Annotated in this window: 58 protein-coding genes and 1 tRNA gene (1 of these 59 running past the window's edge); 54 read left to right on the top strand and 5 right to left on the bottom strand. The window is 42.9% G+C overall.

The window, feature by feature from the left end:
* From aroA to QZ998_RS08910, 5 genes are all read left to right on the top strand, one after another.
* On the top strand, positions 1 to 1,246 hold the 3' portion of the coding sequence (gene aroA / locus QZ998_RS08930; protein ID WP_296559817.1) for a 3-phosphoshikimate 1-carboxyvinyltransferase. It extends 56 nt beyond the left edge of the window; 1,246 of the gene's 1,302 nt are visible here — the last part of the coding sequence; its start codon lies off the left edge, out of view; its stop codon occupies positions 1,244 to 1,246.
* Entirely contained in the window at positions 1,224 to 2,303 is a 1,080-nt protein-coding gene (gene aroC, locus QZ998_RS08925; protein ID WP_296559816.1) for a chorismate synthase, read from the top strand. The genes aroA and aroC overlap by 23 nt, the downstream gene beginning before the upstream one ends.
* Positions 2,304 to 2,313: 10 nt before the next feature.
* On the top strand, positions 2,314 to 2,610 hold the full coding sequence (locus QZ998_RS08920; protein ID WP_296559815.1) for a chorismate mutase: 297 nt from the start codon (positions 2,314 to 2,316) through the stop codon (positions 2,608 to 2,610).
* Positions 2,611 to 2,612: 2 nt separating this feature from the next.
* On the top strand, positions 2,613 to 2,942 hold the full coding sequence (locus tag QZ998_RS08915; protein ID WP_296559813.1) for a hypothetical protein: 330 nt from the start codon (positions 2,613 to 2,615) through the stop codon (positions 2,940 to 2,942).
* Positions 2,943 to 3,120: 178 nt separating this feature from the next.
* Positions 3,121 to 6,549, top strand: a complete 3,429-nt coding sequence (locus tag QZ998_RS08910) for a pyruvate carboxylase (RefSeq protein WP_296559811.1) — start codon at positions 3,121 to 3,123, stop codon at positions 6,547 to 6,549.
* 250 nt (positions 6,550 to 6,799) lie between these two features.
* Here the strand turns inward: QZ998_RS08910 and QZ998_RS08905 are convergent, their stop codons facing one another.
* On the bottom strand, positions 6,800 to 9,142 hold the full coding sequence (locus QZ998_RS08905; RefSeq protein WP_296559810.1) for an Ig-like domain-containing protein: 2,343 nt from the start codon (positions 9,140 to 9,142) through the stop codon (positions 6,800 to 6,802).
* Between the two features lie 579 nt (positions 9,143 to 9,721).
* Between QZ998_RS08905 and QZ998_RS08900 the strand changes: the two genes are divergently transcribed.
* The 9 genes from QZ998_RS08900 to QZ998_RS08860 all read left to right on the top strand — a co-directional run bounded on the left by QZ998_RS08900 (position 9,722) and on the right by QZ998_RS08860 (position 21,226).
* Positions 9,722 to 10,024 (top strand): STAS domain-containing protein, encoded by a 303-nt coding sequence (locus tag QZ998_RS08900; protein ID WP_296559808.1) that lies wholly within the window; start codon positions 9,722 to 9,724, stop codon positions 10,022 to 10,024.
* A gap of 9 nt (positions 10,025 to 10,033) precedes the next feature.
* Positions 10,034 to 11,755: a GH3 auxin-responsive promoter family protein gene (locus tag QZ998_RS08895; protein WP_296559806.1), complete on the top strand. Its 1,722-nt coding sequence runs from the start codon at positions 10,034 to 10,036 to the stop codon at positions 11,753 to 11,755.
* Entirely contained in the window at positions 11,752 to 13,428 is a 1,677-nt protein-coding gene (locus tag QZ998_RS08890; protein ID WP_296559805.1) for a GH3 auxin-responsive promoter family protein, read from the top strand. Before QZ998_RS08895 ends, QZ998_RS08890 begins: the two co-directional genes overlap by 4 nt.
* Positions 13,429 to 13,431: 3 nt before the next feature.
* Positions 13,432 to 15,171 (top strand): ABC transporter ATP-binding protein, encoded by a 1,740-nt coding sequence (locus tag QZ998_RS08885; RefSeq protein ID WP_296559804.1) that lies wholly within the window; start codon positions 13,432 to 13,434, stop codon positions 15,169 to 15,171.
* Positions 15,168 to 16,940 (top strand): ABC transporter ATP-binding protein, encoded by a 1,773-nt coding sequence (locus QZ998_RS08880; protein WP_296559802.1) that lies wholly within the window; start codon positions 15,168 to 15,170, stop codon positions 16,938 to 16,940. The genes QZ998_RS08885 and QZ998_RS08880 overlap by 4 nt, the downstream gene beginning before the upstream one ends.
* A 60-nt stretch (positions 16,941 to 17,000) precedes the next feature.
* Positions 17,001 to 17,924, top strand: a complete 924-nt coding sequence (locus tag QZ998_RS08875) for an ATP-grasp domain-containing protein (RefSeq protein WP_296559801.1) — start codon at positions 17,001 to 17,003, stop codon at positions 17,922 to 17,924.
* Positions 17,918 to 18,835 carry a RimK family alpha-L-glutamate ligase gene (locus QZ998_RS08870; protein WP_296559800.1) on the top strand — a complete coding sequence of 306 codons (918 nt, stop codon included), beginning with the start codon at positions 17,918 to 17,920 and terminating at the stop codon, positions 18,833 to 18,835. Before QZ998_RS08875 ends, QZ998_RS08870 begins: the two co-directional genes overlap by 7 nt.
* 137 nt (positions 18,836 to 18,972) lie before the next feature.
* Positions 18,973 to 20,640 (top strand): metallophosphoesterase, encoded by a 1,668-nt coding sequence (locus QZ998_RS08865; RefSeq protein ID WP_296559799.1) that lies wholly within the window; start codon positions 18,973 to 18,975, stop codon positions 20,638 to 20,640.
* Between the two features lie 109 nt (positions 20,641 to 20,749).
* Positions 20,750 to 21,226, top strand: coding sequence for a DNA-deoxyinosine glycosylase (locus QZ998_RS08860; protein ID WP_296559798.1), 477 nt, complete (start codon positions 20,750 to 20,752; stop codon positions 21,224 to 21,226).
* 30 nt (positions 21,227 to 21,256) lie between these two features.
* Here the strand turns inward: QZ998_RS08860 and QZ998_RS08855 are convergent, their stop codons facing one another.
* From QZ998_RS08855 to QZ998_RS08845, 3 genes are all read right to left on the bottom strand, one after another.
* Positions 21,257 to 21,721: a GGDEF domain-containing protein gene (locus QZ998_RS08855; RefSeq protein WP_296559874.1), complete on the bottom strand. Its 465-nt coding sequence runs from the start codon at positions 21,719 to 21,721 to the stop codon at positions 21,257 to 21,259.
* Positions 21,722 to 21,744: 23 nt separating this feature from the next.
* Positions 21,745 to 22,419, bottom strand: coding sequence for a hypothetical protein (locus QZ998_RS08850; protein WP_296559796.1), 675 nt, complete (start codon positions 22,417 to 22,419; stop codon positions 21,745 to 21,747).
* Between the two features lie 426 nt (positions 22,420 to 22,845).
* Positions 22,846 to 23,268: a pyridoxamine 5'-phosphate oxidase family protein gene (locus QZ998_RS08845; protein WP_296559793.1), complete on the bottom strand. Its 423-nt coding sequence runs from the start codon at positions 23,266 to 23,268 to the stop codon at positions 22,846 to 22,848.
* 105 nt (positions 23,269 to 23,373) lie between these two features.
* On the opposite strand from QZ998_RS08845, the gene QZ998_RS08840 reads away from it, so the two are divergent.
* The 5 genes from QZ998_RS08840 to QZ998_RS08820 all read left to right on the top strand — a co-directional run bounded on the left by QZ998_RS08840 (position 23,374) and on the right by QZ998_RS08820 (position 25,659).
* The gene (locus QZ998_RS08840; protein ID WP_296559791.1) at positions 23,374 to 24,291 is read left to right on the top strand and encodes a YafY family protein; all 918 of its coding nucleotides are present in this window, start codon (positions 23,374 to 23,376) and stop codon (positions 24,289 to 24,291) included.
* 219 nt (positions 24,292 to 24,510) lie between these two features.
* Positions 24,511 to 24,870 (top strand): type II toxin-antitoxin system RelE/ParE family toxin, encoded by a 360-nt coding sequence (locus QZ998_RS08835; protein WP_296559789.1) that lies wholly within the window; start codon positions 24,511 to 24,513, stop codon positions 24,868 to 24,870.
* A 2-nt stretch (positions 24,871 to 24,872) separates the two neighbouring features.
* Positions 24,873 to 25,187: a helix-turn-helix transcriptional regulator gene (locus QZ998_RS08830; protein WP_296559788.1), complete on the top strand. Its 315-nt coding sequence runs from the start codon at positions 24,873 to 24,875 to the stop codon at positions 25,185 to 25,187.
* Positions 25,184 to 25,342, top strand: coding sequence for a hypothetical protein (locus QZ998_RS08825; RefSeq protein ID WP_296559787.1), 159 nt, complete (start codon positions 25,184 to 25,186; stop codon positions 25,340 to 25,342). The genes QZ998_RS08830 and QZ998_RS08825 overlap by 4 nt, the downstream gene beginning before the upstream one ends.
* Positions 25,343 to 25,392: 50 nt before the next feature.
* Positions 25,393 to 25,659, top strand: coding sequence for a tyrosine-type recombinase/integrase (locus QZ998_RS08820; protein ID WP_296559786.1), 267 nt, complete (start codon positions 25,393 to 25,395; stop codon positions 25,657 to 25,659).
* Positions 25,660 to 25,780: 121 nt separating this feature from the next.
* Here the strand turns inward: QZ998_RS08820 and QZ998_RS08815 are convergent.
* Positions 25,781 to 25,856: transfer RNA gene (locus tag QZ998_RS08815), tRNA-Ala, on the bottom strand.
* Between the two features lie 401 nt (positions 25,857 to 26,257).
* Between QZ998_RS08815 and QZ998_RS08810 the strand changes: the two genes are divergently transcribed.
* From QZ998_RS08810 to trpS, 35 genes are all read left to right on the top strand, one after another.
* Positions 26,258 to 27,511: a PocR ligand-binding domain-containing protein gene (locus QZ998_RS08810; RefSeq protein WP_296559784.1), complete on the top strand. Its 1,254-nt coding sequence runs from the start codon at positions 26,258 to 26,260 to the stop codon at positions 27,509 to 27,511.
* 2 nt (positions 27,512 to 27,513) lie between these two features.
* On the top strand, positions 27,514 to 28,632 hold the full coding sequence (locus QZ998_RS08805) for a response regulator (protein ID WP_296559782.1): 1,119 nt from the start codon (positions 27,514 to 27,516) through the stop codon (positions 28,630 to 28,632).
* 293 nt (positions 28,633 to 28,925) lie between these two features.
* Positions 28,926 to 29,201, top strand: a complete 276-nt coding sequence (gene eutM / locus QZ998_RS08800; RefSeq protein ID WP_070371827.1) for an ethanolamine utilization microcompartment protein EutM — start codon at positions 28,926 to 28,928, stop codon at positions 29,199 to 29,201.
* Positions 29,202 to 29,230: 29 nt separating this feature from the next.
* Positions 29,231 to 30,016 (top strand): propanediol utilization microcompartment protein PduB, encoded by a 786-nt coding sequence (gene pduB, locus QZ998_RS08795; RefSeq protein ID WP_026396058.1) that lies wholly within the window; start codon positions 29,231 to 29,233, stop codon positions 30,014 to 30,016.
* A 44-nt stretch (positions 30,017 to 30,060) separates the two neighbouring features.
* The gene (locus QZ998_RS08790; RefSeq protein WP_296559872.1) at positions 30,061 to 31,722 is read left to right on the top strand and encodes a propanediol/glycerol family dehydratase large subunit; all 1,662 of its coding nucleotides are present in this window, start codon (positions 30,061 to 30,063) and stop codon (positions 31,720 to 31,722) included.
* A gap of 16 nt (positions 31,723 to 31,738) precedes the next feature.
* Positions 31,739 to 32,386 carry a propanediol/glycerol family dehydratase medium subunit gene (locus QZ998_RS08785; RefSeq protein WP_026396056.1) on the top strand — a complete coding sequence of 216 codons (648 nt, stop codon included), beginning with the start codon at positions 31,739 to 31,741 and terminating at the stop codon, positions 32,384 to 32,386.
* 15 nt (positions 32,387 to 32,401) lie between these two features.
* Entirely contained in the window at positions 32,402 to 32,905 is a 504-nt protein-coding gene (locus QZ998_RS08780; RefSeq protein ID WP_186893711.1) for a diol dehydratase small subunit, read from the top strand.
* A 36-nt stretch (positions 32,906 to 32,941) separates the two neighbouring features.
* On the top strand, positions 32,942 to 34,756 hold the full coding sequence (locus QZ998_RS08775) for a diol dehydratase reactivase subunit alpha (RefSeq protein ID WP_296559775.1): 1,815 nt from the start codon (positions 32,942 to 32,944) through the stop codon (positions 34,754 to 34,756).
* A 1-nt stretch (position 34,757) separates the two neighbouring features.
* A complete protein-coding gene (locus tag QZ998_RS08770; RefSeq protein ID WP_296559774.1) occupies positions 34,758 to 35,132 on the top strand; it encodes a glycerol dehydratase reactivase beta/small subunit family protein in 375 nt (124 codons plus the stop codon).
* A gap of 12 nt (positions 35,133 to 35,144) precedes the next feature.
* Entirely contained in the window at positions 35,145 to 35,591 is a 447-nt protein-coding gene (locus tag QZ998_RS08765; protein ID WP_296559773.1) for a BMC domain-containing protein, read from the top strand.
* Positions 35,592 to 35,647: 56 nt separating this feature from the next.
* On the top strand, positions 35,648 to 36,301 hold the full coding sequence (locus QZ998_RS08760; RefSeq protein ID WP_296559771.1) for a phosphate propanoyltransferase: 654 nt from the start codon (positions 35,648 to 35,650) through the stop codon (positions 36,299 to 36,301).
* A 4-nt stretch (positions 36,302 to 36,305) separates the two neighbouring features.
* On the top strand, positions 36,306 to 37,130 hold the full coding sequence (gene eutJ, locus QZ998_RS08755) for an ethanolamine utilization protein EutJ (protein WP_296559770.1): 825 nt from the start codon (positions 36,306 to 36,308) through the stop codon (positions 37,128 to 37,130).
* 24 nt (positions 37,131 to 37,154) lie between these two features.
* Entirely contained in the window at positions 37,155 to 37,997 is an 843-nt protein-coding gene (locus QZ998_RS08750; protein ID WP_296559870.1) for a flavoprotein, read from the top strand.
* Positions 37,998 to 38,013: 16 nt separating this feature from the next.
* Complete coding sequence (locus tag QZ998_RS08745; RefSeq protein ID WP_296559767.1) at positions 38,014 to 38,292, top strand: EutN/CcmL family microcompartment protein; 279 nt, start codon at positions 38,014 to 38,016, stop codon at positions 38,290 to 38,292.
* A gap of 12 nt (positions 38,293 to 38,304) precedes the next feature.
* Positions 38,305 to 39,315, top strand: coding sequence for a cob(I)yrinic acid a,c-diamide adenosyltransferase (locus tag QZ998_RS08740; RefSeq protein WP_296559765.1), 1,011 nt, complete (start codon positions 38,305 to 38,307; stop codon positions 39,313 to 39,315).
* Between the two features lie 28 nt (positions 39,316 to 39,343).
* Positions 39,344 to 39,754, top strand: coding sequence for a heme-binding protein (locus QZ998_RS08735; RefSeq protein ID WP_296559763.1), 411 nt, complete (start codon positions 39,344 to 39,346; stop codon positions 39,752 to 39,754).
* Positions 39,755 to 39,788: 34 nt separating this feature from the next.
* Complete coding sequence (locus tag QZ998_RS08730) at positions 39,789 to 41,198, top strand: aldehyde dehydrogenase family protein (RefSeq protein ID WP_296559762.1); 1,410 nt, start codon at positions 39,789 to 39,791, stop codon at positions 41,196 to 41,198.
* Positions 41,199 to 41,212: 14 nt separating this feature from the next.
* Positions 41,213 to 42,538 (top strand): 4Fe-4S dicluster domain-containing protein, encoded by a 1,326-nt coding sequence (locus QZ998_RS08725; RefSeq protein WP_296559761.1) that lies wholly within the window; start codon positions 41,213 to 41,215, stop codon positions 42,536 to 42,538.
* A 23-nt stretch (positions 42,539 to 42,561) separates the two neighbouring features.
* Entirely contained in the window at positions 42,562 to 43,530 is a 969-nt protein-coding gene (locus QZ998_RS08720; protein ID WP_296559759.1) for a hypothetical protein, read from the top strand.
* A gap of 68 nt (positions 43,531 to 43,598) precedes the next feature.
* Positions 43,599 to 44,147, top strand: a complete 549-nt coding sequence (locus tag QZ998_RS08715) for a BMC domain-containing protein (protein ID WP_296559757.1) — start codon at positions 43,599 to 43,601, stop codon at positions 44,145 to 44,147.
* A 144-nt stretch (positions 44,148 to 44,291) separates the two neighbouring features.
* The gene (locus tag QZ998_RS08710) at positions 44,292 to 45,155 is read left to right on the top strand and encodes a hypothetical protein (RefSeq protein ID WP_296559756.1); all 864 of its coding nucleotides are present in this window, start codon (positions 44,292 to 44,294) and stop codon (positions 45,153 to 45,155) included.
* A gap of 135 nt (positions 45,156 to 45,290) precedes the next feature.
* Complete coding sequence (gene dnaX, locus QZ998_RS08705; protein ID WP_296559753.1) at positions 45,291 to 47,051, top strand: DNA polymerase III subunit gamma/tau; 1,761 nt, start codon at positions 45,291 to 45,293, stop codon at positions 47,049 to 47,051.
* An 81-nt stretch (positions 47,052 to 47,132) separates the two neighbouring features.
* Positions 47,133 to 47,477 (top strand): YbaB/EbfC family nucleoid-associated protein, encoded by a 345-nt coding sequence (locus QZ998_RS08700; protein ID WP_296559752.1) that lies wholly within the window; start codon positions 47,133 to 47,135, stop codon positions 47,475 to 47,477.
* A 7-nt stretch (positions 47,478 to 47,484) separates the two neighbouring features.
* Positions 47,485 to 48,084 carry a recombination mediator RecR gene (recR, locus tag QZ998_RS08695; RefSeq protein WP_296559750.1) on the top strand — a complete coding sequence of 200 codons (600 nt, stop codon included), beginning with the start codon at positions 47,485 to 47,487 and terminating at the stop codon, positions 48,082 to 48,084.
* A gap of 25 nt (positions 48,085 to 48,109) precedes the next feature.
* Complete coding sequence (gene ptsP, locus QZ998_RS08690; protein ID WP_296559748.1) at positions 48,110 to 49,843, top strand: phosphoenolpyruvate--protein phosphotransferase; 1,734 nt, start codon at positions 48,110 to 48,112, stop codon at positions 49,841 to 49,843.
* A 24-nt stretch (positions 49,844 to 49,867) separates the two neighbouring features.
* A complete protein-coding gene (locus QZ998_RS08685) occupies positions 49,868 to 50,131 on the top strand; it encodes an HPr family phosphocarrier protein (RefSeq protein ID WP_186893706.1) in 264 nt (87 codons plus the stop codon).
* Between the two features lie 96 nt (positions 50,132 to 50,227).
* Positions 50,228 to 50,608 (top strand): YtxH domain-containing protein, encoded by a 381-nt coding sequence (locus tag QZ998_RS08680; RefSeq protein ID WP_296559745.1) that lies wholly within the window; start codon positions 50,228 to 50,230, stop codon positions 50,606 to 50,608.
* A gap of 16 nt (positions 50,609 to 50,624) precedes the next feature.
* Positions 50,625 to 50,981 carry a DUF948 domain-containing protein gene (locus QZ998_RS08675; RefSeq protein WP_296559743.1) on the top strand — a complete coding sequence of 119 codons (357 nt, stop codon included), beginning with the start codon at positions 50,625 to 50,627 and terminating at the stop codon, positions 50,979 to 50,981.
* A 156-nt stretch (positions 50,982 to 51,137) separates the two neighbouring features.
* Positions 51,138 to 51,458: an STAS domain-containing protein gene (locus tag QZ998_RS08670; RefSeq protein WP_296559741.1), complete on the top strand. Its 321-nt coding sequence runs from the start codon at positions 51,138 to 51,140 to the stop codon at positions 51,456 to 51,458.
* Positions 51,459 to 51,481: 23 nt separating this feature from the next.
* Positions 51,482 to 51,895 carry an ATP-binding protein gene (locus QZ998_RS08665; RefSeq protein ID WP_296559739.1) on the top strand — a complete coding sequence of 138 codons (414 nt, stop codon included), beginning with the start codon at positions 51,482 to 51,484 and terminating at the stop codon, positions 51,893 to 51,895.
* Positions 51,885 to 52,637 (top strand): SigB/SigF/SigG family RNA polymerase sigma factor, encoded by a 753-nt coding sequence (locus tag QZ998_RS08660; RefSeq protein WP_296559738.1) that lies wholly within the window; start codon positions 51,885 to 51,887, stop codon positions 52,635 to 52,637. The genes QZ998_RS08665 and QZ998_RS08660 overlap by 11 nt, the downstream gene beginning before the upstream one ends.
* A gap of 98 nt (positions 52,638 to 52,735) precedes the next feature.
* A complete protein-coding gene (fusA, locus tag QZ998_RS08655) occupies positions 52,736 to 54,814 on the top strand; it encodes an elongation factor G (protein WP_296559736.1) in 2,079 nt (692 codons plus the stop codon).
* 96 nt (positions 54,815 to 54,910) lie between these two features.
* Complete coding sequence (locus QZ998_RS08650) at positions 54,911 to 55,504, top strand: xanthine phosphoribosyltransferase (protein ID WP_296559735.1); 594 nt, start codon at positions 54,911 to 54,913, stop codon at positions 55,502 to 55,504.
* Positions 55,482 to 56,321: an aspartate/glutamate racemase family protein gene (locus QZ998_RS08645; protein ID WP_296559734.1), complete on the top strand. Its 840-nt coding sequence runs from the start codon at positions 55,482 to 55,484 to the stop codon at positions 56,319 to 56,321. Before QZ998_RS08650 ends, QZ998_RS08645 begins: the two co-directional genes overlap by 23 nt.
* Before the next feature lie 81 nt (positions 56,322 to 56,402).
* Positions 56,403 to 57,413 (top strand): tryptophan--tRNA ligase, encoded by a 1,011-nt coding sequence (trpS, locus tag QZ998_RS08640; RefSeq protein ID WP_296559733.1) that lies wholly within the window; start codon positions 56,403 to 56,405, stop codon positions 57,411 to 57,413.
* Positions 57,414 to 57,671: the final 258 nt, after the last annotated feature.

The following is a 57,671-nucleotide window of genomic DNA, read 5'->3' as shown; positions in this document are numbered from 1 at the left end:
TTCGAAGAGTGTCAGCCACCGGGCGATTATTTCGGCGGGGCTGGCTAAGGGCGAAAGCGTGATTTCAAATGTGCTGATGTCTCAGGATATGATTGCTACCTGTGACGCAATGACCGCATTAGGGGCCAGTATTTCTTACCAGGAAGAGCAAAACGGGCGTTTTACATTAAAAATTAACGGTTGCGATCCGCTGGCGTTAAAGACTGAGACCATCGCCTGCAATGAGTCGGGGTCGACGCTGCGCTTTATTATCCCGATTGTGCTGCTCCAGCCTAAACGGGTGGTGATTACCGGAAAGGGTCGCCTGGTTACCCGTCCGATGAAGCCCTATTATGAAATATTTAAGGAAAAAGCAATTCAGTTTGAACATTTGAATCAACAACAGGATTTACCACTAGCGCTGGAAGGGACGCTGACTCCCGGCAGCTATCAGATTGATGGCGGGGTAAGTTCGCAGTTTATTACCGGGTTACTTTTTGCACTGCCGCTGCTTGATGGTGATTCAGTCATTGAACTGACCTCGAAGCTGGAATCTAAACCCTATCTTGACATTAGCCTGGACGTTTTAAAACAGTTTGGGATTGCGATTGTCAACGATCATGATCAGCGTTTTCTAATCAAGGGAAATCAGGCCTATAGCCCCTGTCATTACCGGGTCGAAGGTGATTTTTCGCAGGGGGCATTCTGGCTGGTTGCCGGCGCTATTGGTGAAATGATCGACTGCCGGGATCTGGATCTGGCCTCGTTTCAGGGCGATAAGGTGATCGTTGATCTGATCAAGCAAATGGGTGGAGCAATCAGCACGGAAGCAGAGGGCCTGGTCGTAAAAAAATCAGATACCCACGGGATTGTCATCGATGTATCCCAGTGTCCCGATCTGGTTCCGATTCTGGCAGTCTTAGGCAGCCTGAGTGGCGGCACCACCACCATTATCAATGGTGAGCGACTGCGCTTTAAAGAGTCAGACCGGTTGATGGCTACCGCTGATGTACTTAACAAACTAGGTGGCAATATTGTAGAAACATCCGACGGACTGGTGATTCACGGGGTTTCCGGCTTTACCGGGGGGCATGTGCAGAGCCATAATGATCATCGGATTGCGATGGCCGTAGCGATTGCGTCGATTTGTGCCAATGGAAATATCATTCTCGATGGTGCCGAAGCCGTCAATAAATCCTACCCGCACTTTTGGGAAGATTTTAAAGCAATGGGAGGTGAGTGGATTGGGCTCGACCTGGGGAAATAAATTTAAGTTGTCGATTTTTGGTGAATCCCATGGTAATGGTATCGGTGCGGTCATCGATGGGCTCCCTGCTGGGATTGATATCGATCTGGATGGGGTTCAGTATGAGCTAAACCGCCGGGCAGCCCGGGGAAACCCACTGGCAACGCCCCGCAAAGAAGGTGATCAAATTGAAGTCCTTAGTGGTATTTTTAACGGCAAAACCACTGGCGCACCCTTGGCCGGCCTGATCCGCAATGAAAATACCCGTTCTGGCGATTATACCAAAACCAAGGATCTGATGCGACCAGGTCATGCTGATTATACGGCTAACGCCCGTTATGGCGGTTTTCAGGATTATCGCGGCGGCGGTCACTTTTCCGGCCGGTTGACAGCACCGCTGGTTTTTGCTGGCGCGATTGCCAAAGCGGTTTTAAGCGTAATCCGACCAGAGCTGGGGATCGGCAGTCGGATTGTATCGATCGGTGAGGTAAAAGATGCCTCGATTGATGATTGGCAGGTCTATCAAACCCTAATCAACGGCTTTAAAAATCCGGCCTTTCCACTTTATCATGCTAATCTGGAAGAAGTCATGAAACAGGCGATTATTAAGGCAATGGAGGATCAGGATTCGCTGGGTGGTTCGGTGGAAGGGTTTATCACCGGTCTGGAAGCGGGAATCGGTAATCCCTTTTTTGAATCCATCGAAAGTCGCCTTGCAGGGTTGTTATTTTCGATTCCAGCGGTTAAAGGGGTGACCTTTGGGGCTGGTTTTGAGATGGTCAGTATGCGGGGTTCTCAAACCAATGATGGTCTGCGAATCAGGGACGGCCAGATTGAGACCGTGACGAACTACAATGGCGGTATCAACGGCGGGATATCCAACGGGATGCCGATTGTTTTTCAGGTGGCTGTTAAGCCGACGCCTTCGATTGGCAAAGAACAGCAGACCATTAATCTGGCTGAGATGAACGACGCGACTGTTAAAATACAAGGTCGTCATGATCCCTGCATCGTGATCCGAGCCTTTCCCGTGGTAGAAGCGGCCACCGCCATCTGTTTGGCAGATTTTTTACTTTAGGAGGTAGCGATTGAAATCATTAGATGAAATCAGAAATAGAATCGATGAGATTGATGCTCAGATGCGGGCGCTTTTTGAAAGCCGAATGGACTGCATCCAGGCTGTGGCTGAATATAAATTCAATAATCATGGTAGTATATTCGATCAAGACCGGGAGGAAAAAATGTTGCAAAAGAATTTGATTCAGCTTAAAAATAAGAATTACACTAAAGAATATGAGCGGTTTCTGCGGGAGATTTTGGTTTCCAGCAAGGACTATCAGAAGGACTGGATCCAAAAAAAAGAAAAGATCAAAGGAGGGGAATAGTTATGAATATTGGCATGCTCATGATTGTTTTGGTGATTGTTATTCCTGGTTATTTTATCGTAAGACGTCTCTCAACCTCCCTCTATTCTGATAATCAGAAAATGGAAGCAGAGACGGAAAGACGCTATGGCTTTCAACGTCTGGAAAAAGAAATAACCGAAAGAGCCAAAGCAAAAGAAAAAAATGGAAGATCATGCAAGTTGACCGATTATAAGCGGGCTCCAAAGAAAACCGTCAGGCGCCCCCAAAGAGTCGACTATGCAGTGCTCGAAAAATATCATAACCAGGCTGAAACAGAAAAGTTAAATAAAGAAAACATTAAGCAGAAGTGATCAGGAATCGATTTTGAGGCTGAATTGAATACCAATCTGCAGTGGAAAAAAATAATTTGTCATTCCTGAAAAAATAGCTTTAATATTTCCATACAATTTTATATAATAGCTACAATTAATTTTTGGCAGATGAGGATTATTGATGCATAAAAATGCATGCAAGAAAGTAGAAGGAAAGATGAAAAAGTTTAATAAAGTATTAATCGCAAATCGAGGAGAAATTGCCATCCGGATTATTCGGGCTTGTCAGGAGCTTGGCATTCATACCGTGGCAATTTATGCACAAGAAGATAAACTGTCCCTTTTTAGAACAAAGGCAGACGAGTCTTATCTGATTACCGGCACCAATGGACCGGTCGAAGCTTATCTGGATATGGACAAGATCATCACCCTGGCCAAGAAAAAAGAGGTTGATGCCATTCATCCCGGTTACGGTTTTCTTGCCGAAAACCCACTTTTTGCAAAACGCTGTGAAGAGGAAGGGATCGTCTTTATCGGACCAACCCACGAAATGATGGAAAAGATGGGCGACAAGATTCAATCAAAGATTGTTGCCAAAAGTGTCAAAGTGCCAACCATTCCCGGCGTCGAAAAACCGATCACCTCGGATTCTGAAGCGTTGGAGTTTGCAAAGAAAGCTGGTTATCCGATTATTTTGAAAGCAGCTGCTGGCGGTGGCGGACGAGGGATGCGAATTGTCCGCGAAGAAAAAGATTTGCTAAAAGAATTCCATTCGGCTACCAGTGAAGCAACCAAAGCTTTTGGTGATGGCACCATTTTTGTTGAAAAGTATTTAGAAGAACCCAAACATATTGAAGTGCAGATTCTGGGTGATAACCATGGCAATATCGTGCATCTTTTTGAGCGGGATTGCTCAATCCAGCGGCGACACCAGAAAATCGTCGAATTTACGCCATCACTAAGTATCAATGACGAACAGCGTCAGGCGATCTGTAAGGATGCCCTCAGACTGGCCAAAGAAGTAAACTACCGGAATGCCGGAACGATTGAGTTTCTGGTTGATAAAAAGGGCGACCATTATTTTATTGAAATGAATCCCCGGATTCAGGTCGAACATACCGTCACCGAATTAGTCACCGGAATTGATCTGGTGCAATCGCAGATTTTAATTGCCCAGGGCTTACCGCTCGACTCCGAAGAAATTGGAATTCCCAGTCAGGATTCCGTTGAGACCAGAGGAACGGCAATCCAGTGCCGGATCACGACCGAAGATCCGAAAAATCACTTTATGCCAGATACCGGACGGCTCGATGTCTATCGTACCGGCAGTGGTTTTGGGATTCGCCTCGACGGTGGGAATGGCTTTACCGGGGCCGAAATCACCCCCTATTATGACAGTTTGCTGGTTAAGAGCACCTCTTTTTCGAGAAACTTTGAAGATGCTCGCCGCAAAGCCTTGCGTGCCCTGAAAGAAATGAAAATTGAAGGGGTTAAAACCAATAAGGATTTTCTTATCAATGTGCTCCAGCACCCGACCTTTATTAACGGAAACTGTGACACCAAGTTTATTGATGATCACCCTGAACTGTTTGAGATTGAAGATCAGAAAAGTGAAGCATCGACGGTGCTCAAATATTTTGGAAATATTATTGTTAATGAAACCTTTGGCAACAAACCCGATTTTAATGAGCCCTATATCCCGACGATTCCTGTTGACACCGAATTTCGGGGTAGCAAGCAGATACTTGATGAACGGGGACCAGATGGTCTGGTCAAATGGATCAAAGAGCAGGAGAAACTGCTAATGGTTGATACCACCTTCCGGGATGCGCATCAGTCGATCGCCGCCACCCGGGTGCGTAGCCGCGATATGATCAAGATCGCCCGGGAAACCGCAGCCCTGGCACCAGATCTCTTCGCTCTGGAAATGTGGGGTGGCGCAACCTTTGATGTGGCCTACCGCTTCTTAAAAGAATCACCCTGGCGGAGGCTCGATGAACTGCGAAAACGGATCCCCAATATTTTATTCCAGATGCTGCTGCGCGGCGCTAATGCGGTCGGTTACAAGAATTATCCCGACAATGTGATCCGCGCCTTTGTTCAGGAAGCGGCAAAAAGCGGTATTGATATCTTCCGTATTTTTGACTCGCTTAACTGGATGGACGGGATGAAAATTTCCATTGAGGAGGTATTAAAAACCGATAAGATTGCGGAAGTCAGTATGTGTTATACTGGCGATATTTTAGATACATCGCGAACCAAATATAATCTCGATTACTACTTAAGAATGGCCCGGGAGATCGAAAAAACCGGAGCCCATATCTTGGCTATTAAAGATATGTCTGGTTTACTAAAACCAGGAGCAGCCTATAAGCTAGTTGAAGCCTTAAAGCAGGAAGTTAGTCTACCCATCCATCTCCACACCCATGATACCACCGGGAATGGCGTGGCAACGGTGCTCTTTGGGCAAATGGCGGGGGTTGATATAGCTGACGCAGCACTCAACGGAGTCAGCGGTTTAACCTCTCAGCCAGCGCTGAATTCGATTGTCGCCGCCTTGAAAAATACCCCGCGAGACACCGGTCTAAATGAGGATGAACTACAGATTCTTTCAGATTATTGGGGTACCACCCGTCAGGTTTACAGTAAGTTTGAATCTGAAATGAAATCTGGGTCAACAGAGATTTATAAGTTGGAAATACCAGGAGGACAATACTCCAATCTGCGGGCTCAGGTAGAAAGCTTTGGTTTAGGTCATAAGTTTAGAGAAGTCAAAGAAAAATACATGGAAGCAAACCTGATGCTGGGTGATATTGTCAAGGTAACCCCCTCATCAAAAACGGTTGGCGATCTGGCCATCTTCATGGTACAGAATGACTTAACCGTTGATAACATCAAAACCAAGGGCAAAGAATTGTCGTATCCGGATTCGGTGGTCGATTTTTACAAGGGTATGATCGGGCAGCCCGAAGGTGGATTTGATCCCGACCTTCAAAAGATTGTCTTAAAGGGAATCGAACCGATTACCGTTCGTCCCGGGATATTATTGCCGGACGAAGATTTTGATAAGATTAAAAAAGAATTCCAGGAAGAATTTGGCGTTGAGCTGGACGATCGGGAAGTGCTAAGTGTCGCCTTGTATCCTAAGGTGATGAAAGAGTATATGGAATTTATGCAGGAGTACGGTGATTTCATGCGGATGGAAAGCCACGCTTTCTTCTATGGTCTAAAGGTTGGCGAAGTCATCGACGTGGAAGTATCCAAGGGAAAACGTTTTGTCATCAAACTGGTCAGTATCGGCGTGCCTAACGAGGAAGGAATGTGTTCGATCATGTTCGAAGTGGATGGCTTCCGTCGCGAAATCCATGTCGAAGATAAACGCAGCCTTTCAGCCAAACAAAAGGTCACGATGCTAAAAGCCGATCCCAAGAATTCCAAACAGATTGGCTCAGGCATTCCTGGAACCGTACTAAAAGTATTGGTAAATGAAGGCGAAGAAGTCAAAAAAAACCAGGCTCTGGTTATTGTTGAAGCCATGAAAATGGAAACCGAAATGGTCGCCAGCGAAGACGGCAAGGTTAAACGGATCTACGTATCAAGCGGACAAAGCGTCCAATCCGGCGAACTAGTCGTCGAAATGGAATAAGCTTTAACCTACAAAAAATGTTAAAAAGAAGTGATCATCTTTATTTGGATGATCACTTCTTAAAATTTAGGAATAAGTAGTACCGACAATTGTTACATCATGTTGTACGCATCGGGGCGGACACGGCATCGCCTGTCCGATCCCGCAGCGAACAACAGATTAACAATTGGTCGGTACGGTAGTTGTGCGATAATCTTAAAGAAGTGATCACCATTATTTGGATGATCACTTCTTTTTCTTTCTCGGCTAGTTAAACGACGGTGAGTGAAACTGGGAGACTGACGGCTGTTACTGGCAGGCAGCCGGTTTTGGTGTTGGTGATTTCGACATAGTAGTAGGTGGTACCGGCCGGGCCGGCGGTAGCGGCCTCGAAGGTTTTGCTGGTGGCACCGTCAATTGCTTTGCCATCTGCATTAACCGCCTCAGCGCTTTCAAACCATTGGTAGCTGAGGGTGCCACCGTCATTGACACTGGCTACCACTCGGAAGGGTGCAGCGGTAGCTTCTGATTTGGGAGTGCCGAGGGCAGCCTGGGCAGTACGGGTGGCCTGAGCCAAACTGGTTGCCAGGGCCACGCCACTGAGTTGAGAAATGCTGGTGGGCTGTTCCGTGATGGTCGGCATTTCGGATAACTCCGTTGCGACGGCCGGTTCGGTGGGGTTGGTTATTTCAGCCGGTTCAGCTGGTTCAGGAGTAGCCGGCAATATCGCGGGGTCGACACTGGTCACTACAATACCTGCTAAGACGGTAACCGGCTCAGCATTTTCTGAGGAAATCACGCAATTATAATAGACAGTCCCCGGGGTTGTTGATACCGGGGGATCATAAATTGGGCCGGTAACCTCTGGCAGTGCGGTCTCGACATCGCCGCTACGATAAGACCACTGATAGGTTAGGGTCTTATCTTCTGTAATACTGGCTTCCACAAAAACCGGAGCGGGATCTTCATTTAGGTAAATGCGCTGTGATGATAGCTCAGCGCTGGCAGTAATAACCGGTTGCGCCAGAACGGTGAGGGTGATTGAGGCCTGGATATTAGTCAGGTTGAGATAACCAGCAGGCATCACCAGGGTTCCGGTATAGGTTGTTTGACCAACCTTTTTTGTATCAACAACATTGGGAGCCCAGGTTACCGAACAAGGGAAGAGCTCGCTGCCATAACCCTGTACAATGACTACTACGGGTAGGGCATAGCTGCTGTCGTAGGCAATTGTTTCAGCAATGCCGTTATTGACGGCATTGATCGTATTAATCATGGTAACGGCACCAATATTGGTTTTAACGGTAATCTTACTGGTATCGGTTTTATTGCCGTCCTGAGTTCGGGCGGTGATGGTCGCTTCGCCATTCGACACCGGTGTGACCACCCCATTGCTAACGGTGGCAACAGCGCTATTGGAGCTTTCCCAGATAATCGTCTGATTAGTGGCGTTTTTAGGAAAAATAACGGTGTTTAATTTTAAGGTATTACCCATAATTACATCTGCTTCAACCGGTGTTATCTGAATCGCTTCAACCGAAATATTAACCGGCGGGCTCGGTGGGGTTGGCGTTGGTGGGCTTGGACTTGGTGGGGTCGGGGGGATAAACGGAGTTTCATGGATCGTGTTGATGATCGACCCGGAACCGCTTGAATTGGAATACCAACTGCCGCTGCTACCACCTGAGGAAGCGCTATCAGCGACCCGGGCGGTATTGGTTGAGGCTGACAAGGCGCCATTAGCGTCACTGACAACCGGTTTAGTGGTAATATAAACGACCTCCGGTGTAATGGTGCCGATGATATTAAGAGCATCATTGGTGGTGGCACTGGTGACGCTGCCTTCACCGGTTATCTCGACCCGGGTTTCAGTCGCCAGGGTGGCGATCACAGCATTATTAGCAAGGGTGATGGTGGTTCCTTCACCGGTAGCGGTTAATAATACCGTTTCGACATTGGCGTTAAGCGTTAAAACAACCTTAGCTTCAGCCACAATTTTATCAATCGCGGCGTTGGCCACAAGGGTTGATCCGCCAGCACCAGTGCCAAAGCCAACCAGTTTAGCTGGGGTGTTGAGGATGATATCGCTGATCCCGCGCGACTGAATATTCTCAATGGTGCCATTTGCCTGAGTGGTGATAGCTGTTCGGCTAGCGGCTCTGTCAACATTCAGGGTCTTTACCTTACTTTGACTGTCAACCAGGATATCAGCAGCTGCTCTGGCGGTTAAGGTTTCAACTGTAGCTTCACCAAGTAAAATAATTTTCACCCCAGGTTTTTCAAGAATGATGTTCTGGTAGGAGCCGCCATCAAGATAAATGGTATCACCTCCTTTTACCAGCAATTCACCTTGTACGGCTGAGTTGGTCAGCCGAATCTCGCCATCGGTAACCGCATCAGTAACGGTCAGGTTGCCGGTAAAGGTTGCATTTTCAAGGTTAACACCGGAAACCTTGATCTCCCCACTTTGATAGGTTGCTGTTTCGGTGTAGGTACCTGCCACGGTATAGTTTTTCACTTCGCTGCCTTTTTGGCTGCAGCCGCGAACAAACAAAATGGCGGTAAGGAGAATGAGTAGGATGATAATAATAGAAATAATAGAGTTCTTTTTCATGACTTTCCTTCCCTTTTTGTTTATTTAAATCTAAATTGTAATCATAAATGCTCATATTTGTTCTAAGTGTATTAATTCTAGCATAAATTATTGTCAATGTAAATAGATTGTAACGAAGATGTAAAAGAAAAATTTAGATGTAAAGAAAAAAGTAACAAGCTCCCAAAATGATTCCCAGACTAGTCTACACAGGGTTAAATTGGCAAGGCGTTGTGGTCAGCGGATTGCGTTAATAAGAGACGATAAGCATACCGCTATCTTGGATAAATACAGTTTTACATTTCCAATCGTTTTGTAATTGCGCATGGTAAATTATTATGGTATGATCAATTAGAATTTAAAATACAAATAGAATTTAAAGTACAAAATCTCAGCTGTGTCATAAAACAGGCGATCGAAGTTTTCGGGCTGCCTTATGTCGGGGATAACACGTTGATCATCATGGTCAACGGGCTGTTAAAATTGACACATTTTTAGGATTCTCGTTACAGATTTAAACAAAAATTTGCAGATCATTTTTTTTGCAAATTATTTTTAATGCAGATTATTTTTAGTTTTGAAGAAAGAAAGGGTACAATAATGAAAATTGAAGTAAAACAAGAAGGCGATATTTTTATGGTCGAATTAGAAGGTCGGATGGATACCAATACCTCTCCTGATTTTCAAAAAGAAATGGAAGTCTATTACACCAAGCAAGGATTCAACATGATCTTAGACTTCGACAAGCTTGATTTTGTCAGCAGTGCTGGATTAAGAGTGTTACTGCTGATCCAAAAGAAATCCAAGGCGCTAAGTGGCAGTCTGGTAATCAAAAATGTCAAGCCGGAGATCCAGGAAGTATTTGATATGACCGGATTTTCAGATATTTTAACGATTGAATAGGGTGTGCAAATGGCAGAAGAGAGAAAGCCGGATGAAATTTTAAATGCCATCCTGGCAGGCAGTGAAGACAAGAGCATTCCTGAATTATTAAAGGAAATGCCCAATGAAAAATTAATAAAAAGCTTCTATTATATGGAGAGTATTCCTGAGGTCACACAAATGCGTGTGCTTCAGGATATTTTAAAATCTGCCCAGAATAGTGAGTTTGGCAAAAAAATGGGTTTTGCAGAGCTTAAAAGCGTCGATGACTTTAGAAATAAGCTGCCCATTTCGGATTATTCCCAGGTTGAAGCGGAGATTGAAAAGCTAAAAGCGGGTACGGGTGACATCTTATTTGATGGTGCGACAGCCAGTTTTATCGCCACCAGCGGTTCCACCGGAATCCCTAAGCTAATTCCGGAAAGCAAAAACGGTCAACTGGTCAAGGGTCTGGTTTCACAGATTCGGGCGATTCTCTTGTTGATGCTGGCCCCAGAAGTGATGGCAGCGGGCAAAAAGGTGCTGGCCATTGCCAACCCCTCGGAGTACGGCAGAACGGCAGGGGGCATCGCGATTGGCTCAGCTTCCGGTCAGGCGGCCAAAGATATGCCAACCGAGATGCTAAAAAAAATGGTGCTACCGCCGGCAATGATGATGGCCAAAGAAGTGAGCAATGAGGCCACGGATTATTTGACGATTCGTTACGCATTAGCAGAAAAAAATCTGGTCGGTGTAGTTTGTAGTAATATTGCCCACTTTAATATCCTGCTTAAAAAAATGAATGCTCAAGCCGCCGAATTGCTGGCAGATATCAGAACTGGTCAGATATCTGCCAGCATCACGATCGATCCGTCGCTAAGGGAAAAACTGGTCTCTGAATTAGTAGCAGACCCGGAGCGGGCAGCAGAACTGGAAACGATTCTTGAAAATAAAAAGACCCTGGATGTGGCGGCGATTTGGCCGGATTTTGCGGTAGTATCTTGTTGGATGTCAGCCAGTGCAGCAAAAATTGTGGCCGATATCAAAAAGCAACTACCCCAGACAGTCAAATTTTTGGAATGGGGCTATGGCGCCAGCGAAGGCAAGTTCAATATACCAGATAAGGCCCAGGATCCAGCCGGATTACCGGCGCTATTTGGTTATTTTTTTGAATTTTTACCGGTAGGAGCAACGCATAATCAAACTGTTCTGGTTCATGAATTAGAAAAGGGTTGCTATTATGAGCTGATTATCACCTCCTATTCGGGACTGTATCGTTATAATATGAAGGATATTGTCTATGTGACAGAAATCAACAATCAGCTTCCCAGGCTTGTTTTTGTCTGCAAAGAGTCGGAAAAACTGCAAGTGCAACAATTGCAATTACGGGTTTATGAAATCGATGGCGCGATCCAGACGATATCCGATCGTTTGAATCATGAGATCCGTTTTTATCAGGTCTTGTTGGATCAGGAAAATAACAAGCTGATCTTTATGCTAGAACCCTATTCAGAGCGATTTGATAGCGATTCTTTCAGAGTCAGCTTAGAGCAGCATTTAGCTGAGATAAATCCCAGTTATCAGCAATTACGAGTAGCACAGCAATTATGGCCAGCCGAGCTTATTGTGGTTAGAGACGGTTACCGGGATTCGCTATTCACCCGATCAATCATGCCCGGAAAAAATGTCAATCAAACCAAATTAAAAACCATTGTTAGCGAATACCCGGACAGTAGCAGTATTGTCGATTGGGCAAAGGAAGGTGAAAAATGATAAAGATAATTCCCAAATTGATCTATTCCCTCAATATTAAGAAGGGTTATAAAAAAATTGAGAACTTTGATCGTTTAACCGAAAATGCTCCAGCGATCAATAAACAATTAATGCTCGACATGCTTGCCAAAAATGCCGACACCGAATACGGAAAACGCTATCACTTTGATCAAATAAAAACCATTGAAGACTATCAGAAAATGGTGCCTTTTTCGATTTATGATGATTACGCCCCCTATATTGAACGGATGGTAGCAGGAGAGACGGATCTGATTACCAAAGACCCGATTGTTCATTATGCCCTAACTTCCGGTAGTGTCGATAATCCTAAGAAGATCCCGGTTTCGGAACAAACCGTGGATCTTTACCGGGAGTATGCCACCCAGTTCAGCTTTGCCATTATCGCCCGGGCATTGGGTAAAAAGTGGAAACGCGGTCGCGGCTTAAACCTGATGGAAGTCAAATTTGAAACGCTGCCCAATGGTTTGTTTGCCGGGTCTATTTCAGGGCGGGGTGTTTACAGTATTAAAAACCTTTTATTTCTGATGTTCACCTCACCCAAGGAAATCGTTTTTCCTACTGAAATAATGGACACCAAATATGCTCACCTTCGCTTTGGACTGATGGAGCGAAATCTGTCCTATATTGTTTCTGCCTTTATGACCGGTATTTCTGACTTGATGAAATACATGGAAACAAACTGGGAAATGATTGTCGATGATATTGAAAAAGGTACCATCGACCCGGATATAAAAATACCTGATGATATCAAAGCGCAACTGCTGACTCAGATTAAGCCTAATCCCAAGCGGGCGGCAGAACTGCGAAAAGAATTTGAAAAAGGCTTTGACAGCCCGATTATTCCGCGGATCTGGCCCGAGCTGGCCTTTGTCCATGCGATTGGTAGTGGGAGCTTTTCGGTTTACACCGATAAAATGCGTCAGTATTTGGGGGATATCCCCATTTATTTCAGTGTTTATGCCGCATCCGAGTCGATTATGGCGATTTGCAATGAAATGGAATCCCAGGAATTTGTCCTGATTCCGGACTCGGCCTTTTATGAATTTATCCCGATCGATCAGGAAGACCGGGAACAAACCCTGACCATGGAACAACTCGAACTGGGTAAGGACTATGAAATTGTCCTGACCAACACCTCCGGGTTTTATCGCTATCGCATCAAAGACGTGGTGCGGGTGGTCGGTTGGTACAAAAACTGTCCCAAGATCAAATTTGTTTATCGACTCAATCAGATGGTCAGCATTGCCGGCGAAAAGACCACCGAAGAATGTGTTTCCTGGGCAGTTAAGGAATTTGCCAAAGATACCGGCTGCGAACTGGTCGATTACTCGGTCTATGCCGATGTGGCCGTATCGCCCGGACGTTATGTAATTTTTATTGAAGCTGAGAAACGCTTAGCCAGGGAACGATATCAAGAATATCGCCAAATCATGGAAGATAAGCTGGGAACTGCTAATCCATCGATTGGTGCCAAGGTAAAAAGCGGCGTCTTAAGTCCCTCGGAGATTTCTTTTGTGCAGGAAGAAACCTATGCCCTTTATCGGGATCTGATGATTATGCGGGGTATTTCCGGGAATCAGATCAAGCCGGTGCGGGTTATTGACACCTTGGTTAAAGAAAACTTTTTCTTTGCCCTAGTGGACAAGGAGTAGCCGATGGTCAGTTTACTGATACGTTATTTAAAAGATTACCGGCTTCAGATGATTCTGGTTTTTGTCTTTGTCCTCAGTCAGGCGGCAGCCCAGCTTTATCTGCCGACGATGATGGGTGATATTATTGAAAATGGGGTGGCTCAAGGGGATACCCCGTATATTTTAAAAAGCGGTGCGATGATGTTAGCGGTCTCGCTGCTAGCGGCGGTTTGTATGGTGGCGTCGAGCTACTATTCAGCCTATGTTACCGCCTCCTTTACCAGTCGGATTCGAGCGGATGTGTTTGACAAGGTCAAGAGTTTTTCTCAGACTGATTTTAATTTTTTTGGAGCGGCCACGCTGCTGACTCGTTCGACCACTGACGCCACCCAGATGCAAATCGTTGTCATTAACGGCTTGCGGTCACTGTTACTGGTTCCAATCACCGGCGTCGGCGCCCTGGTGATGGCCTTTCGCGAAAACATTACCCTGACGCTGTTGCTATTGGGATCGTTTTTGATCACCACCATTATCATCGGACTAACTACCGCCCGAAGTATGCCCTTGTTTAAGATCATGCAGCAGAAGGTCGATCGGCTAAACCTGTTGATGAAAGAAAAACTGACTGGAGTCCGGGCGATTCGGGCCTTTAATCGTCAGGATTATGAAACCGAGAAATTTGCTCAGGCCAATCAGGAAGGCATGCAAGCGGCGATAAAAGCGAATTATGCGGTGGCTTTTTTTGCCCCGCTGATGCAACTGATGATGAACCTGACAATGGTGATTATCCTGTGGTTAGGCGCTGAAGAAGTACAGCAGCAAATCGTCACTTTGGGCGGTTTGATGGTATTTATCCAATATGTCTTAATGTTTATGTCAGCCCTGGGTCTGGTATCGGCTTTACTGATGGCTTATCCTCAGGCGGCGGTTTCAGCCGCCCGGGTAAAAGAGGTGCTGGATACCGACTTTTCGATTCAGGATAAGAAAAATCCCACCGCCCTTAAAAACATTACCGGACGGATTGAATTTAAGGATGTCTCCTTTGGTTATAGCGGGGCGGAAATCAATGTCCTGGACCGCTTAAACTTTGTCGCTGAACCGGGAAAAATTACCGCGATCGTTGGTGCTACTGGTTCCGGAAAAACCACCCTGGTCAATCTGATTTTGCGGCTTTATGAGGTCAGTGCTGGGGCGATCGTGATCGATGGGATTGATATTAGGGATTGCAGCCAGCATGACTTAAGAAGCATCATTGCCTATGCGCCCCAGGAATCGGTGTTATTTAGCGGAACGGTGCTGGAAAACATTCGGGTCGGCAAGGATCAGGCCACCGAAGCAGAGGTCACCGAAGCCTTATCGGTCGCTCAGGCGCTTGATTTTGTCAATGAACGGGAAGGGCAGCTTAGTAGCACCATTTCCCAGGGTGGTAAGGATCTTTCCGGCGGCCAGCGGCAGCGTCTTTCGATTGCCCGAGCAGCGGTCAAAAAAGCCCCGATTACCATCTTTGATGACTGCTTCTCGGCACTTGATTTTAAAACCGACTCCCTGGTGCGAAAAGCCATTCGCGAAAAATTTGGCGATAAAACGGTGTTAATCATCGCCCAGCGGATCAGCACCATTAAACATGCCGATCGCATTCTGGTGCTTGACAACGGTGCCATTGTTGGTCAGGGCAAACACGAGGACCTGATCAAAGACTGTTTGGTTTATCAGGAAATTCTGAAATCCCAATCCTATAGCGATGGGAAGGAGGAATCACTATGAAAACCAAAAAAAGAAAATACAGCTTTGGAGCGATCGGTCAGCGGCTGAGTCATTATTTAAAGGACAAAAAACATCTCATCTTTTTTGTCGCAGTTGCACTGATTGCCAGCACCATCTTTGCAATTTTTGCGCCCGTTGTGACCAAGGATATCACCGATAGCATTGCTGATAGTATTACTAAAAACACCGATATTGACTTTTCATATATCAGCCAGCAGCTGATCATCCTGGCGGCGCTTTATATCTTAAGTGCCGGGTTTGCCTATTATGCGACCATGCGCACCACCTATCTGTCGCAATTGGCGATCAAGCGACTACGGGCCGATATTCAGGAAAAACTGAACAAACTGACCCTCAATGTCTTAGATCAGAGTGAACGGGGGGATCTACTTTCGCGGGTCACCAATGATGCGACGACCCTTTCTAGTGCGCTGCAAAGCAATCTGACCCAGATCCTGGTTCAGGCAACCAGTATTATTGGGATTATTGTGATGATGCTGGTGTTAAATGTGCAGCTGAGCCTGATCTTCTTTATTGCCCTTCCGCTGTCTTATTTTGTGATGAAATTGATCACAAAAAAAACCCAGGTGCTGTTCAGAAGACAGCAGCAGGAATTAGGATCACTAAATGGTCTGATTGAAGAGGTTTATGATGGCCATTTGATTGTCAAATCTTTTAATCATGAAGCTAAATCAGCCGAAAAATTTGATGCGATCAATCAGCGGTTCTTCAAATCCTATTTAAGTTCGCGATTTTATTCGGGGCTCAGCGCACCGCTGATGAAGCTGATCAACAACCTGGCCTATATCGGTATCTGTGTGATGGGTGGAATTTTTGTCATTACCGGCACCATGACGATTGGGACGATTCAGGCATTTCTGATTTATGCCAATAATATTGCCAGCCCTACCGCGTTAATTTCTAATAATTTGAACTTTATCCAGGCCGGTGCGGCAGCAGCCGAACGAATCTTTGAATTTCTCGATCGGGAAGAGGAGCAGCCGGATCGGGGCACCGAGGTTCTTGATGTAGCAACGACAAAAGGCCGAATTGAGTTTAAAAATGTCGAGTTTGGCTATCTTCCCGAGCGGACGCTATTTCATGATGTGTCATTAACAGCAGAACCGGGAGAAATTCTGGCGGTCGTTGGGCCCAGCGGCGCTGGTAAGACCACCCTGGTCAACCTGCTGATGCGTTTTTATGAAATCAACCAGGGCAGCATTCTTTTAGAAGGTTTGAATGTCAAAAACCTGACCCGACCTAATTTGAGATCTGCCTTTGGCATGGTGCTCCAGGATACCTGGCTGTTTGATGGCACCATTGAAGAAAATATTGCTTATGGCAAAAGCGGGGCAACCCGCGAAGATGTTATTGCAGCGGCAAAAAAAGCCCAGTGTGACGAATTTATCAGAAAACTGCCGCGGGGCTATGAGACGAGGATCGGCGGTGATTTTACCACCCTGTCCGAGGGAGAATGCCAGCTTCTGGCCATTGCCCGAACGATTATTGCCGATCCCAAGGTATTAATCCTGGATGAGGCGACCTCGTCAGTCGATACCCGAACCGAAATTTTGATCACCCAGGCCATGGAAGCAATGATGAAGGGACGAACCACCTTTATTATCGCCCATCGGCTCTTTACCATCAAAAATGCCGATAAGATTATTTTCATGATGGAAGGTGATATCAAAGAGGTTGGCAGTCATGCTGAACTGATGAAGCTGGGCGGTTTATACGCCAATTTATATTTAAGTGCATCAGATAATTAAAATTTAGATTGACAAAATTTCAGATATATTAAACGAGATAGATAAAATTAGGAGGTAAAAATGAAAGGTTGGTTATTAAGAAATCCCGGTAAAATGGAAGATCCATCAATTGTGAAAATTATGAAGGTGGTCGAAGAGCTCCATGTTGATCTGACGGTGGTTGATCCGCTACAGATCCATGTGGTCTGTGACCATGACTTTGACGGAAAACTCTATGTTGGTGACGAAATCATGGAGGTGCCGGATTATGTGGTGGCAGCCTTCTTTACCGAAAAAAACTACCATACCTCGGCGGCGCTGCGAATGCTGGAATCCCTCGGTGTGCTGTGTATCAATTCCTATGATGCCATCAAAAATGTCGACGACAAGCTGCTGACCTTTCAGTTGGTGGCGGAGTCGATTGAAGCGGTTTGCTTTCCCAAAACGCTGTTGGTTACCGAATCTACCGAAGCAGCCTTTGTCAGCAAACTGTTTGATTATCCCGTGGTGATGAAGGTCATGCATGGTAGTAAAGGCAAAGGGGTGGTGCTGGTCAATAATGAAAAAGAACTGGATAACCTGATCAGCATGAGTACCGCCAGTAAAATCGGTGATGAGATTATTATTCAGGAATGTATCAAAGCCTCCTCTGGTCGGGATCTGCGGATGATTTTGGCCAACGGAAAGTTTGTTAAATCATTTATCCGTCAAAATGAACAGAGCTTTCGCTCTAATCTTGCCAAGGGCGGTCATATTGTTGAATATACCCCGCCGGCTGCGGTAATTGAAGCCGCTGAAAAGGTGGCCCAGTTACTGAAGATCAATATGGGCAGTGTCGATTTTCTCTTTGGTGAAAATGATACCTTCTATCTATGTGAAGCCAATGCCATGCCCGGGGTTGCCTTTGACATCAAGGTGATGTTTGCGGATTTAATGAAACAGGTCAAGGACAGACCCGAACCGCTCTGGAAAAAACGTCTGCGAGAAGGTGGCAAAACATGTTAGGTTGGTTATTAGTCAATCACGAAACATTGGCAGAACCGTCAATCCAGACAATCATTGCACTCATTAATAAAATGGGCGTCAATATCAGAACGGTTGACGTCAGTGAGGTTCAGGTGATCTGTGAACCGGGTGACAGTCAGCATTGTTTTATCGCTGGCGAAGCGGTCGCTGTGCCGGACTTTTCGCTGTCGGCCTTTTTTGGTGGCAATAATTATCACAGCAAAGCCGTTGTCAAAATGCTGGAAGCCCTCAATGTGCTTTGTGTCAATAGCTCCGAAAGCCTGAACAACACCGCCGATAAGCTGCTGACCTTTCAAAAACTGGGAGCTGCCGAGCAGGGCTTTTTATTCCCCAAAACGGTGCTGATGACCCCCAAAACAAAACCGTCCTTTATTGCCAGTGAACTGGGACTGCCCTGTGTGGTTAAGGTGATGCACGGCAGCAAGGGCAAAGGGGTGGTTCAGATCAAGACCGAAAAAGAACTGGAAAATATTCTCGATCTTTATGCGGCTATGAATTTTGATGATCATATTCTGATTCAGGAGTGTATTGCTGCCTCAAAAGGTCGGGATATGCGGATTATGTTAAGCGGCGGAAAATTCTCAACCGCTTATATCCGGGATAATGGTGACAATTTTAAATCCAATCTTTCTCAGGGCGGCGACCTGCAGTTTATTACCCCATCGGCTGAAGTAATCGCAATTGCTGAAGATGCGGCGGCGGTGCTGGATATTTATTTTGGCAGCATCGATTTTCTGTTTGGCGAAAACGACAGCTATTATATCTGTGAAGCCAACTCGATGACCGGTTTGACCTATTCTAAGGACGCCCTTAGCAATACCGAGAGCAATCCCTTACTGCTGACGCTGAAAAATATTATGGTGGAAGCCCAGAAACGCAAGCAAAAATAATGGGCAAATAGCTAGAAATAGTCGATTGAGCTCCTGGGTTAATTGGGTTAACAATGACTAGATAAAAAAAGAAGCATAAGATTGTCCAGTAGCGTCAAAAATCAAATCAAAAATAAATGATTGAGGAGTTATGATTAATGAAAACCACAAAATATTTCAGCCTTGCCTGTTTAAAGATTGCCAATTCGATTCTGGGAGCCTATACGGCAATTCAGGATGGTGCAAAAGAGCTGACTATTGAGTCTAATGTGTTAATGTCGGACGAGCTTAATAACCCACCGGTAAATGATCAGATTCAAACCATTTTGCTTAAATTCAGTGATGAACTGGATCCGGCCACCATCAATGATGCGGTCAAGCTGTATCGCATCGATAGTGCTGGAGATCCGGTCGAAGAAGCCTGTGTCGTAAAAATCGATCTCAATGATCCCAAATCGATCCGCATCAATAATCAGGATATCACCCGGTTTGCCCAGGGAGAAGAATACAAACTTATCGTTAAAAGTAGCTTAGCTTCAAAAGATAAAGTTTCTTTGGGTGCTGACTATGTCGGCTATTTTGCTACCAATATAGATTTTGATTTATCTGGCAACCCGGAGTTAAACGAAGAACGAACCCAAATCATTATCGCCAGCGATTTTCATTTAGGCGTGGATTCATCTTTTGCTGAGCTGGAAAAGAACAAGCAGGCACTGGTGGATTTCCTGATCCAGGTAAAAAATTCGCCTAATGTCAAAGAACTGGTCATCGCTGGTGACTTATTGGATGAATGGTTTTTACCGATGGATTATCAAATGCCAGAGGAAAAGGCAGATTTCTTTGATCAGGTGGCGGCCAACAACCAGGCCATCATAGACGGCTTTAATGCCATCATCAAAGCCGGAGAAATTAAGCTAACCTATGTCCCCGGCAACCATGACTTATTGCTAACCGAAGCCGACGTAGCCCGAATCTTTCCGGGCATCAGCCAGGCCAGAGAAGCGCTCCAGGGTCTGGGCACCTATGTTACCGGGTCTAATTCAGAAATTGTCATCGAGCATGGTCACAAGTACAATTTTTTCTGTACCCCAGATCCAATCTCAAACCGAGCAATTACAAATGATGAGACCACTATTTTGCCACCGGGTTATTTCTTTACCCGAATTGCTACCACCTGTGTGATTGAGGGCCATCCCCAGTCCGATAATGTCTTCCCGGAGATGATTCCCAATAAAGAAGACCCCAGCCAATTTAATGCCTATTTATATTATCAAACCTGGAAGGCTATTTTGTCGGTCTTGCCAGTCAAAGAAAGCTTTGAGGACAAGGTTTTAAAAACCAATATTGATGGCTTTACCGAGAATTATGCCATCAATGACTGCATTCCCCAGCAAGATAAAGAAACCGGCGCGATAAGCGGCCTGCTTTTTCATAACATTCAGGATACCTGGGAGGAACGCCAGACCATCAACGGGATTAAAGCGAAAATTCCGGTCAGTGATGCGATCACAAAGGCTGCTGCCCCTGCTTTTACAGATATTCAGGCCAAAACTCAGTTTTTTGATTTGGACATGTCGAAACGGATTGTGGTGTTCGGACATACCCATGTGGCCGATGTTATTCCCATGACCAACCGCGATAATCAAAAAACCATTTATGCCAACAGCGGCACCTGGATTGACAATGCCCAGGGTTATCCCACCCGAACCTTTGTGGTGATCACACCGCCTAAAAACGGTTCAGCCATTGAAACAGTTAATCTTTATCAGTATTCACCCGATCAAACCATTACTCAATGGACGGAGGCTCAGGCTATCCGGATCTAAAGAATAAAAAAACCAAAACACCCGTGAATCTGCCTGGCAAATTCACGGGTGTTTTAAGATTAGATTAATATGATGTAATAAAAGATCAGCAGGGAGAAAAACGAAGCCGATGATTCATGCATTTGAACCAGTTTATAATAAGGAATCAAAAATTTTGATCTTGGGGACATTCCCGTCGGTAAAATCCCGAGCAAACGGTTTTTACTACCAGCATCCCCAAAACAGATTCTGGAAAGTTATCAGTGCCTTGGCGGGCGAGCCAACTCCTGACACCATTGAAGAACAAAAGAGGGTGCTGTTAGAAAACCATATCGCTGTCTGGGATGTGATTTATTCCTGTGATATCAATGGCTCAAGCGACAGCTCCATTAAGAATGTAGTGCCGAATGATATTTTGTCACTCTTAAATAAGACCGATATTGAAACCATTTATGCCAATGGCGGTAAGGCCTATGAATTGTATAACCGCTATTGTTATCAGGAAACCAACAAGGAAATCATCAAACTGCCATCCACCAGTCCCGCCAATGCCAGCTATTCCTTAGAAAAACTGGTGGCACATTGGAGGGGAGAGATTAGCTTATAAATCTAGGCGAGTGGGTCAATTACCTGATGTTTATTCTCGATATAATTTTATTTGGTTGCGGCCGTTCTCCTTGGCCTGATACAGAGCCTGGTCGGCCTTTAAAATGAAACTTTCAAGACTGTCAGCAGAATTGTCGTTGCTCTTCGGAATAGTTTCATCCACTGAGTGGACAACATAGCCGATACTCACAGTGACAACCCCAAAAGCAGAGGCTTCATGGCTGATTTGCATGGCTTCGATTGATTTGCGTATGTTTTCAACCAGGGTTGCGGTGTCAGTCAGATCGTCGAGTATGATAATAGTGACAAATTCCTCGCCACCGTAACGGGTGGTCAGTCCCTCAAATGGATGGTGGGACAGGCACTGGGCAACCTGGATCAGACATTGGTCACCCTGCAAGTGGCCATAGGTATCATTGTAGTTCTTAAAATAATCGATATCGACCATCAGCAGTGCAAACGCGATATGGGGATGACTTAAATAATAGCTTTCCAGCTTGCGGCGGTTGGGAATTCGGGTCAGACCATCCAGATCGATGAGATATTCCAGTTCTTTTTCTGATCGAGGATTGTCTGGGTACTGGAGAGCTGCTTTAACTTTGAGGTTAATATTGTCTGGGCAATGACAATGGCGAAAACCGTGCTGGCAATCACGTTGATCGAATTACCCTGTGTCATCAGGATCGAACTGGGGGTAAAAATAATGGAAATGACAAGAACCAGAAAACTGGGGGCGATAATACCTATCATTTCTAGAAATGATAGGTATAAAAAACTACCAATCAGCAATACATTAATGAGATATAAAAAGGTGGAACCCTGCTCAACGGATAACACGGCCGTAATCAAACTGGCAAAGAGCAGACAGAGCCCGGTGGCACCATAAAAAAAGATAAACTGCCGTTTCTTTACGGCTTCCGGAAAATGAGGGCTTCCGACACCAAAGATATAAATAATACTGGCTAGAATCCAGGCAATTCGCAAGGCTGATTCAATGGTGGTCAGCCCCACTAAGCCATCACTAGAATAATAAAGAACAAGTAACAGCAGGTTAACCAATGAACCGATCACGCCGATGATTTTTAAGCGTTTGATATTATCGCACAGCAAGGTTTTTCGCAAGATTGCCGTTTGTGTTTTATCATAGGCGGCATAGGGGTTGAGTGATAGAATAGCCGAATACAGTGTTTTCATGGGTCTCCTTCGTGTAGGCAACGTTTTCTTTATGCTTATTTTAGCAGAAATCGGGGATGAATAGAAATGAAATCTGTGTTGGTGCGGAATATTTTACACTTTTGAAAAGATATAAATGGTTTGAGTGTCAAGAGTAAGCTTGCCGATTCTTAACACAAATATGTAGAATGAGAGCATGTTGCAAAAAAACATAGCGTATGCTAATGGTTAAATTGAGTTTTGACACCTTAACCCAAAAATAGAAAGATTAGAGACCAAAGAAAACAATTTGAAGATCAGTTGACGGATTTTCTGGTATGGATTTGAAATTATTGTTCTTAGTGATTGAAGGACTTAGAACGAACAGAACAGTCTTTGAAGGGACTCTTAGAAAAAAGCTCAGTATAAAAATATCAGTTTTATCGGAGAGTCCCTTACCCCGGTGGACTAAAGAAGAATACTGCCGATATTCTCTAAGTCGACCGTCACATCGGCTTCGTGAAATTCGATTTCATACAATACGAGATGTTCGCCGACTTGTTCAATCGTTATTGCATAATCGGGAACTTTTTTAATGAATTCTGCACTCAAGTCGTAAATAGTACGGCTGCTTTTTTTGACCCGCCCATGTTTTACCCGCACATGGGCATTCCCCTCATGGGGGATGGTTGTAAATGCGACGGCTGTATTCTTAACAAATTCGGCCACCTTTTGATTATCGCCAAAGGTAGAAAAATAGATAATTCCCTGAGAACAATCCTGACAACAAAAATTTACAATTCTGACATTGGGTGCTCCGTCAATACAGGTTGCTAAAGCAATTTCCACCTGTTCTGCCATAATTCTCTCGTATTCTTTGACAAAGTCCATTTCAATACCTCCAATTTTTGATATGCTAAGCCTACCACACTAACCTTGACAGCAGTATGTCATAGTTGTAAAATTAAACCACTAATGTTCTAGGGGTGAATAATAATGAAGATTGATCGTCTCATTTCAATCATAATGGTGCTTTTAAATTGCGAAAGAATGAGCGCCACAAAACTTGCAAATATGTTTGAGGTTTCACCGCGTACTATTTATCGTGACATTGAGGCTATCGAAAAAGCCGGAATTCCTATTTTTACCACAACGGGATCAGAAGGTGGAATTGGTATTTTACCAGAGTTTAAAATTGACAAAAGCTTCTTTACCAGATCGGATATGCAAACCATCTTGATGGGACTAAATAGTGTTTCGACGACACTATCGTCAAAAGAGATGATTGGAACGCTTGAGAAAGTTAAAAATCTTCTGCCAAAAAAGCAAATCATAAAGGCGAATCAGATTACAATTGACCTAACGACATGGATGGGCAACAAATCGCTGCTCTTATTAATTGAACAAATAAAACAAGCTCTTAAAGAAAGTCGCCTACTGCAATTTTCATACTGCAATAATAATGGTGTTATCAGCAATCGACAGGTTGAACCCTATCAACTGGTGTTAAAGGAAACGCATTGGTATTTACAGGCTTACTGCCTGGAAAAACAGGATTTCCGCATATTTAAGTTATTTCGGATATCAAATTTGGTTATTGATACAACTTCGTTTATACCGAGAGCGTTTTCTCCCAAACCTTTGGGTGGTGGAGACTGGATTAATCATAACTTGATACCAATACAACTGCTAGTTGATGATTCTCTTTATGAAAAAATGATGGAACTCTGCGGGGAAGAACAAATTAAACCATTTGGAGAAAATAAGTTTCTGGTTGACTTTATGTTTGTCCCTGACGATTACGGATATAATATTTTACTGGGATTTGGTCCTGAATGTGAATGCATTGGCCCGATCGAAATCAGAACCGAACTAATCAATCGTATCGAAGCACTGGCTTCCCGTTACAGATAAGAAGAGCCGAAACCATATTAAAATCCCGCATCCGGGCATAAAAAAGTGCCGTAGGCACTTTTTTATTTTCTGGATCGTGTCGTAAATGGCGCAAATGTCATAAATTAATTTGTAGCCCCTGTTATATATGTTGTAAATGTTATAAACCCATGAAATTAATTAAAGCCGATTGCCAAAATATAACGAATATGTTATAATTCAGTTATAGAAGAGGTGACCATGTATAAAGTAATTTTCTATAAGGATTCCAAAGGCAATGAGCCTATAAGGGAATATCTCACCAGCTTAAAAGCCAAATCCAGCACCAGTAAGCAAGATCGTATCAAATTTACAAAAATCACTACCTATATGCGATCATTACAAGAATATGGTACCCGGATTGGTAACCCAACCGTTAAGTACATTGATGGTGATATCTGGGAGCTAAGACCTCTAGCAGACCGGATATTTTTCTTTTACTGGAAAGATGATACCTTTGTTTTGCTGCACTATTTCCATAAGAAAACGCAGAAAACCCCGCAGAAAGAAATTGATAAAGCAATAAAAAACATGAAAGATTTTAATGAAAGGATGTGCTAAAAATGAGTATCAAAATAGGCAATGAAGAATTTACAGATTTCAGCGACCTTTATAATGACCCTGATTTAATGAGCGATTCAGAAAGGGCAGAGGTCGAATTTGAGGTAGCCCTTATTGGTAAACTAATTGAAGCACGTGAAGCGAGCGGTTTTTCTCAACAAAAGCTTGCTGATCTAACAGGTCTAAAGCAACCGGCCATTGCGCGCCTTGAGAATCTCAAGTCCATCCCGAAGATTGACACCCTGTTTAAACTGCTTGATCCATTAGGTTATACACTGGCCATCGTTCCAAAAGAAAAGAAAGCGGCCAATAAATGAGTCAATACATAGAAATTAACGGCGTTGTTGAACTGCCCGATAATGTGGATCATGATCTATTCTGGGATGAATTCATTAATTTCCTTGAAAGTAAGGGTTACTATTTCGGCGGTGGCTCACAAGAGATCGATGAAGAGGGAAACGTAATCGGATAAAGCCGACCATTAAAGCCCGGGTATAATGTCCCCCTTGTCTAGGGGAGCCCATGAGCCTGGACACCATCGGCGGTTATTTGAAGAAGTTCACCGATAAGCACGGACTAAAGCCGGTACACCTGCATTCACTCCGGCACACCAACGCCTCGATACTCATTGCCAGCGGCGTGGATCTCAAAACGGTATCCTCACGGCTGGGACATTCTAATTTATCCACAACGGGTAATATCTATGCTCATGTGATTAATTCGGCCGATGCAAAGGCCAGCGATGCCCTGGATCATATTCTAGTCACAAAATCCCGTAAAGCTCAGTAACTTTTGTTATTGGGCTTTAGTTTTTTAAAAAAGTGTCCCCAAGGTAGGGGTTTTTTGACCCGATTTTACACCTGGGCATAAAAAAAGAGAACCTCAACGGCTCTCTTATACAATTCTTAATTGGTGGAGATGAGGGGACTCGAACCCCTGGCCTTCTGACTGCCAGTCAGACGCGATCCCAACTTCGCCACACCCCCAGATGATACTGCTTTCAGGACACTTTTACAGTATAATTGAGGTGTCTTTTTTTTGCAAGTGTTTTTTTAAAAAGATGAGAAAAATTTCAAGTATTTTCTTAATCTGGGGATAAAGTGAGTAAAAAAGTACCGATTGACTGGAAATGAATCAAAAAAATTAGATATATTTTTGACAACCGATAAAATATGGGATTGTTCAAATACTGAAGTCAAGAAAATATCTGATCCGGCTTAAATCGTGACAACTATAAAAATCCGAAGCAATATAATACTGATGCAAAGCAAAATATTCTAAAGTGGTAAAAAAAATGCCAAAAATTTCCTGTTTGTGTTATAATATTACTCAATGGAAATCGAAGCAAATGAAGTTTTATGGGATTATTGACTAAAGGGGTTGTTTTATGAGAGTCTTACTAAAGATTACTGACATTATTGATGTAGAGGTGCTGCAAAGAATACAGGATTCTTTTTCAGACGCCACTGGACTTGCTGCGGTTACAGTAGATTACAAAGGCAATCCGATAACGGAATACAGTAATTTTTCAGAGTTCTGTAATTGTGTCAGAAAAGACAGTAATAATCGGGATTGTTGTTATCAATCGGATGCCCATGGGGGTATTGAGTCAGCGCGATCCGGAAAACCATCGATTTACATTTGTCATGGGGGTCTGGTAGATCTTGCTGTTCCAATCATGGTCAAGGGAAATTACCTGGGCGCCATTATGGCTGGCCAGGTAAAAATTGATGAAGAAGAAATGAAGCGTTTACCTTTTGGTACCAGCCATGAACTGACGGATTTCTCAAAAAACCCTGAGATTATGGATTTATATGACAAAACATTAAAGACATCATTAACCCAAGTAAGAGCAGCGGCGGATCTGCTTTATACGATCGCTAATTATCTGGTTGAAAAACAGATGATTCACATTATCCAGGAGGAATTGCATAATAAGAATCTGGAATTAATGGAAGAGGTAAAACTGCGAAGTGAGGTTGAGGCTTCGTTGAAAGAAGCTGATCTAAAAGCTCTGCAGGCTCAGATCAATCCGCATTTTCTGTTTAATGTTTTAAACACGATTGGTCGGTTGGCGCTTTTGGAAGGGGCCGATAAAACCCAGGAAATGATATATGCTTTTTCAGATATGATGCGCTACACCCTGAAAAAAGAAAAAAACAATGTGGTAACGCTAAAAGAAGAAATGGAACATGTGCAAAATTATTTATCCATCCAGAAGATGCGTTTGGGCAATCGCCTGAATTATCTGGTGGAAGTGGATGAGATGGCAGAAGATATCTTATGTCCGTTTATGACCATCCAGCCCTTCGTGGAGAATGCTATTATTCATGCCATTGAACCAAATGCAAGAGGTGGCGAAGTCAAAATAACAGCTGACATCATGAAAGAAATTGCCATCTTGAAAATTGTTGACGATGGTAAAGGGATTCCAGATGATCGCATCCATAAAATTCTGGATGGCACTTATGAAGCCGATGGTCGGGAAAAGAATACCGGAATTGGCATTAATAATGCAAACAAGCGGCTGATGTATTACTACGGCGTCGATTATGGGGTTGAAATAAAAAGTGAGCTTGAAAAGGGCACTGAAATTACCATTAAAATACCCCGTAAATCTCTAGCTGGGAGGGGATTATAATCATGTATAAACTGTTTATTGTAGAAGACGAGCATTTAGAAATTGAAGCGATCAAGCTCATTCTGAGTCAACATGGGGAAAACATCGAGGTAGTCGGCGAAGCATCTTCGGGACTGGTAGCAATTGAAGAAATTCGACGATTAAATCCAGATATTATCCTGTTGGACATCAATATTCCGGAGATTAACGGGATTGATGTGTTGAAGATGGTGAAAAAAGAAGACCATGAAAAAAAGGTCATTTTAATTACTGCATTCAATGAATTTGATTTTGCCCATCAGGCCATCAAAGCCCGGGTGGATGATTTTCTTTTAAAACCGATCCGCCCCCAACAGCTCATGGATTCAATTAATCAAAGTATTGATTCATTAAAGAACAATGCGAAAGAACGATTTGACGAAAAAATGAACGAGGTTATTTTTGCAATTATTCAGAAAAAGTACAGCGATGCCAGAACAGCGCTGATTAGCTATCTGGATATGATTTATGACTATCATACCTATGATATTATGTCAGTTCAGGCAGAAATCAAACATTTTATGGAAGAACTTAATATCGTCACCCAGGACATGTGCGGTTATGAACTGAGTAGCCCGCTCTGTTCAAGTAATAACATGCAATTTGTCAGTGGTTATAAGAATCGCTATGATTTAAAAATCGAGATCATGAAAACTATCGACAAGGTCTTTGACCGGATGCTCGACAACAAAGAAACACGAAAAAACAATATCGAAGATATTTTGAATTATATTGACCGAAACTGTTACAAAGATATTTCCCTGGATCAGGTCGGCGAGTATGCCAATATGAGTTCATACTACTTGAGTAAGATCTTTAAAAAGGAAACAGGCGTTAATTTTGTTACCTACCTGACCGAACGAAAAATCGAAATCGCTAAAGATATGCTGGCCAATACTGATGTTCCAATCATCAATATCGCCCTTGATCTTTCCTATCATGAACCGAATTATTTCAGCAAGGTCTTTAAGAAGAGTACCGGAATGACGCCGACCGAATACCGCAAAGAGCGTCGTGGTATCGCTTTGGAGGAAGAAGAGCATTCAGCCAGCAACCATCAAAAGGATGAAAAATATTTAGAAAAGCGTCGGGAAGTATCCTGACATAAAAAGCAAATAAAAAGGTAAAAGTAAAGAACAGGAAAACCTCGTGGTTGACCTGTTCTTTTTGTTTGAAGAAGTGAAATGTGACAGCTTTAAAGTGTAGGTGTTAGACAAAATATTACACCATGTTTTTGTGTACAGAGACAAAAAACAGCGATAGTAAAAGGTTTTCAAGCCAACTGAAAGATAGCTAGAATAATTTTATAAGAATAGCACAAGTAATTATCATAGACTTTGAATTAAAATATAGGTAGTTCAATAACAAAATCTTGAAATTAAGGAGGATAGAGCTTATGACAAACGAAGCTTTAGGCATGATTGAAACTAAAGGATTGGTTGCAGTAATCGAAGCAGCTGACGCGATGGTAAAATCAGCAAATGTATCATTAGTAGGCTACGAAAAAATCGGTTCCGGGTTAGTAACTGTTATGGTTCGTGGTGATGTTGGAGCTGTTAAAGCTGCAGTTGATGCAGGTGCTGCGGCAGCTGACAAAGTAGGACAGGTTGTTTCAGTACACGTAATCCCAAGACCACACGGTGATGTGGAGAAAATTTTACCAAGTCTATAATATTTTAATAATTACGGAGGTGTAAATTAATGAAAGATGATTTAATGAACAAGTTGATGGAAGAAGTTATGAAAAAAATGAGCGAAGTTGAAGAAACTGGCTCAGTAGCCGCTGCAACCGGTGTATGCGGATTGACCGAATTTGTAGGAACAGCTGTTGGTAACACAATCGGTTTTGTTATTGCAAACGTGGACAGAACTTTACACGAAGCGATGAAAATTGATCCTAAATACAGATCTATTGGTATTCTTTCCGCTAGAACTGGTGCTGGTCCTCAGATTTTCGCTGCTGATGAAGCTGTAAAAGCTACTAATTGCGAAGTTGTTTCTTGTGAACTTGCAAGAGATACTGAAGGTGGCGCAGGTCATGGTTCTTTAATTATCTTTGGTGCTGAAGATGTATCTGATGCTAAACGTGCTGTTGAAGTTGCTCTTAACGACTTAAACAGAACCTTCGGAGATGTATATGCAAATGCTGCAGGTCACTTGGAATTCCAATACACTGCACGAGCAAGCTTCGCTTGTAATATGACTTTAGGCGCTCCAATCGGAAAAGCCTTTGCAATCATTGTTGGCGCACCAGCTGGTATCGGCGTATTAATGTCAGATGCTGCTTTAAAAGCTGCTAACGTAGAACTTTGTGGTTATGCTTCACCAGATAATGGTGGCACCAAATATTCGAATGAATCAATGATCTTCATTTCTGGAGACGCTGGTGCAGTTCGTCAAGCCGTATACGCTGCTAGAGAAGTTGGTAAACAAGCTTTAGAAGCTCTTGGCGGTCCTTGCCCACCTGTAACAACTCCTTATATTTAAGTAGCTGTTGTTAGTTTTCTAAGAAAGTAGGAGGAATAATGACTATGAAGTCAAAAAGATTTGAAGCTTTAGCAGCTCGTCCAGTCAAAAAGGATGGTTTCGTTAAAGAATGGCCAGAAGTAGGTCTCATTGCAATGAACAGCCCGCAAGACCCAACACCAAGCTTGGTTGTTGAAAATGGAGTGGTTGTAGAATTAGATGGAAAAAAACGAGCTGAATTTGATATGCTTGATACTTTCATCGCAAACTATGCGATTCGTTTAGAAAAAGCCCAGGAATATATGGCAATGGATTCTATCAAAATTGCCAATATGCTGGTTGATATTAATGTGCCAAGAGATATCGTTGTAGATATTACTACCTCGATCACTCCTGCTAAAATAACAGAAGTACTTGGTCACATGACCGTATTAGAAATGATGATGGCTCAAAGTAAAATGCGAGCTCGTTTAATGCCTTCTAACCAATGTCATGTTACTAACGTAAAAGATAACATGGTTCAAATCGCTGCTGATGCTGCAGAAGCTGCTATCCGTGGATTTGATGAAATGGAAACAACAGTCGGTATCGGTCGTTATGCACCATTTAACGCCCTTGCTATCATGGTCGGTGCAAATGTTGGTCGTCCTGGTATCTTAACACAATGTGCTGTTGAAGAAGCTACCGAACTTGACCTTGGTATGAAAGGTTACACCGCTTACGCTGAAACTATTTCTGTATATGGTACAGAACCAGTTTTCATGGATGGTGATGATACTCCATACTCTAAAGCTTTCTTAGCATCAAGCTACGCTTCTCGTGGTTTAAAAATGCGTTTTACATCTGGTTCTGGATCAGAAGTACAAATGGGTTATGCAGAAGGCAAATCAATGCTTTATCTTGAAGCTCGATGCTTATACATCACTAAGGGTGCCGGCGTACAAGGAAGCCAGAATGGTTCAGTTTCTTGTATCGGTGTTCCAGCTGGTGTACCAGGCGGTATCCGAGAAGTATTGGCTGAAAACTTATTAGCAGCATGCCTCGATTTAGAGTGTGCTTCTTCTAATGACCAGACCTTTACTCACTCTGACTTACGACGCGTTGCTCGTTCATTAATGCAAATGGTACCAGGAACTGATTACATCTGTTCTGGTTACTCTGCTACACCTAACTATGATAATATGTTTGCAGGCTCCAACTGGGATGCAGATGATTATGATGATTGGAATGTAATCCAACGTGACTTAAAAATCGATGCCGGTTTACAGCCAGCTGATGAAGATACCGTTGTTGCTGCTCGTGCTAAAGGCGCTCGCGCAATGCAGATCTTATTTAGAGAATTAGGCTTAACCGAAATTACTGATGCTGAAGTTGAAGCAGCAACCTATGCACGCGGATCACAAGATATGCCTGACCGTGATGTTGTTGCTGACCTTAAAGCTGTTGAAGATTTAATGGGTCGCGGTGCTACTGCGGTTGACTTTATTAAAGCTTTAGACCGCGGTGGCATGAGAGATGTTGCTGAATCAATCTTTAACATTCAGTTACAGAAATGTGCTGGTGACTACTTACACACTGCTTCTAAATTAAGCGCTACATGGGAATGTATTTCAGCAGTTAACTATCCAAATACCTATCATGGAGTAAAAACTGGTTATGTAATCAGTGATGAAAGATGGGCACAAATCCAAGATATTCCATGGGCTGTTGACCCAGCAAGCATATAGGAAGGGGTGTAAAAAAATGGCTATAAACGAACAAATGTTAAAAAGCATTATTGAAGATGTTTTAAAAGAAATGACTGGCGCTGCGCCAGCTTCTGCACCAGCTGCTACTGCTGCCGGCGCTGTTAAACTTTCTCCAATCGGAGAAGCAAAACAAGGAATGGCAAGTGATGAAGTTCTGATCGGTTTAGCTCCTGCTTTTGCAGAATCTCAAACGGTCACAATCACTGGAATTCCTCACGATAAAGTTCTTAAAGAAATTATCGCTGGTATCGAAGAAGAAGGCTTAAAAGCCCGAGTTATCAAAATTTACCGAAGTTCTGACGTTGCTGTATGCGGTCATACCGCTGCAAAACTTTCTGGATCAGGTATCGGTATTGGCTTACAGTCAAAAGGTACTTCATTAATTCACCAAAAAGATTTACCACAGTTAAGTAACTTAGAATTATTTTCTCAAGCACCATTGATCGATTTAGAAACATATCGAATGATTGGGAAAAACGCTGCTAAATATGCTAAAGGCGAAAGCCCAGCACCCGTTCCAGTAAGAAACGACCAAATGGCTCGTCCAGCTTACCAGGCAAAGGCAGCCTTATTACATATTAAAGAAACTGAACATGTTGAAGCCGGTAAAAAAGCCGTCGAACAACAAGTTTCGTTTGTATAAGTGGAGGTGACCAGAATGACACAAGAACAAATGTTGGAACAAATCGTTAAACAAGTTATGAGTTCTATGAGTACCGCTGCAGCTCCAGCTCCAGCAGCTTGCGGAACCGTTACGAAAGCTGATTATCCAATCGGAGATAAAAGACCAGAACTGATCTTCTCTGCTACCGGAAAAGCTTACAAAGAATTAACCTTAGATAAATTATTAGCTGGCCAATTAACACCAGAAGACTTACGTATCAGACCGGAAACCCTTGAACTGCAAGCTCAAGTTGCTGAATCTGTAAACCGTGATGCATTTGCCAGAAACTTAAGAAGAGCTGCTGAACTGATTGCTGTTCCAGATGCTCGTTTATTAGAAATCTACAATGCCCTTCGTCCATACAAATCAACCAAAGACGAATTATTGGCGATTGCTGCTGAACTTAAAAATCAATACAATGCTCCAATTTCAGCTTCTTTAGTAGCTGAAGCTGCTGAAGTATACTACAACAGAAAACGATCAAAAGAATTCTTATAGAATTAGCAGAATAGGAAGTGTTGGGAGGACTAACATATGATTATTGCAGGAATAGATATTGGAAATGCAAGTACTGAAACAGCGCTTGCCCGATATGTCGACGGAAAGCCTGAATTTCTCTGCAGTGGCATCGTTGATACCACCGGGATGAAGGGTACACGTCAAAATATTCATGGAGTTTTCGCCTCTCTCAAACAAGCCCTGGAAAAAGCTGGTTTAACCGTAGAAAATGTTGATTTAATCCGGATCAATGAAGCTGCTCCCGTTATTGGGGATGTGGCAATGGAAACAATTACGGAAACAATTATTACGGAATCAACCATGATCGGTCACAATCCCTCTACACCAGGGGGATTGGGGATCGGTGTGGGTGTGACCGTAGACATAAGAGAAGTTAGTAATTGTGATAAGGGCGAGTCAGTTATCGTTGTTATCCCTAGAGAAGTGGATTTTGAAGATTCCTCTCGGATTATTAACCATGCTGTTAATAACGGCATATTTATTAATGGTGCCATTGTCCAACGTGATGATGGCGTTTTAATTAATAACCGACTTGTCAAAAAAATTCCGATTGTTGATGAAGTTTCACTGATTGAAAAGGTGCCAAGAAACATGCGCGCTGCCATTGAGGTTGCCGCACCAGGTTCGGTAGTTGAACAGCTATCAAACCCATACGGCATTGCAACCGTATTTGATTTAACATCCGACGAGACCAAGCAGGTTGTCCCTGTATCACGAGCGCTCATCGGAAATCGTTCAGCAGTTGTTATCAAAACGCCGGCAGGGGATGTTAAAGAAAGAAAAATCCCGGCTGGTCAAATCATTATTCAGGGCGCTAACAAAAAAGCTCAGGTTAATGTCGATGATGGTGCTGAAAAAATTATGGATGCAATACGGTCCGTCGCTCCTATAGAAGATATTAAAGGAGAAGCTGGCACTAATGCTGGTGGAATGCTTGAAAAGGTCAGACAGGTCATGTCTAACCTGACAGATCAACTGCCAAGCGCAATCAAAATTCAGGATTTATTAGCCGTTGATACTTTCGTACCACAAACTGTCAAAGGTGGGGTTGCGGAAGAATTTTCCATGGAAAATGCCGTTGGTATTGCCGCCATGGTTAAGGCTGATAAATTACAGATGAACATGATTGCCCATGAACTGGAAGCTGAACTGGGTGTAAAAGTTGAAGTGGGTGGAGTCGAAGCCGATATGGCGATCCGCGGTGCTTTAACAACACCAGGAAGTAACAAACCTTTAGCAATTATCGATATGGGTGCAGGATCAACAGATGCAGCAATTATTAACAGGGCAGGTGAAATCAAGTCCATCCATTTAGCAGGTGCCGGAAATATGGTCACCCTGCTTATTGCATCAGAATTAGGATATGATAACACGGCACTGGCGGAAGATATTAAAAAATATCCGCTGGCGAAGGTTGAAAGTTTATTCCATATTCGTCACGAAGATGGAACCGTTCAATTTTTTGATAAGCCACTTGATCCCAGAACTTTTGCACGGGTTGTCATTTTGACACCAAATGGAATGGTGCCCATACCGGGTAATTATTCACTGGAGCGTATTCGCGCAATACGTCGAGAAGCGAAGACAAAAGTATTTGTTGTAAACGCCATTCGTTCATTAGAACGGGTTAGCTCCACCGGAAACGTCCGGGATATTGAATTTGTTACTCTGGTTGGTGGATCAGCTCTTGATTTTGAGATCCCGCAATTAGTAACAGATGCCTTATCCAAGTATAGTATTGTTTCAGGACGGGCAAATATTAGAGGGGTTGAGGGTCCACGTAATGCAGTCGCCACTGGTCTAGTACTAGCTTACAAAGAGGGTGAATAAGATGCATATGGATTTCGATGCTCCAAAACCAGAAATTAAAGTTGTTCACGGTATAAATATTACGTATCAAAAAGTTGTTGACGAAGTATTGCATGGAATTGAAGAAGAAGGAGTGCCTTTTTGCATTGAAAAGCTCGACGAAAGCAACCCGGTAGAGCTTGCTTTTCGAGGTGCTGAACTGTCTCATCTTGGGGTTGGAATCGGAATTACCGAAAAAGAAGTGGTACTCCATTACATTAAACTAAAAGAGGATCAGCCAATTTTTAGAATTCCGTCCTACAGTGATGAGGCAACACTACGAGCAATCGGCAGCAATGCCGCCCGACTGGTAAAAAGAATGCCTTTTAAAAATCTTGATAATACTGAGCTGTCGTAAGGAGGGGTTAATTTGAATAGAGGAGAGGCCATTGGCCTAATTGAGGCTATTGGGTTGGCCACGGCGATTGAAGCTGCCGATGCGGCAGTCAAGTCAGCAAATGTCAGACTGATTGGCTATGAAGCCTGTAAGGGCGACGGGATGTCGACCATTAAGGTGGCGGGTGATATCGGTGCTGTAAAAGCGGCGGTTGATGCGGCTACGGCTGCCTGCGCTAAAGGTCGGGGCGTTTGGGCTACTAAGGTAATCGCCAGGCCCAGTGAAGGAATAGAAAAACTGATTTACAATAGTCAAACGGTGGGATATACACCACCAGTCGAGCCCGAAGCTGAAGTCGTTGTTGAAGAATCAAAAGCGGAAGCAAACGAAGCAGTGGTAGCAGAAACGACGGAAGAATTTACAGAAGAAGTAACAGAAGAAGTAACAGAAGAAGCAACAGAAGAAGCAACAGAAGAGTAAAACGGAGAATGCTTCGTTAATTCATAAAATGATCTTCTGATGAAAAGGTGTTTAATATGAATGCAGACGAAAAAAAAGTCATCGAACAAATCGTGATCAACACGGTTAAGAAATTGATGGAAGAAAAAGACAGTCCAAATCGTGTTGTTTTGGGTATTTCCAACAAACATATTCATCTTTCCCAGGAAGATATTGAAACACTTTTTGGTAAAGGTTATCAACTGACCAATATGAAAGACCTAAAACAGCCGGGGCAATATGCAGCAAAAGAAACGGTTAAAGTGATTGGACCTAAGGGCAGTTTTGACAAGGTTCGTATTTTAGGACCGGCCAGACCGGAAAGTCAAATCGAAGTATCATTAACCGATGCCAGAACGCTTGGCATTAAAGCCCCAGTATGTGAATCAGGTAAACTTGAAGGCACACCGGGAATTATTCTTGAAGGACCCTGTGGCCAAGTTACGCTGGTTAAAGGGGTGATGGTGGCATTGAGACACATCCATATGCCTCCTGATGTAGCCAATAAGCTTGGTATAAAAGATAAAGATTGGGTTTGTGTTGAAACAAGTGGTGTTCGCAAAACGGTTTTTTGTAATGTGCTGGCTCGAGTATCCGATAAATTTGATTTTGAAATGCATTTAGATACGGATGAAGCTAACGCAGCAGGACTAAATAACGATGATTATTTAAAAATAATCCCAAACAGGTGAAATAATGGATTGGAAATCTGGTAACGACGCAATATTGGAATTTGCAGAGTTAATTCGGGAGAAAAAAGCCAATGCTTACACTGGTGAGCTAAAAGTTGGCGTCGATCTTGGTACTGCAAATATTGTCATCGCGGTAGTTGACGAGAACAATCGTCCGATTGCCGGAGCTACGCAAGGTGCGTCAGTTGTTCGCGACGGAATTGTCGTTGATTATCTCGGAGCGAGCCAAATTGTGCGAAAACTTAAAGGTGAGGTTGAGGGAATCCTGGGCATAGATTTAACATATGCCAAAGCTGCCACAGCCATTCCCCCTGGTATCCTGGCTGGAAACACGAAAATTATCTCCAATGTGGTCGACTCAGCTGACTTTATTGTCACCAACGTGGTTGATGAACCAACTGCCGCAGCAACCGTTCTGGGTATTCAAAATGGCGCTGTTGTGGATGTTGGGGGTGGAACCACGGGAATCAGTATTCTTAAAGATGGTGAGGTTATCTTCACGGCCGACGAAGCGACCGGAGGAACACATATGAGTCTGGTACTGGCAGGTTTTCATCACATCAGCTTTGAAGAAGCTGAGGAACTTAAAAAAAATGAATCACAAAAGAAAATATTTCCAATTATCAAACCCGTTGTCCAGAAGATGGCGTCGATCGTCAATCGCTTTATAGTCGGGTATGACGTAGACGTTATTTATGTGGTTGGCGGGGCTTGTGTCTTTGATGATTTTGAAAAAATATTTGAAGACGAAACAGGTATCAAAACCATTAAACCAGTAGAACCATTGTTGGTAACACCCTTAGGGATAGCCTTTAATTGTCAAAGGTAAGAAATGTGGTGATAGAATTTGGACATGGAGAAAATGCTCGAAAATGGTTTGTTGGATACACTTATTCAAAAAATTGTTGACGAGGTTATCAGGCGAATAAAAAATCAACCTAAAAAAGCAGTTGTTTTCTTTACCGGAGCGACGATTGGTTTTAAGGATTCGATGGATTCACTGTTGAAATTACAAAAAGATGGTTGGCAATTAAAAGTTGTTCTTTCTGATGATGGCATGAAGGTGCTAAATCCTGCTGCTATTCAAAAAGAATTAAGTCTTGACGTGATTTATCACAGTGGCAACATCAAAAGTCAAAAAGAGCTATACGGATCAGCAGACATGTTTGTGATTGCTACCATGAGTGTCAATACAGCAGCTAAATTGGCTGTGGGAATAACCGACACAGTCCTGTTATCCCTCGTCAATCACGGTTTCATGGCTGGTACACCGGTGGTTGCCGCGATCAATGCGTGTGACCCCGATGATCACCAGAGAGCCAAACTTGGGATGGGGAAATCATCGCCAAAGTATCGCGAAATGTTGAATAACAATATCGCAACATTGCGGGATTTTGGAATGAAATTAGTAAGTGGCAAAGACTTGTATGCAACATGTATTGGTGACCCACCTGCAGAAGCAAGTGACTTAATCGTAAAAAAGACAGATAAGTCTGTCAGGAAAGAGCCGGTGGTTAATAATCAGACCTTGCCTGTCAATCAGGGCGAGTGTGTGATTGATAAAAAAGTAGTCTCGCGGGTGGATATTTTAAAAGCTCAGGGATCAAATGTGATTAAGATACCAGCTGGATCAATTCTAACAGGTTATGCTGCGGATGCGGCCAAAGAATTTGGGCTCCAGATTATCAGGATTTAGTGAGGGTGGTGAATATATGCAGTTAGCAAAAGTAGTCGGAAACGTAGTATCAACCCAAAAAGATCCTAATCTTGTGGGATGTAAACTGTTAATTATTAAAAAAATTGATGAATACGGCGAGTTTGAAAAATATTCAAGTTCTTCTACAGCAATTGCCGTGGACTCGGTCGGCGCGGGTATTGGAGAAACAGTTATCGTGACATCGGGGAGCAATGCCCGCTATGTGTATGGCGATAAAATGGCTCCGATTGATATGACCATTGTCGGCATTGTTGATGAAATTCAGATTGTTTAGTGAGGTGGAGTAATGCCAAATGTGTATACCCGAGGAGGGGACAAGGGTGAGACCGGTCTTTTTGGAGCGAGTCGAACACCGAAGGATAATATCCGTGTCGATGCATATGGAACCATGGACGAAGCGAATTCGGCGATTGGTTTAGCGTATTCACTTTGCGAAGATGAAGATATCAAAGAAATACTGCACTATTTACAGAAGCGAATTTTTGTTTTAGGTGCAGAACTTGCCAGTGATGAAAAAGGCAAGGCGATGCTGGTAGACAGAATTGCTCAGTCTGATGTCGATTATATGGAATGCACGATGGAACAATACTTAGCAATGATTGGTCCCCAAAAGGCGTTTATTATCCCAGGAGCCAGTCCAGCGTCGGCAGCACTTCACGTTGCCCGGACAGTTGTTAGGCGGGGTGAACGATTGATTGTCAAATATAGTCGTGAAAATGAAGAAAGTCGGCCAGAATTGGTGAAATTTGTTAATCGACTTTCTGATACCTTGTTTGTTTTAGCTCGAACAGTAGAGTTTAACGGAGTGGTAAAAGAAGTTGTAAGCCGGGTTAAAGAAAAACTGAATCAGTTAGAACAAGTCGAAACAGATGCCATTGATGGCAAAGATAAGAATAAAGATTATTCATTACTCACTCTAGCAAAAAAAATGGCTGCTGCAGCCAGAGTTAAGGCTGAAGAAATCAATGTACCAATCGTTTTTTCAGTTGTCGACTCCGGAGGCAATTTAGCCTACTTTGAACGCATGGAAGATGCCCTGATGGTCAGCATTGATATTTCAGTCAATAAGGCATATACAGCTAATGCACTGAAAATGTCGACCGATAAGGTTGCCGATGTGGTGAAAGAGAATGGCTCTCTATACGGCCTACAATGGACCAATAATGGTCGCATGGTCGTTTTTGGAGGTGGTTATCCACTAAAGCACAATGGCGAAATTATTGGCGGAATTGGCGTCAGCGGTGGAAGTGTGGATGAAGATATGATTATTGCAAAGAGTGCTTTGGCTGTTTTATAAAATACTAATTAATCAGGAGGAAGAAAAAATGACGACTACTGGAAAATTATTAGATATGGCAAAAAAAATGGCAGAAGCGGCTGCTGCAAAAGCAATCGAAATTGATGTGCCAATGGTTATTGTAGTTTGCGATGCCAGCGGAAACACGGTATTATTTAACCGGATGGAAGATTCGTTACTCGCCAGTATGGATATAGCAACCAATAAAGCTTATACAGCCGTTGCTCTCAAAATGGGTACCGATCAGGCAGCTGATCTTGCCAAAGAATCTGGCCAGTTATTCGGAATCGCGTCCTGCGATAAGGGAAGAATGGTTGTCTTTGGCGGTGGTTTCCCTATTTTCGAAGGCGATAAGATCATCGGTGGTATCGGAGTAAGCGGTGGCAGTGTCGCCGACGACATGATTGTTGCTCAAGCTGGACTAGACGCATTAAAATAAGACAAAAATTAACACGATCCAGGAGGTACCTTGTATGAATATTGATACAACAGGTATAGAATTTATAGTAAAAAAAGTAATGGCAGAAATTGATTGTGCAGTTGAAGGCGGAAAGCCTTTAAGAGATGGTGAGCTTGGAATTTTCAATGACATGGAGAATGCCATTGATGCTGCTTTCGAAGCTCAAAAGTCATTTATGAGACAGCCAATGGCGTTCCGAAGCAAGCTGATTGCAGCAATGCGAGCAGAAATGCTTAAAAAAGAAAATATGGAAATGATTTGTCAGATGGCGGTCGAAGAAACAGGCATGGGCAATTACGAACATAAACTCTTAAAACATGAGTTGGCGACGGTTAAAACGCCTGGGGTCGAAGATCTGGTGGCCGAAGCATTTACCGGTGATGATGGGTTAACCTTAGTTGAACAATCGCCATATGGTGTAATTGGTTCAGTTTCACCTTCAACCAACCCCAGCGAGACGGTTATCTGTAATTCGATTGGGATGCTGGCGGCAGGAAATACCGTTGTATTTGCGCCACACCCCAGTGCTAAAAAAACCAGCGCTTTGACTGTTAAGTTGCTAAATAAAGCCATTGTAGAAGCTGGCGGTCCAGAGAATCTGATCGTTACAACGGCAGAACCAACCCTGGATAGTGCAAACACCATGTTTACCAGTTCAAAAATTACCCTACTTTGTGCGACCGGTGGTCCGGGAGTGGTAAAAACGGTCTTGCAAAGCGGCAAAAAAGCGATTGGTGCAGGAGCGGGTAATCCACCGGCATTAGTTGATGAAACGGCTGATATTGAAAAAGCGGGAAAAGATATTGTCGATGGCTGTTGCTTCGATAATAACTTACCTTGTATCGCTGAAAAAGAAGTGGTTGTCGTTGAACAGGTAGCCGACTATCTGATCTTTAACATGAAAAAGAATGGTGCTTATGAACTAAAAGACGCCAAGAAAATTGCCGAATTGGAAGAACTGGTTATACCCGGTGGTCGCTTAAGTCGCGATTACGTCGGCAGAAGTGCTAAGGTTATTCTAAAAGGAATTGGTATTGAGGTTGATGATTCGGTTCGGGTTATCATTATGGAAACAGGCAAAGATCATATCTTTGCAGTTGAAGAATTGATGATGCCGATCCTTCCAATTATTCGGGTTAAGAATGTTGCTGAAGGAATTGATCTGGCCGTATCGCTGGAACATGGCTACCGACATACTGCAATCATGCATTCAACAAATATCAATAACCTAACGGAAATGGCAAAAAGAGTGCAAACCACTATTTTTGTTAAAAATGGTCCTTCATATGCTGGTATCGGTGTTGGTGGGGAAGGCTATACAACCTTTACCATTGCCGGTCCGACTGGAGAAGGCCTAACATCTGCTAAGACATTTACGCGTAAACGACGATGTGTATTAGTAGGAGGATTTACGATTAAATAATAGAGGTGTTGTTCATGAGCGCAAATTTAGTAGAATTGGTACAAAACGCCGGCATCGTTGGTGCAGGCGGGGCAGGGTTTCCAACCCAGGTCAAATTAAATTGCACCGTTGAAACAGTTGTTGTCAACGGCGCAGAATGCGAACCATTATTGCGCGTTGATCAACAACTGATGGCACTGGAGGCTGTTAAAATGTTAACAGCTCTTCAGGCTGTTATCGATCAAACACAAGCAAAGGAAGGCATTATTGGCCTTAAAAAGAAATATACAGATGCTATTGATGCGATAAACAAAGAATTATCAGCATTTCCTAAGATTAAAATGCATTTGTTAAAGAACTTCTACCCAGCTGGAGATGAGCAGGTGCTTGTCTATGAAACAACGGGGCGGATTGTACCTGAAGCCGGAATTCCGTTAAATGTCGGTACATTAGTGATAAATGTCGAGACACTTATAAACATTTATGATATAATGGTAGACAATAAGCCGGTTATGGATACATATTTGACATTAACAGGCGAGGTTAAGAACAAACTTACAACAAAGGTACCTTTGGGTATTACCGTTCGTGAAGCTTTGGAATTAGCCGGAGGAACAACCATTGAGGATTTTGTCGTGATCAACGGCGGTCCGATGATGGGAAAAATCGTTGATGTTGAGTCAGTGATTACAAAAACAACTAAAGGACTGATTGTTTTAGCAAAAGATCATCCGTTGATCGTTTCTAAAACGAAGTCCATCAAGGAAACCATGAAAATGGCAGGGATGGCTTGTATGCAATGCAACTATTGTACAGAGCTATGTCCGAGATACGCTTTGGGTCATAATCTGGAACCCCATAAACTCATGCGGATCGCTGCCTATGGTTCGACTTGTGACACGTCCACCCAAGCTACAAACGCTTTTCTATGCTGTGAATGTGGCTTATGTCAATATGCATGTGTAATGGACCTACAACCTTGGAAGTTCAATGCCATGCTCAAGCGAGAATTTGGAAGCAAAGGGATCAAAAATCCTCACCACCTTGTACCAACATCAGCTGTGCCCTTCAGAGAAGGCAAACAGTTTAACGTTTACCGTTTAGTATCACGATTGGGACTGACGAAGTATGATCTTCCGGCTCCGATGGTTGAAACGGATAAAACGTTTACTAAAGTCAACCTATTATTGTCACAACATATAGGTGCTCCTGCAGTAGCAGTTGTAAACGTTGGAGATCATGTGGAGCGAGGACAACTTATCGGGGATATCCCTGAGGGTAAACTGAGCGCAAAAGTTTTTGCTAGTATTAGCGGTAGGATTTCAGCCGCGGATAGTGAGAAAATCACTATCGAGTCCTAAATCATATTTTAAGGGGGATAATTATGGACTTTACAATGTTAATCGCCGCATTTGGCGGTGGCGTATTAGCCACATTTATGGGCGGGCTTCAAGCCTTTATTTTCACCGGTTTAACCGTTTTGGCGGCAATCATGGGTGGAGAATTCGGGGCACCTGCAATTGGTATTATTAGTTTTGGTTCTTGGTTTGGTCCACATGTTGCCTTCGCCGGTGCTGTAGCCGGTGCTGCGTTTGCAATGACAAGAAATCACATTGAAAACGGTCAAGATATCGTTACACCACTTGTAAAATTTGGTGATCCAATGGTATTAATCGTTGGTGGTATCTTCGGTATGGTTGGTTTCCTGATTCAATACATTGTTGGACCAGTTATCGGAACAGCTGTATTTGATGGACTGCTTGGAGAAGGCGGTGGAGCAGGTTGGACTGATTCAGTTGCTTTAACAGTTATGCTTTCTGGTATTATTGTACGTTTAGTATTTGGTAAAACAGGTTTAACCGGAAAAACACCAGCTGGTGAAAAACGCGAATGGGTTTCTACTGGAAGCCGTTTAGGATTTGTTCTTACCTATGGTGCTGGTATTGGTATCTTAATTGGTGGTATCGCTGCTACATTAGGAACACTTGGCTTAGAAGGTGGCGTTGCAGAAGCGGCTTACCTATTTAACATGACACCAGTTATCGGTTTCGCAGTTGCTGCGATCTCGCTAATCTTCATCACTTGTGGACACTATTTTGAAGGATGGCATCATATCGTTTTACCTGCAGGTTCAACAGCGGTAATTTTATTCACAGCTGGCGCAGGTCCTATTGCTGCAATTATTGGTGCAGCAATTACAGGTATGTTTACAGCTTTCTTGGGCGAATGGGCTGCAAAAACACTTAACAGTCATTGCGATACCCATATCGACCCTCCTGCCGTAGTAATCTTTATTACACAGCTCATTAACTTCACCATTCTTGGTGGGTTAATCGTACCGGCACTCTTCTAGTAAGAGAACCGCTACATCTGATCTGGTTTTATGTTTAAATCATTCACAGTATAGAAAGAAGTGATATTTTGAAAAAAGCAGTTGGTTTTATGGAATTTAAGAGCATTCCAGTTGGTATAGAATCCACTGATGAAATGCTAAAATCCGCAAATGTTGAGCTGCTGATGGCATCACCTTTATGTCCTGGTAAGTACGTCAGTATTATAGCTGGAGATGTGGGAGCCGTCGAAGCATCAATAAAGAATGGTGAACAAGTGGGTGGTATCCACATGTTAGAGTCTCACGTTATACCGAATATTCACCCCGATGTTTTGCCGGCCATGTTAGGTGCAGGTGAGATCGGTGATGTGAAATCACTAGGTATTGTTGAAACGATTAATGCTATTTCTTCAATTTTGATCGGAGATATTTGTGCGAAAGCATCAAACGTAGAACTCCTTGAAATTCGAATTGCAAGAGGCTTGGGTGGAAAAGGCTTTGTATTAATCACTGGTGAAATATCTTCTGTTAAAATGGCCATTCAAACGGCTCAGACAGAGATGGCTGAATCGAATCTCATTACGAGCTATTCGGTTATTTCTTCACCGCATAAGGATATCGCAAGAATCCTGTTTTAACACAAGCTGTAAAAATTAAAATGTATAAAAGACAAATGGCTTCGGTCATTTGTTTTTTATACATCAGATTTCTATTTTTTATAAATGCACCAAGGCCATTTATAAAAAATAGAACCATACTATGTCATTAAAAAGGAGATTGTCATGGCTCGTAAAAGTAAACCTAAATCACAATTAATAAAAGACACAGAGATTCAAGGTAATTTGAATACAACGAATTCAAGTGAAGCGGGGAATGAAGAAGTGGGGAAGTTTGATGATTTAATAAAAAAGGTTAGCAGAGTGATTGCGGGTAAAGAAGATAACACCGAGGATTTCAGTGACAAGAATCCCCAGAAAATGAACTCAACAAAAATAGAACGTGAATTAGATGCAAAGGCGGAAGCAGAAGCTAAGGCAAAGGCGGAAGCAGAAGCCAAAGCGAAGGCCGAAGAAAAAGCGAAGAAAGAAGCTGAGGCTAAAATAAAGGCTGAGTTAGAAGCCGCTGAAGCAAAAGCAAAGGAACTTGCCCAAAAAGCTGCTGCTGCAAAGGCTGAAGCTGATAAGAAGGCAAAAGCTGTCGCTGCAAAATCCAAGGCTTTAATCGAAAAATTGCATCAGAAGTTTCAGGACGAGGCAATAGCAATAAAAAAAGCGGCTGAAGCTAAAAAACAACAAGAAGAAAAAAAACAGGCAGAAATAAAAGCAAAAAAAGAAGCTGAGGAAGAAGCTCGAATCAAAGCTAAGTTAAAAGCTGAAGAAGATGCGAAAAGGTTAGAAATGGCTCGTCAGAAAGAAGCCGAAGAAAAAGAGAAAAGTAGAATCGAGCTTGAGGAGCGGCTGCGCAAAGAAATCAGGGACAAAGCTAAAGCGCTTCAAGAATTGACGGCAAAGGCAGCTGAACGGGCAATATCAAAAGAGCGAAAAGTTCGGGCAGAAATTGAACAAAAAAGACTAAAAGTTCAAACCGAAAAAGAACAGGCAAAAAAAGCGCGGCGCGAAAAAGACCTGCCCTTCCACCTTTTATAAAAAAAAAGAAGTTCCTTTTAGAGGGACTTCTTTTTTTTGAACGACCAATAAATGGTGGAATGCATTTAGCTATACAATTAATTCAGAGTGTAATATAATAAAACTACTAAAAGTACAGAACTAAAGAGGGAAAAAATGTCATATTTAGCACTTTATCGGAAATATCGTCCGCAAACCTTTGATGAGGTGGTGGGTCAGGATAGTATTACCCGGATACTTAAAAATCAAATTAAATATAATCGGATTGGTCACGCCTACCTTTTTTCAGGCATCAGAGGAACAGGAAAAACCTCGCTGGCAAAGATATTTGCCAAGGCCATCAATTGCCCGAATGGAATTGACGGAAATCCATGTAATCAATGTGATGTTTGCCAAAAAATTGATCGCCCCGGCGTTATGGATATCATCGAAATTGATGGCGCTTCCAATCGTGGTGTCGATGAAATTCGTGAAATTCGTGAGCGAATAAAATACCCGCCAACAATTGGCAAATATAAGGTCTATATTATTGATGAGGTTCATATGCTCACCAAGGAAGCCTTTAATGCCTTATTAAAAACCCTTGAGGAACCGCCGGAACATGTCGTTTTTATCCTGGCCACTACTGAACCGAATAAGTGTCCAGTGACGATATTATCGCGATGTCAACGCTATGAAATTCGCCCGATTCCCAGAGCTTTGATCATTATCCAAATGAAGCAGATCTGTCAGGATATTCAGGTGACAATGGCAGAGGAATGCTATGATTTTATTGCCGCTCGGGGTGAAAACTCAATGCGTGATGCGCTGAGTTTATTGGACCAGATCATCGATCTGAAGGATCAAAATGGGAATGTAGCTTTCACTGACCTGCTGGAATTTACTGGTATGGCTGATAAACAAAGTATCAGTGATTTGGTAAAAAGAATTGTCGATTATGATAGCGCTGGTGTGATAACATGTCTGAGGGTACTGGTCAGCAAAGGTAAGGATAATAACTTACTGATAGACCAGATAATTGAATTTATGCGGGGTGTTCTGATAACTAAAACCGCTAAAGCGACGGCAAAAGAAATTCTACTCTGTACGGCTGAGGATTTAGTTGTCTACCAGCAATTAAGTGAGCAACTGACATTTAATCAATTGTATCAGATGATTAGTCAACTGATTGACGAAAAAAATAAACTGAAATACAGCAGTCTTCAGGGAATAATCCTGGAAATGGCGCTATTAAAGCTTTGTCTAAGGGATCAAATAGCGATATCGATTCCAGCAACAGAAATTGTTTCACAAAAAAAAGCAGTAAAACCACTACCGCCGATTGACCAGCAAAGCAATATAGCGATAAAAAAGGTGCCTCCAGAAAATTTACCACAACCCGAAAACCAGCTGTCAGAGAGCCGCTCGCTTGACGCAGAACGACCAGAACCTGAAGAAGAGGACCGTTTCGCAGCCGGGGTTGAGGCTTTTGAAGCGGTGCCTGAAAATAAAGTCAAGGTTGCCTTATCAGGGCAAGAAGATAATCTGAATCAGCCCGGATCTGATAAAAAAGGAAAGACCGGAAGCAGTCGCCATGATGGTATGAGACTCTTCAAAATTCTTTGTGATGAAATAGCAAAAACGAACTCAGGTCAGGCGATGTTTTTGAAACGGGGTCAACCGGCACTCGAGGGTGAGGGCCACTTGGCAATAATTTATACGGTGGAAAACAAGAATTTTTATCAGTTCGTCAATAAACCCGAGCTGCTTAAAGGCTTTGAAACGGCGCTCCTTCAAAAGATGGGAGAAGCCATCACGGTTTCAATAAGGTTGGAAGAAGAAAATTTTAATGAGCTTGATCTGCTGGAAAAAACCTTGCGCATTGTTAACGATGAAGCGGTGAAAATAATCACAACTACCGATAAACCGCAAAATTAGCTTAAAAAGATAGTGATAATAATAGGTCATTAGTGTTATAATGAGGAAGTTATAAAGAATGGAAAACCACAGGAGGATAGAATGGCAAAAAGAAAAATGCCGGCCGGAATGGGTGGCGGAAACATGAACAATATGATGAAGCAAGTGCAGAAAATGCAACAAGATATGGCGAAATTACAGGAAGAACTCGAAGAACGGGAAGTTGAAGCCACTGCTGGCGGCGGCGCTGTTAAAGTAGTCGCAACTGGCAAGAAAACAATTTTATCGATCAAGATTGATCCCGAAGTGATTGATGAGGATGACATTGAAATGCTCGAAGATCTGGTATTGGCGGCGGTTAATGAAGCGATTGTCAAAGCAGAAGAGATGGTTAATAGTGAAATGGGAAAAATTACTGGGGGAATGAATATTCCCGGTTTAATGTAGGTTATCGATGGGATATTACCCAAAGACGCTTGAGCGGTTGGTTCAGGAATTGGGAAAACTGCCAGGCATCGGTGAAAAATCGGCGCAGCGGCTAGCTTTTCACATTATCAATCTATCTGTCGAAGAAATTTCAAGCTTGTCCGAGGCATTATTATCAGCGAAATCAAAAATAGTATTGTGTCAGACCTGCTTTACAATAACCGATAAAGAAATCTGTGATATTTGTGAGAATCCAAAGCGCGACCAACAAACCATCTGTGTGGTTCAAAATAGTCGGGATATTTTCGCAATTGAAAAAACCCGTGAGTATAACGGCTTATACCATGTGCTCCACGGCGCCATTTCGCCGCTTGACGGGATTGGTCCTGCGGACATCAAAGCCCGCGAATTATTACTGCGGATTGGCAAAAGCGACATAAATGAAGTTATCATGGCAACCAATGCTACAGTCGAAGGTGAAGCCACAGCGATGTATTTAGGAAATCTGATTAGTCCACTTGGGGTAAAGGTTACCCGGTTGGCAAAGGGTATCCCGATTGGTGCTGATCTTGAATACACAGATGAAATAACATTAATTAAAGCCTTTGAAGGAAGAAATGAGATCTAAACCTTTAAATAAAGGAGAATTAAAGATGTTTATTAAAGAAGGAATTATTGCATCACCGGGTATTGTTATTGCGAAGTCACTTGTTTATGAAAAGATTCAGTTGGAAGTAAACAAAAATAAAATCAACGACACCGAGGCTGAAATTGTTAAATTTCAAAATGCGGTGAAGCACAGCCATCAGCAATTGGAAGCCATCCGAATAAAAGCCATCAGCGAGCTTGGTGAAGAAGAAGGTGCAATTTTTGAGGCTCACGCGATGGTTTTGGATGATCCAGAATTTGTCGAAGGCGTCGAAGCTGAGATCAATAATAATCATTTAGCAGCCGATTATGCAGTAAAGATCGTCACCGATCGTTTTTTTGATATCTTTGATCAGATGGATGATCCCTATTTCAGTGCTCGGGCAGCTGATATTAAAGATGTCGGTAGCCGGGTTCTTCAGAATATTCTGGGAATTGTCCAGGCTGATTTGTCCCAATTGGAAGAAGATGTGATTATCATTGCCGATGATCTGACCCCATCAGATACGGCACAGATGGATAAGAAGCGGGTGATGGGTTTTGCGACCAACATCGGCAGTCGCACATCCCATACGGCGATTATGGCTCGCAGCCTGGAAATACCCGCAGTACTTGGCTTGGGCGATATCACGAAGACGGTCAAAAATGGTGATTTGATGGTGGTGGATGGACTAACCGGCAAGGTATGCGTGAATCCCAGTGATGAACAACTGCAATCATATGAAAAAGAAAAACAGAAGTATCAGGATTATCTTAAAGAGCTGGAAGCATTAAAAGACTTAGAAGCCATCACCTTAGATGGCAGAAAAGTCGAATTAGTTGGGAATATCGGAGAGCCCAATGACGTGGCTGGTATTCTCAAGAACGGTGGGGTCGGGGTCGGACTCTATCGAACTGAATTTTTATACATGAACAGCGAAGTCATGCCCAGTGAAGAAAAGCAATTTGCAGCTTACCGTTCAGTTTTAGAAGCTTTTCCCAACGGGCCGGTAATTATTCGCACCTTGGATATTGGCGGCGATAAAAAACTGCCTTATTTACCGATGGATGATGAACTGAACCCATTTTTGGGTTTACGGGCAATCAGGCTTTGCTTTAAAGAGGTTGGTCTGTTTAAAATCCAGCTCAGGGCGATTCTGCGAGCCAGTGTTTATGGGCAGGCTCACATCATGTTCCCGATGATTTCATCAATTACGGAAGTAAGACAGGCTAAGGCTATCCTGCTGGATTGTATGAAGGAGCTGGATCAAGAACAGCTGCCCTATGATAAGACTGTCAAGGTTGGGGTGATGATTGAAATACCATCAGCCGCCATTGCTGCCGATATCATTGCCAAAGAGGTCGACTTCTTTAGCATTGGTACCAATGATCTTTGTCAATATACCCTGGCGGTAGACAGAATGAATCAGGAAGTTTCCTATCTTTACGATCCCTTTAATCCGGCGATTTTACGTCTGATTAAGCAGGTTACGGCAACATCCGACAAGAAAGATAACTTTTTTACCGGAATGTGCGGTGAAATGGCAGGTGATCCGTTAGCGGCGATACTGCTGTTGGGATTGGGTCTTTATGAATTTAGCATGAGTGCCCTGTCAATTCCCCAGATTAAAAAGATCATTCGCAGTGTCACTTATGAAGATGCAAAAAAAATAGCTGATGCTGCTCTTAATATGGAAACCGGTGAGGAAATAATGGATTTTGTTCAAAAATCAATGAAAAAATTGAATTTAGATATTTAGAGAAAATCATTAGGAGGAATTACAATGGTAAAAAAAGAAGTGACAGTATTAAATGCGACGGGTTTACATGCCCGACCGGCATCAATGTTTGTACAAACAGCCGGTAAATTCAAGTCTAAGATATTTGTGATTAAAGAGGGAAACTCAATTAATGCGAAAAGTATTATGGGCATTATGGCAGGGGGGATTTCTCAGGGCACAACGATTGAAATTCAGGCTGAAGGCGATGATGAAGCCGAAGCAGTGGATGCCTTGGTACAATTAATCAATGATAAGTTTGGCGAATAGTTTCTTTGAAATAAAAAATAAAATAAATGACTGTTAATTAAGGGTGTTTTGAGGTAAAATGTAGTATATATCACAATGAAAGTAGAGGAATTTAAAATGAGCAGTAACAAATTATATTTTGTTGGCGGACTTTTTCTAGGAACCATCATTGGCGGAACACTAGGCGTGTTATTAGCACCGGCAGCAGGTGATGAAACTCGAAAAAAATTGGCCGAAGGCACAGAAGAAGCCCTGGGCAATGCCTATGATCAAGCTATAGAATATGGTGAAAATCTCAAAGAACAATTCCAGGACATGCAAGAACAGTTTACTGAACGCGTTAATGAGTATAAAAACCAGATTGAAAGTAAGATTCAGGAAATTCAGGATGAAGTTGAACAGGATATTGCTGATTTAAACGAAGAACTGGAAGCCCTTGAAAAAGAAGATGCAAAAATGACTGAAGAAGTTGAAGTTGCTGATAAAGAAGAAGCGTAAGGATTGGATGTTATAAATGATAACGTTAAATTTTAGCTTATGGGAACTGGCACTGCTATTAGTAGGAGTAGCCTTTGTGGTCGGAACGGTTTATTTAGTTAAGCTGCTTAAGAGTCTGGCAGCAACCTTTGACACAACCACTAAGCTGATGGAGGACAATCGTCTGGCGCTTCGCAGTATTATGGAAAATGCTGATGGCATAACTAAATCAACTGCCCATATCGTTGACAAGTCCAGCATGATGGTGGATGAGGTTGAAGTCGCGTTAAATACCATCAAACGTGATGTTATTGATCCAGTTGTAAAAGCTACAGCGGTATTAAAAAGAGGCTTGGAAGTTTTTCAAAAAAAGAATAGCAAAAATAAGGTATAGGCCGTGGATTTACAGCCCTAGGCCCAATGATGGTAATCACCGCATTGGGTCTAGTTTTGGATTTATGAAAAGGCCGATTAGCGAGCGCCTGTGACAAAAAGCTTTATCAATAAAATTAGCTTTTTTTAAACAGATTAATTGTGAAATGGAGATTATATGAACAGCAATAACATAATTGGAATGGGTAAAACAAGTATGGTCAGTATTAAAGGCGAAATCGACATTTATTCTATTGAAAATTTCAGAGCGTCAATCGAAAAAGAAATTCAGACTCAGGCAACGCAAATCATTTTAGATTGTTCCGAGTTATCCTATATGGATAGCACCGGCATGAGTGTATTAATTGAGTTAAGAAATAAAACCAAAGAAATGGGACAAAAGATTATTATGATGAATCCGCGACCCAATATCAAAAAGCTGTTATCGCTTACAGGAGTCGATAAGATAATCGAAATTGTAGACAATCCAGCTAACTAAGCAAATTGAGAAGGGGAAAAAGAATGGATAGGATAAAACTGACACTGCCGACAAAACCAGAATATGTCAGCTTAGCACGCCTTACAATAGCATCAGTAGCAAACAATATGGGTTTTTCCATTGGCGATGTGGAAGATTTGAAGGTTGCTGTATCTGAGGCCTGTACGAATGCCTTGAACCATAGTAAGAATCCAGATACAAGTTACGATTTAACCTATATTGTCGAGAATCAGAAGTTGGTTTTTACGGTAACGGATCGAGGCGTTGGTTTTGAACCAGAGGAAGTGGCGATGCCGGATCTTAATGGCAAACAATTAGGTGGCTTTGGTTTGTTTATCATCAAATCACTAATGGATAGGGTAGAAATTATTAGTGAGCGAGGATCAGGAACCTCAATTACCATGATCAAGAACCTATCGACGAACCATGAAGTATGAGCGAAAAATAAGTAAAGAAGACGTCAAAAAATTATTTGCCGAGTACGAAGAGACAAGAGATCGTGACTTAAGAGACCTGCTTATTGAAAATTACCTATACATCCCCAAAATTTTGTCCCGAAAATACGGGCATAAAAATGGCGATAATGAGGATATTTTTCAGGTTGCCTGCCTGGGTTTAATGTACGCGGTAGAGCGATTTGATGTTAGCAGAGGTTATGAATTTGATACCTTTGCGACACCGACAATTATTGGAGAAATAAAGCGTTATTATCGAGATCGTGAATGGTTGATCCGAATTCCAAGGAAGGTTCAGGATCTCAATCGTGAGATCAACCAAACCCGGACAACCCTTGAACACAAGCTGATGCGATCACCAACTATCACTGAAATTGCTATTTATTTAGAAATTTCTGAGGAAAGTATCATTAAGGCAATGGATAGCAGCAATGCCTATTATCCGAAATCCCTGTCAATGGAGTACGAAAGTAATCAGGATGGCCAGGAGGTCAGTCTGATGGATCTTTTGGGAAACCGCGACAGCAACATGGAAAATGTCGAGAACATCGACCTATTAAAGCAGAAAATTCAAGCACTTAATCCGGTTGAACGGATTATCGTGGAACAACGTTTTTTTCGGGGCAGGACACAAAAAGAAGTAGCTGAATTTATTAATAAATCTCAGATGACCGTATCGCGAATCGAGAAAAAAGTGATGAAAAAGATAAAAGAGGATCTATAATAAATCTTTTTGTGGATTATTCTTTGGAAATATTATAAAATACCCTTATACCAAAAAACAAATTAAATCATTGGCAAAATAAGCGAGGGGGAAACAGCATGAAAACGTATCCAACAAAGAACATCCGTAACATTCTTATACTAGGTCACGGTGGGAGCGGAAAAACAACCTTGACTGAAGCATTGGCATTTAATGCAGGTGCCGTTGATCGTATGGGAAAAATTGACGAGGGGAATACCCTGTCAGACTTTGATCCAGAAGAAAAGAGACGAGAGTTTTCGATTTCGTCAGCTATTATTCCTTTAGAATTTGGTGGACATAAGATCAATCTTATTGATGTACCAGGTTATTTTGATTTTATTGGCGATGCCTACGCGGCACTTCGAGTAGCCGATGCAGTGATTATCGTTGTCGATGCGCTGTCAGGCGTTCAGGTTGGAACTGAAAAAGCCATTGAACTTTTAGAAAAGGCTAATATTCCGGCCTTTATCGTTGTCAACAAAATGGACAGAGAAAATGCTACCTTTGCAAAGGTCATGGACGAATTAAAAGAAACCTTTGGCAATAAGGTTGTGCCATTTGAGTTACCAATGGGTGAAGGTGAAGCGATGAATGGTGTTGTCAACATCGTTGATATGACCGGTAGCCAAAGAAAAGATAACCGTTGTTTTGATGTAGCCATCACAGAAGAGATGAAAGCAGAATTAGAACCCTATCGAGACATGATTATGGAATCAGTGGCTCAAACTAGCGAAGCCCTGATGGATAAGTATTTTGAAGGCGAAGAATTAACCCGGGATGAAATTCACAGTGGTATTCGCAAAGGCGTTATTGACGGCGAGTTGCTGCCAGTATTGTGTACCTCAGCAACCCTGAACATTGGTGTTGAAACCCTTGAAAATATGATTATTGAGTATCTTCCGTCACCAGGAGAAGGAAAATTTGAGGTCGGTAAGGATCCCCGCGATAAAAAAGAAATCGAACGGAAATGCACAAACAATGAGCCATTTTCGGCACTAGTATTTAAAACCATTGCGGACCCCTATGTAGGCAAGTTGTCAATTTTTAAAGTGATGTCAGGGGTTTTAGATCATTCCGTGGAAATATATAATGCCACCCAGGAAGTCAAAGAAAAAGCGAATCATATCTACGTTCTTCGCGGAAACAAACAGATCGAGGTTGAAAAACTGGAAGCGGGAGATATCGGAGCCTTTTCTAAATTGAGTGATACAGTTACTGGCGATACCTTAACAAGCGCCAAGTCACCGATTGTATTCGATAAAATTGAATTACCAAAACCAATTATCGCAATGGCGATTGAGCCGAAAACAAAGGCCGATATTGATAAACTGGCCACCGGCCTGCATCGATTGGTGGAAGAAGATCCAACCATGACAGTAAGCCGTAATAAGGAAACCAAACAAACCCTGGTATCAGGTTTAGGTGAAATGCATCTGGAAATTATTTCTCAGAAGTTAAAACAGAAGTTTGGGGTTGACGTTAATTTAGTTGATATGAAGGTACCCTATCGGGAAACCATCAAGAAAAAAGCAACTGCTGAAGGAAAACACAAAAAACAATCCGGCGGCAGCGGTCAGTTTGGCCATGTCTGGGTTGATTTTGAACCAGGCATTGATCCGAATGCACCATTCCAGTTTGTCGATAAGGTTGTTGGTGGAGCTGTTCCCAGAAACTTCATTCCAGCCGTTGAAAAAGGTCTGGAATTATGTATGGTAGAAGGGGTACTGGCTGGCTATCCGGTCACCGGCGTTAAGGCAACACTTTATGACGGATCCTACCATGCTGTTGACTCCGACGAAATGTCCTTTAAGATGGCTGCCACAGCAGCTTACCGAAAAGGTATGAAAGAAGCCACTCCAGTGATCTTAGAACCGATCTATCATATTGACATCACCGTCCCCGAAGAATACATGGGTGACATCATGGGTGATTTAAACAAAAAACGCGGTCGAATTATGGGAATGGAATCAGCATCAGGCGGAAAACAGCGCATTTCAGCTGAAGCACCGCTGGCAGAAATGTTCAAATATGCCACCGAGCTACGCTCGATGACCCAGGCTAGAGGCGAATTCGCGATGGAATTTGTCCGCTATGAAGAAGCTCCGATGGTTATTTCGGAGAAAGTCATCGCCGCAGCACAAAAAGAAAAAGAATAATCAGATTGAGTGAATGAAAGCGGGAAGAAATTCCCGCTTTTCTTTATCCACAAGAGTATGTTATAATAATTCGATTAGGATACGAAGGAGCAGTCAATGGAATTATTAGAAGAAAAAATCAGACAAGAAGGTCGTGTCAAAGGCCAGGGAATCCTCAAGGTGGATTCTTTTTTAAATCACCAGTTGGATGTAGCGCTGTTTGAAGAAATGGGAAAGGCTTTTGCCAAACGCTTTGCCGGAGAGGGAGTCAATAAAATCCTGACCATTGAGACATCAGGGATTGCCATTGCGACCAGCACGGCCAGATATTTTGACTATTGTCCGGTGGTTTTTGGGAAAAAGTATGTGTCACTCAATTTAGACGAGGAAATCTATTCCAGTGATGTCTATTCCTATACCAAACAGCAAGCCTATAAAATTATGGTCTCAAAAAAATACTTAAGTCCAACCGATCGTATTTTAATTATCGATGATTTTCTGGCCAATGGGAAGGCGGCTGAAGCTTTAATCGAGTTAATCAATCAGGCCGGTGCTACCCTGGTGGGGGTGGGTATTGCCATCGAAAAAGGATTTCAGGAGGGCGGAGCATTAATCCGTCAACAGGGAATCGCGCTGGAATCATTGGCAATCATTGATGAGATGAGTGAGGAAAAAGGAATCGTATTTCGTGATCAATCAGGAAAGCAGTAAGCTGATGAACCACAATGGACCAATTGGTGTCATTGATTCGGGCATCGGCGGTTTTACCGTGCTAAAAGCACTCCAGCAGCGACTGCCCAATGAAGATTATCTCTATTTTGGTGATTCAATGCGAATGCCCTATGGTGAACGCGAAAATGATGAGCTGATCCTGTTGGCCAATACCATTATCAGTGAATTGGAAAATAGGGGGGTTAAAGCCGTGGTTTTAGCCTGTAATACGCTTTCTTCGTTGATTGTCGAACTGAGCGCCCAGGTGCCACTGTTTAGCGTCATCGAAGCCGGTGTACAGGAAACCCTGAACTGGCGTGATCGCGGTCTGGTTGGGCTGATTGCGACCACGGCTACGGTTAAAAACCGTGGTTATGAAAAGGAACTAGAGCTTTGGACCCGCGATGTCGAGTATATAGCCCAGGGAACCCATACCCTCGCCAAGGTCATAAACGATGGCCAGGGTGATTTAAAAATTTTAAAAAATAATATCAGAGAAGCGGTCGAACCGATTTTATTAAGAGGCATCAAGAGAGGGATCATCATCGAAGAACTGTTACTGGGGTGTACCCATTTTCCGATTGTGGCGGTAACGATCCGGCAGATGTACCCGGAGCTTGAGCTGATTAACCCGGCCAATGGCCTGGTCAGGCAGTTGAACAAACATCTGACGGATTTTAACTATTATAATACCCAGAAAGAATTAGGGAGAACCCAGATTTTGACTACTGCCGATTATGATATTTTTGAGCGAATGATTAAAGAATTAGAAATCGATTGTGATGCCTTGGAAATGACACAATTGAAATTATCCTAAAGTTTTACAATACATAAAAAGGCAATTCTGGCAGTTGCTAGTGCTTTAACGAATCAACTGCCATTAAAATAAGGAGTAAATATGACAACCGAAGCACCAGTAAAAAAAATAGTATACAGTGGCATCCAGCCGTCGGGAACCTTTACGATCGGAAATTACTTTGGCGCGATGAAAAACTGGGTAAAAATGCAGGAAGACTATCGCAGTCTATTCTGCGTGGTCGATCTGCATGCCATCACAATGCCCCAAAACCCCGCCGACTTACGCAGACGGACTTATGAATCGATAGCTTTGCTGTTAGCCCTGGGCATTGATCCGGAAAAATCGATTCTCTATGTGCAATCGATGGTACCGGAGCATTCAGAACTGGCCTGGATTTTAAATTGTTCAACCTATATGGGGGAACTCAGCCGGATGACCCAATTTAAAGATAAATCCCAAAAGCAGGGTGAAAACATCCGGGTTGGGCTTTTTGACTATCCGGTGCTGATGGCCGCCGACATTCTTCTTTATCAAACCGATTTAGTCCCGGTCGGCAATGATCAGCGCCAACATGTTGAGCTGGCTCGGGATATTGCGATTCGTTTTAATCAAAATTTTGGCAATGTATTTAAGGTGCCGGAAGCATATTTTGGCGAGTCTGGGGCGCGTATTATGAGTCTTCAGGAACCGGATCGGAAAATGTCCAAGTCGGATGAAAATGCCAATGCATATATCTCATTGCTGGACGACTCTAAAACGATTGTCAAAAAGTTTAAACGGGCAGTCACCGATTCAGATATGGCCGTTTATCACAATCGCGAAGAAAAGCCTGGGGTTTCTAATCTAATGGAAATCTATGCCTGTGCCACCGGAAAAAATCTGGAAGAGATCACCCGCGAATTTGATGGTAAGGGCTATGGCGATTTCAAATTGGCCGTCGGCGAAACCGTTGCTGATACCCTCTTGCCGGTTCAAAATGAGTATCATCGGCTGCTGGGCGAAAAGGCTTATCTGGAGCAGATCATGCATGTGCACGCCGAAAAGGCCTCCCAGATTGCCTGGAGAACCCTCTCAAAGGTGCGTAAAAAAGTAGGACTGATGACCGTATAACAAGGGTTACCGTAGGGCTACCGAACCGACCAATTGTTAATCTGTTGTTTGCTGCACCATGCGAAATCCGCTAAGCTCCTTTCGCATTGGTCGCGGGCAGTCGCCAACTACAAGCAAGCTTGTGATTGGCTCGTTGCCTTCGCGCAGAATCGGACAGGCTCTGCTGTGTCCGCTCTGACGCAAACAACATGATGTAACAATTGTCGGTACTACTGTATTCTTTATCGACAGTTTTGATCACCATCTTTTAAAAAAGGG

This window comes from uncultured Acetobacterium sp., assembly GCF_927416815.1.
In the GTDB taxonomy this organism is placed as follows: Bacteria; Bacillota; Clostridia; order Eubacteriales; family Eubacteriaceae; genus Acetobacterium.
This window is presented reverse-complemented; position numbering and strand designations above follow the sequence as displayed.

What these genes read in the sequence shown, in the direction of transcription:
- QZ998_RS08730 (WP_296559762.1), top strand. Translation starts at nt 39,789, where the DNA reads ATGAATATTGATACAACAGGTATAGAATTTATAGTAAAAAAAGTAATG.
- dnaX (WP_296559753.1), top strand. Translation starts at nt 45,291, where the DNA reads ATGTCATATTTAGCACTTTATCGGAAATATCGTCCGCAAACCTTTGAT.
- QZ998_RS08685 (WP_186893706.1), top strand. Translation starts at nt 49,868, where the DNA reads ATGGTAAAAAAAGAAGTGACAGTATTAAATGCGACGGGTTTACATGCC.
- QZ998_RS08735 (WP_296559763.1), top strand. Translation starts at nt 39,344, where the DNA reads ATGACGACTACTGGAAAATTATTAGATATGGCAAAAAAAATGGCAGAA.
- QZ998_RS08785 (WP_026396056.1), top strand. Translation starts at nt 31,739, where the DNA reads ATGGCTATAAACGAACAAATGTTAAAAAGCATTATTGAAGATGTTTTA.
- ptsP (WP_296559748.1), top strand. Translation starts at nt 48,110, where the DNA reads ATGTTTATTAAAGAAGGAATTATTGCATCACCGGGTATTGTTATTGCG.
- QZ998_RS08825 (WP_296559787.1), top strand. Translation starts at nt 25,184, where the DNA reads ATGAGTCAATACATAGAAATTAACGGCGTTGTTGAACTGCCCGATAAT.
- QZ998_RS08745 (WP_296559767.1), top strand. Translation starts at nt 38,014, where the DNA reads ATGCAGTTAGCAAAAGTAGTCGGAAACGTAGTATCAACCCAAAAAGAT.
- trpS (WP_296559733.1), top strand. Translation starts at nt 56,403, where the DNA reads ATGACAACCGAAGCACCAGTAAAAAAAATAGTATACAGTGGCATCCAG.
- QZ998_RS08845 (WP_296559793.1), bottom strand. Translation starts at nt 23,268, where the DNA reads ATGGACTTTGTCAAAGAATACGAGAGAATTATGGCAGAACAGGTGGAA.
- recR (WP_296559750.1), top strand. Translation starts at nt 47,485, where the DNA reads ATGGGATATTACCCAAAGACGCTTGAGCGGTTGGTTCAGGAATTGGGA.
- QZ998_RS08790 (WP_296559872.1), top strand. Translation starts at nt 30,061, where the DNA reads ATGAAGTCAAAAAGATTTGAAGCTTTAGCAGCTCGTCCAGTCAAAAAG.
- QZ998_RS08660 (WP_296559738.1), top strand. Translation starts at nt 51,885, where the DNA reads ATGAAGTATGAGCGAAAAATAAGTAAAGAAGACGTCAAAAAATTATTT.
- QZ998_RS08675 (WP_296559743.1), top strand. Translation starts at nt 50,625, where the DNA reads ATGATAACGTTAAATTTTAGCTTATGGGAACTGGCACTGCTATTAGTA.
- QZ998_RS08650 (WP_296559735.1), top strand. Translation starts at nt 54,911, where the DNA reads ATGGAATTATTAGAAGAAAAAATCAGACAAGAAGGTCGTGTCAAAGGC.
- QZ998_RS08880 (WP_296559802.1), top strand. Translation starts at nt 15,168, where the DNA reads ATGAAAACCAAAAAAAGAAAATACAGCTTTGGAGCGATCGGTCAGCGG.
- eutJ (WP_296559770.1), top strand. Translation starts at nt 36,306, where the DNA reads ATGGATTGGAAATCTGGTAACGACGCAATATTGGAATTTGCAGAGTTA.
- QZ998_RS08900 (WP_296559808.1), top strand. Translation starts at nt 9,722, where the DNA reads ATGAAAATTGAAGTAAAACAAGAAGGCGATATTTTTATGGTCGAATTA.
- QZ998_RS08720 (WP_296559759.1), top strand. Translation starts at nt 42,562, where the DNA reads ATGGACTTTACAATGTTAATCGCCGCATTTGGCGGTGGCGTATTAGCC.
- QZ998_RS08910 (WP_296559811.1), top strand. Translation starts at nt 3,121, where the DNA reads ATGAAAAAGTTTAATAAAGTATTAATCGCAAATCGAGGAGAAATTGCC.
- QZ998_RS08840 (WP_296559791.1), top strand. Translation starts at nt 23,374, where the DNA reads ATGAAGATTGATCGTCTCATTTCAATCATAATGGTGCTTTTAAATTGC.
- QZ998_RS08725 (WP_296559761.1), top strand. Translation starts at nt 41,213, where the DNA reads ATGAGCGCAAATTTAGTAGAATTGGTACAAAACGCCGGCATCGTTGGT.
- QZ998_RS08770 (WP_296559774.1), top strand. Translation starts at nt 34,758, where the DNA reads ATGCATATGGATTTCGATGCTCCAAAACCAGAAATTAAAGTTGTTCAC.
- fusA (WP_296559736.1), top strand. Translation starts at nt 52,736, where the DNA reads ATGAAAACGTATCCAACAAAGAACATCCGTAACATTCTTATACTAGGT.
- QZ998_RS08750 (WP_296559870.1), top strand. Translation starts at nt 37,155, where the DNA reads ATGGAGAAAATGCTCGAAAATGGTTTGTTGGATACACTTATTCAAAAA.
- QZ998_RS08805 (WP_296559782.1), top strand. Translation starts at nt 27,514, where the DNA reads ATGTATAAACTGTTTATTGTAGAAGACGAGCATTTAGAAATTGAAGCG.
- QZ998_RS08905 (WP_296559810.1), bottom strand. Translation starts at nt 9,142, where the DNA reads ATGAAAAAGAACTCTATTATTTCTATTATTATCATCCTACTCATTCTC.
- QZ998_RS08875 (WP_296559801.1), top strand. Translation starts at nt 17,001, where the DNA reads ATGAAAGGTTGGTTATTAAGAAATCCCGGTAAAATGGAAGATCCATCA.
- QZ998_RS08780 (WP_186893711.1), top strand. Translation starts at nt 32,402, where the DNA reads ATGACACAAGAACAAATGTTGGAACAAATCGTTAAACAAGTTATGAGT.
- QZ998_RS08885 (WP_296559804.1), top strand. Translation starts at nt 13,432, where the DNA reads ATGGTCAGTTTACTGATACGTTATTTAAAAGATTACCGGCTTCAGATG.
- QZ998_RS08830 (WP_296559788.1), top strand. Translation starts at nt 24,873, where the DNA reads ATGAGTATCAAAATAGGCAATGAAGAATTTACAGATTTCAGCGACCTT.
- QZ998_RS08665 (WP_296559739.1), top strand. Translation starts at nt 51,482, where the DNA reads ATGGATAGGATAAAACTGACACTGCCGACAAAACCAGAATATGTCAGC.
- QZ998_RS08775 (WP_296559775.1), top strand. Translation starts at nt 32,942, where the DNA reads ATGATTATTGCAGGAATAGATATTGGAAATGCAAGTACTGAAACAGCG.
- QZ998_RS08710 (WP_296559756.1), top strand. Translation starts at nt 44,292, where the DNA reads ATGGCTCGTAAAAGTAAACCTAAATCACAATTAATAAAAGACACAGAG.
- QZ998_RS08670 (WP_296559741.1), top strand. Translation starts at nt 51,138, where the DNA reads ATGAACAGCAATAACATAATTGGAATGGGTAAAACAAGTATGGTCAGT.
- eutM (WP_070371827.1), top strand. Translation starts at nt 28,926, where the DNA reads ATGACAAACGAAGCTTTAGGCATGATTGAAACTAAAGGATTGGTTGCA.
- QZ998_RS08895 (WP_296559806.1), top strand. Translation starts at nt 10,034, where the DNA reads ATGGCAGAAGAGAGAAAGCCGGATGAAATTTTAAATGCCATCCTGGCA.
- QZ998_RS08870 (WP_296559800.1), top strand. Translation starts at nt 17,918, where the DNA reads ATGTTAGGTTGGTTATTAGTCAATCACGAAACATTGGCAGAACCGTCA.
- pduB (WP_026396058.1), top strand. Translation starts at nt 29,231, where the DNA reads ATGAAAGATGATTTAATGAACAAGTTGATGGAAGAAGTTATGAAAAAA.
- QZ998_RS08700 (WP_296559752.1), top strand. Translation starts at nt 47,133, where the DNA reads ATGGCAAAAAGAAAAATGCCGGCCGGAATGGGTGGCGGAAACATGAAC.
- QZ998_RS08740 (WP_296559765.1), top strand. Translation starts at nt 38,305, where the DNA reads ATGCCAAATGTGTATACCCGAGGAGGGGACAAGGGTGAGACCGGTCTT.
- QZ998_RS08860 (WP_296559798.1), top strand. Translation starts at nt 20,750, where the DNA reads ATGATTCATGCATTTGAACCAGTTTATAATAAGGAATCAAAAATTTTG.
- QZ998_RS08680 (WP_296559745.1), top strand. Translation starts at nt 50,228, where the DNA reads ATGAGCAGTAACAAATTATATTTTGTTGGCGGACTTTTTCTAGGAACC.
- QZ998_RS08760 (WP_296559771.1), top strand. Translation starts at nt 35,648, where the DNA reads ATGAATGCAGACGAAAAAAAAGTCATCGAACAAATCGTGATCAACACG.
- QZ998_RS08810 (WP_296559784.1), top strand. Translation starts at nt 26,258, where the DNA reads ATGAGAGTCTTACTAAAGATTACTGACATTATTGATGTAGAGGTGCTG.
- QZ998_RS08890 (WP_296559805.1), top strand. Translation starts at nt 11,752, where the DNA reads ATGATAAAGATAATTCCCAAATTGATCTATTCCCTCAATATTAAGAAG.
- QZ998_RS08915 (WP_296559813.1), top strand. Translation starts at nt 2,613, where the DNA reads ATGAATATTGGCATGCTCATGATTGTTTTGGTGATTGTTATTCCTGGT.
- QZ998_RS08820 (WP_296559786.1), top strand. Translation starts at nt 25,393, where the DNA reads ATGAGCCTGGACACCATCGGCGGTTATTTGAAGAAGTTCACCGATAAG.
- QZ998_RS08850 (WP_296559796.1), bottom strand. Translation starts at nt 22,419, where the DNA reads ATGAAAACACTGTATTCGGCTATTCTATCACTCAACCCCTATGCCGCC.
- QZ998_RS08865 (WP_296559799.1), top strand. Translation starts at nt 18,973, where the DNA reads ATGAAAACCACAAAATATTTCAGCCTTGCCTGTTTAAAGATTGCCAAT.
- QZ998_RS08835 (WP_296559789.1), top strand. Translation starts at nt 24,511, where the DNA reads ATGTATAAAGTAATTTTCTATAAGGATTCCAAAGGCAATGAGCCTATA.